This window comes from Streptomyces sp. NRRL B-24572 (assembly GCF_002156145.1).
GTDB lineage: Bacteria > Actinomycetota > Actinomycetes > Streptomycetales > Streptomycetaceae > Streptomyces > Streptomyces vietnamensis.
The window spans coordinates 1-55,060 of record NZ_MWIG01000118.1 but is presented as its reverse complement, the minus strand read 5'-3'; the positions used below and the strand labels follow the sequence as shown (position 1 = coordinate 55,060).

The following is a 55,060-nucleotide window of genomic DNA, read 5'->3' as shown; positions in this document are numbered from 1 at the left end:
CATGGGCCCTCGGCCAGACCGCGACGTAAGAACTTGCCGAACGGCACCTTCCCGATCATGTCCCGCACGCAGCCTGAACAGCCGAGAGCCACCCCCGTGGCCCCTCCGGCGTCCCAGCTGCGGTCCGCCCGCCCCGGGGTCGTCTCCCGTGACGCGGCGAACGTCGCCGACATCCTCCTGCGCCTGCCGCCCACCGAGCGCCGTAACGCGTTCAAGCACCACCTGACGGCCCGTGAGCGGGCGGTGGTGATGACGGAGGTCGAGCGGGCCACCGGTTCGTTGTACGGCCTCTGGCGGGACTCACCATCGGGTTTCGTCGAGGACGTTCTCGGCGAGAGTCTGTGGTCGAAGCAGCGGGCCGTGCTCGACGCGATCGTCGATCACAAGCGGGTCGCGGTACCTGCGGGCTTCGGTGTCGGCAAGACGCACTTGGCCGCCCGCGCGGCCGTCTGGTTCACCAACGTGTACCCGGTCGGGACCGCGCTGTGCATCACGACGGCGACAAGGTTCCGGCAGGTGCAGCGGCAGCTCTGGCCGCACATCCGGAAGGTCGTCCCGCGCGCCGGCCTGCCGGGGTACTGCGACACCGTCCAGTACAAGATGCCCGACCCGTACGGGAACGACGTGGTCGCCGCTTACGGCTTCTCGGCCCCGGCCAACGATGAGGCCGCGATGCAGGGCATCCATATGCCGCACCTGCTGCTCATCGTCGACGAGGCGGGCGGCATAGCCCCGATGATCGGGCACGGCACCAACAACCTGCTCACCGGCGGCCACGCCGCCATGTTGGCCATCGGCAACCCGGCGATGGACGACCCGGCCTCGTGGTTCGAGGAGTTGTGCGTCGAGGGCGACGACCCGGCTGAGCCGACCACCGTTACGATCCCGATCTCCTCCCTCGACTCCCCCGCGATCACCGGGGAGCGCGCCCCGTACTGCACGGACTGTCCGGCCGGAGTGGAGCGGCACTCGCTCGCCGACCACATGCCCGACCAGGACTGGGTCGACCGCACCATCCGCTCGTACGGCGAAGACCACCCCTATGTGATCGCGAAGGTGTTCGCCCGGTTCCCAAAGGGCGGTGGCGGCGTCGTCATCCCGCCGAGCTGGGTCGAGTCCGCCATGGCGTTCGAGGACCCCGTCGGCGACGGCTGGCGACGGATCAGCGACCTCGGCCTGGAGGGCGAGACCGCCACCCACACTGTGCGCGACGGGGCGTGGGTTCGCCTCGGTGTGGACGTGGCCGCCGACGGTGGCGATGAATTCACGGTCTACCGCGCGGTCGGAGACGCGCTCGAATTCCGGCACGCCTCCGCCGGCGCGGCGAACGACAACCAGGTCTCCGTCGCCGAGAAAGTCTTGGAGGAGATACGGGCGGCACAGCGGCTCGCCGACGCTCTCGGTTCACCGCACCCGGTCCGGGTCAAGGTCGACCAGAACGGCATCGGTCACGGTGTCGTCAGCATGCTCGAACGCTGGGCGGAGACCGGGCAGCATACGGCGCAGATCGTCGGCGTCATGGTGTCGGAGTCTCCCAGCCAGGACGACCCCGGAGCGGTCATGCGGCCGTGGCGGAAGCGAGACGAGATGTGGCTGGCCACCAGATCCCTGCTCCAGCCCGATCCGTCCTCGGGCCGGGGCCGGCTGCGGCTCCACGTCGACAAGAAGGCCGCCGCGCAGCTGTCGACGCCGAAGCTGCTGTCGACTACGAGCGGCTACACCCAGATCGAGAGCAAGAAGGCCATGAAGGCGCGCGGCATGAAGTCGCCGGACCGCGCCGAAGCCGTCCTCCTCGCCTTGTACGAGCCCGAGCCCCTGCACAGGCCGCGCCGCCGAGGCCTGCTGAACTAGAGCTGTCGCTCAAGTGATCTGAGGCAGCAGCCCGGCCGGGCACCCGTACGCACCACACACCGTCTCACCCGACTAGGAACTTCACCGAACCGAAGCGGTCGGGGGCCTGCACCCCCGCCGGGAGGAAGGTCACGACCGCGTCGTCGTGGCAGTCCGTACCCCGGTACAGAACGGCAAGGCGGTCGGTGTGGTTGGTCGCGTGGTTTGCTTCGGAGATGGGGTTGTAGCAACGGCCGTCCTCGGGATCGACGAACTCGAATCCGCCGAACCACCCGTCCACGTAGAAGGCGAAAGTTCCTCGCCCTGCCTGAGCGGGCGACGCGAACGCGGTAGACAGGGCTGCTGCGGCGACGACGACAGTCAGCGCCTTTCGAAGGTTCTTCATGCGATTGCTCCCTCAGGGGACGTCCTTACAGGCGGCCACTATGTCCGCCCCGGATACGCCTGCAGGACGACCACCACCCGAACGGCCCCAGAGGAAACGATCCCGCCTCACCCTCCGGAGCGATCCCTCGCCCCCGTAAACCCCGCCTCTGTCCTCCTTGGGAGTCGTTACGCTACTCGCCATGGATCCGTTCCTCGCAGCCCTCGACCATGCGACCCGCACTGTCATCTCGCGGGTCCGCGGAGAACTCCCTGCTGCGACGGCCCCCTCGATCGTCCACACCTACTGCTGCGCCCCGGACTGGTCGTTGTGCGGGCTCGACCTCGCCGACGCGCCGGCCGCGTGCGACGGTGGGGGCGGGGAGCAGGACTGTGTGGTCTGCGCCGACCTCGAAGCCGTTGCGTGCCCGGACTGCGCGGACGACCGTCGACTGGGTTGACGCCCCGGCGCGGGGCCCGCGTTCAGCTTCCCGTGGAGGCTGGGTCTTTGGGCTCCGGGAGTCGTAGGGCGATGTCGGACGCGAGCTGAACTGCACGGCGGCCCTCGTCGGTGCTCTCGTCGCCGAGGTGCAGGAGCAGGGCGACCGTCTCGTGCGCCTCGCTCAGGGTGATCAGCGGCAGGCGCGGTTCATCGCTGTAGGGGTAGTCATCGTCCACGCCGTGAGAACCGGACTCGCGCTCTGGAGGTCACGCTCGGGCAGCGGCAGGTCGGCGGGGAATCCCGGTGGTTCCGGCCGCAAGGAGGCGCAAGAAATCGGAGTCCTCGTACGAGATGGCCGCAACCTTCTGCAACCTGCTGGCGCCAGCGCTTCCTGACCGAACAGGCTGTCTCCGTTGAGGCCGCCGCAGGGAATGGGAGCGGATATGGAGACCGGGCGCGTCCAGGTTCAGGTGACTCCGGGAGAAGTGAGCGCCATACGCGACTGGGTACGCCTGTCGTGTCCCGAGCCCGGCAAACACCTTCCGGCCGTAGGGAAGATCGCGGAGGAGCTGTCGACGTCGTCGGGCGTCGTCCGCTCCGCCTTGGAGCAGCTCGCAGAGGAGGGCGTGGTGACCCTTCACGAGGGCTACCGCCTGTACTCCGTGGGGACGATGACTCCGACGGAAGCGGCCTACCGTGCGCTGCGGACGTGGCTCGTCAGGATGTTCCGTCCCGGTGAGAGATTCTTGAGCCAGCACGACATGGGACGCCTGTTCAAGTACGGCGTGAAGGAGGTGACCGGGGCGTGCGGTCGGCTCGTCGAGGAGGGCTACCTGAAGGGTGGACGGAGCGGGTACTTCGTCGCTCACTACCACCCCTCGGTCCAGCTGGCTCGGGCACAGATCTTGCGGGAGCGAGCGGAGGAGCTGCGAAGTGAAGCAGATGTCCTGGTGGCTCTCGCCGAGGAGGCCGAGCAGCGTCTGCCCGCTGATACGCCGATGCCGGACTGGGGCGTCGGCGCCTCCTGAGCACGGCGTCTCGGGCGGCGTGTATGCGGAAGGGCCGCCGGACGGGAGTCCGGCGGCCCTCCGGGGCGTTCAGCTCAGGCGACGACGTACGAGCCGGAGACGGTGACGATCTCCGCCTCGGTCGCGCCCTCGGCATCGCCGTAGAAGTGGTTGATGTTCTGGAGCGCGGCGCCGTTGGTGGTGCCGGTGACGCGCAGGCGGTCGATCTGCTTGCCGGTCGAGCCGGAGTAGATCAGGGCCTCGCCGGTCCAGGTGCCGTGGTCGGCGTTGCGGCCGTCGAGGCTGAGCTGGAAGATGACGCGGGAGCCGGTGGCGGCCGGGACCGGCAGGGTCATGCCGAAGCCGGCGTCGCTAGCGGAGTTGGTCTCCTTGTAGGCGACGATCATGGCGGTGAAGGTGCAGATGCCGTTCGAGACGGCGTAGTGGCCGGAGCCGCGGGTGCCGTCGGTGCCGGTCACATTGGTGAGCTTCGGGGTCCATGCGGTCATGGGTGCTTCCTCCTGGGTGCTTGAGAAACTGCCTGGTCAGGCAGGTCCGCGCACTGTGGAGGTCGAGCGGGGTTAGCGTCGCGCGTTCCGGTGGGGCGCACGGTGGTGTTGGGCACGGCAGAGTGCTCGGAAAGGCCACCCCGGCACTCGGGGCGCCTAGGGTACGGGCATGATTCCTGATTTTGTGTCAGATCTTCGGCGGGTGGTCGGCCCTGATTGTCTGCTGTGGCTTCCCGGGGTGGTCGCTGTCGTCCGCGACGAATGCGGGCAGGTGCTGCTGCAACGCAGGTCTGCTGCCGGCCTGTGGACGCCGCTGAGCGGGATCGTGGAGCCGGGCGAGGCCCCGGCTGTCGCGGTGGCGCGGGAGGTGGAAGAGGAGACCGGAGTGCGGGTGGTGGTCGAGCGTCTGGCAGCGGTGACAAACTCCCCGCCGGTACAGCACCCCAACGGGGACCGGGCTCAATACTTGGAGATCGTTTTCGCGTGCCGCCCGGCAGACCCGGGTCAGGCGGCCCGGGTCTGCGATGACGAGTCGGTCGAAGTCAGTTGGTTCGCGCTGGATGCGCTGCCGCCGATGAGCGAGCGGATGCGGGAGATCATCGCGGTGGTCGAGAAGGACGAGCCTGCGGCTTGGTTCGTCCCGGTGCCGTGACCGCGCCGCACCCGCTTGTAGGTGCTGACTCTCGCTTTGCTGCGCTGGGCATTCACAAGAGGCGTCCGGTGCCGTCTCACCCGCATACCGAGGAACGACCAATCAAGCTCCGCTTTCATCGACACCACGATAAGAAGCCGATCAGGCACCAAAGCGAGAGTCAGCATCACAGGCTGAACGCCCCGGTTGCCGGGGACCCTGCTGACGAGGCGCGCCCGACGTCCTCATCGGACCGTCACGGCAGTGGCCGTCAGCCTCGGCTCCGAATCGCCGCTGTAGGAGATCGGCTGAAAACTGCTGATCCCAACCTGGCCTGCGGGGACAGTTATTCGGAAGTGGTACGTGCCGCAATCAGCTCCGGTGGCGTCCTGGCACCTCGCGGTGACGAGGTAGAGGTGTGCTGCGGTTGTCGTGTTGCTGACGTCCACCAGACATCCCCAGGGATCAGGCAGATCCTTGACCGGTTCGCAGTCGAATGACGCCTCGTCGCTCACGGTGGGGCCGGCGTTGGGAGAACTGTCGGCCAGGGCCGGATCCGAAACGGTGGCAGCGACCGAAGAGGTGTCGGAGGGCATCGGCGTCGAGGCAGGTGAGGTGGACGGCGCCGCGACCGATTCAGCGCCTGGTGTGTCAGTGAGGTCGGCTGGGCTCGCAGGGTCGGCGGAATCGGCTGGGGCGGCAGCGTGACTGCCGGCCGAATCGATGGAGCTGAGCGATACGGTCAATACGGCCGAGCCGAGGACCGCCGCCACGCCGAACAGGACGGGGTGCCGACGCATACCGTGGGGCGACCGTACGACCGACCCGGCCCCCGACTTGGCTTCAATGCCTTGCTGGAGGGCTTCGAGCATCGACGTGAGTTCCGTCACCAAAGCCGCGATGGACGCGGAGTCGTTGCCTCCGGCGAGAACCGATGCGGCGTTCCACGCCTCGACCGCGTGCCGATTCGCCTCACTCAGGGCGAGAACGATGGCATGGCTGTCCTCCTCAGCGACAGCACCCAACCTGAGGTTGGCATGGAATCCTTCGATCGCGTCGCACAGCCGCTCGACCTGTCCCAGCACGGCGAAGCTTTCCGGGTCGGGATGTGCCGCAGCTGCCTCCCTCGCGGAACGCCGCACTGAGGTCGAGCGCGCGATCAGACCGGGCCCGGCTGCGAGGGCCGCGAGGAACAGGCTGCGAGAGACACGGGGCTCCTGCAACTCCGCCCGCGGCTGCTGGGCGGCGGCGCTCCCAGGCGTGTGTTGCGCGGCCACGAACCACTCCACGGCCGCCCACACGGCGGTAACGAGCAGCGCGGTCAGGAAGAAAATCCACCAGGCCCGGTCGTGATCGACTGCGGCGGCAGCGCTGCTCGTCTCGTACTGGCCGAAGGTACTGGTGGGATCATCCGCGTAGAGCATCTGGTCGAAAGCCAGATCCGAGACGGCCGAGCCATAGATGTTGTGAGCGATGAACGTCCCAATACCCAGGAATCCCGTGACGCACGTGACGACCGCCGCACGTACAGCATGGTTCCAGCGAGGTGATCGATGGACGGCGCGTATGAAGAAGTAACTGAGCAGGAAAGGCAGAGCGACGAGCAAGAGTAGCAAGACCAGCCCGATGCCGTCATCCCCGTCATTGGCCCCACGGCGCTGATGACCTCGTACATATGTACCGTCACGACGTTGGTACCCGCTCACATAACCCACCCGCGTGATCCTCCCAGACGCCTGCATGAGGAACAATCAGTCTGCGGTATCGAGGGGGGGTCCTTGAGGCCAGGGTCTTTGCGCGTAGTGATCCTGTCTGGGTTCAGCGGGTGAAGCCGAGGGCGGTCAGCGGGCGGTGTGGCGGAGGGCGGCGGCGATGTCGTGCACGGTCCGTCCCGCCTCACCGCGACCCGCGTGGCCGGCCAGGACATCCGGGCCGTCGCAGCCCTGGTGATCGCGGCCCTCGCGGCGGAGGGCGTCTCGACCATCGAGGGCGTCTACCACCTGCAACGCGGCTACGGCACGCTGCTGCCCACGCTCTCGGCGCTGGGCGCTGGGCGCTGAGCTGGAAGTCGCTCGGGAGTAGGGAGCCCGGGAACGCCGAAGCGCGACCGCGGTGTGCGGTCGCGTTGTCGGTGATCGCCCTCAAGGAGCGCCTTGTGTTGGGACGGTGTCCAACGGGCTGGTGGGGGTCAGCAGGTGGGCCAGAGTCCGCGTCCGGTGGCCGGTGCCGGGCGGCTTCTCGGTTCAGGCGCACCGACAGGAGGCGCGGTGGGTTCCGCGCGAAGGGAGCTCTGGCAGTCCGGGCACAGCCGGTTCTCGTCGAGAGGGCCGTGCCATGGTCGGACGCCGGGCGCGGTCTCGGGGTCGGGTCGGCACTCCAGCGGCACGGTGAACATCGCGGCGGTCGGGAGCTTCACGGTCGACGCAGCGATGTGGAGTTCCAGGCGTCCTGCGGTCCGGACGATGAACCGGCCCCGTCCGGGCGGCGCCGGGGTCTCGACGGCGAGCGCGCTCACGCTTCGGTCCGGACAACGGGCAGGGGGAGCCTCATGATGAACACGTGCTGGCGCTGGCAGGCTGATCCGGCGACGAGAGTCCGGGTTCCCATCCACCAGGACCGTGAGAGGCGGCCAAGGCCGCAGGCGGGGCAGGGCACTGCGTCGCGGACCTTCACGGCCGTGTTCGGCAGCGGTGGCGGGAAGACCGGAAAGCCGGCGGCCAGGGCCAGGTTCTCGGCGGCCGGGGCCTGGAGCCGGATGTAGACGTGTTCATCTTCGACGGGGGCGGCGACGGTGGTCGTCATCGGTCCCCCTTCGCCGAGGGCACGGTGATGTGCGGGCGGGCACCCTCCGGCGGCGCGGGGTCCTCCGTGCGGAGCCGGAAGAGCCACATGCCGTCGCGGTCGGGGCGGTCTTCGCGCCGGTAGCGGACGGTGCCGTGCCCCGGGTACGCGGTGTCGCCCCACACGATCGGGAACACGACGTAGGCGGGCGGCCCGGCGATCCACCGGCTGGTGGCCAGGTGCCCGAGCGGGTCGGCAGGGTCCGGGTAGGCAACGGTCGGGCCGTCGAGGGCCATCTCGACGCCACGGTACGGGCCGTTGACGAACCGGACGGCGTATGACGTCTTCGGGGCCCGGAAGGCGGCGGCGTGCACGATGCGCTGCTGGTCCTGCCACTCCATGACCTCTCGGGCCGTCGGGGACGGGGAGAAGCCGAGGATGCTACGCAGGGCCGCCACCGCGGACAGGAGTTCGTGGTAGGCGACGTGCGGGAAGCCGACACGGAAGCGGTGCCGGATGAGGGAGCAGGCGGCGTTCTCGGCGACGTCGGCCAGGTGCAGGTCGAAGACTTCGGGGGCGACCTGCTCGCCGCCGCGCGCGTACACGGAAGCGGCGGCGAGGATCGCGGGCGGGGTGCTCGCGAGGGTGGTGTTCATGGGAGGGGCATCTCCTGTGCGGTTCGGGACTACTTCGGGGTGGGGACCGGGGTGCCAGGGCGCAGAATCAGGCGGGAGAGGTTCCGATTGCCGCGGTGGGCGTTCCATGTGGTCACGAGGTAGGCCAGGTGCCGGGCCCAGACGATCTGCCCCTCCTTAGCGCGCTCGGAGGTGACGCGGGCGCGGAGAGCGAGTATGGGGTGACCGCTGCGGAGCTCGGCGCCGTCGCCGAGGCGCTGGAAGAACCAGGTGGCGGCGGCCGGGTCGATCGCGTTGAACAGGTGGTGCGCGGTGCCGAGCGCCGACGGCGGAATGTGCGGGAAGGCGGTGTAGGTCCGCAGCGCGATCTCGGCGGAGCGCCGGATCTCGGGGTGCTCGGCGAGGAGCGCCGTGGACTCAGCGGTGGTGGGGCGGCTGCGGCGGGTGAACTTGCGGTCACCCTGCTTCCAGCCCCAGACGCGACCGAGGATGGCGGCGACGGTGGTGGAGTTGTCCTCGTCGACCAGGGACAGGGCGTCGGCCACGGTGCGGCGCCGGCCGGAGTCCATCGTGGACTGGGTCTCCGTGGGCAGGCCGCAGGTCATGAAGGTGGTAACCGGCCGCTGGGCCTTCACGATCGCGTGGAGGCGGTGCTGGCCATCGAGGACGTTGCCGCGCACGTCGAGCTTGATCGCCTCGCCGTTGAGCAGCCAGGTTCCGGACTCGATATCGCGGGCGTAGTCCTCGACAGCGGTCTGGCGCAGGGGCCGGTTGTGCTTGTTGCGGCGCAGGAGCCGGGCGGCAAGCTGGGGGTGGAGTTCGATCACGTGGGCGCTGGGGCCGGTGGTGCTCACCATCAGGGCGTCCAGCTCCGAGAGCGTCATCGGGGCGAGGTACGCGGGCATGGCGACAGCAAGAGCCGACATAAGAGGGGCATCTCCTTGTGCGGGGTACAGGGTGGGCTCCGAGGTGGAGTCCCGCCGTCTAGTACGCCGCCCGCCGAAATCTGTTACACCCCCTTGGAAAGGCCCAGGTCAGAGGATCTTAGGAGCGAATTCGACGATGACCAGCGACATGCGGGCGCCGCCGCTCTGGACCGGCGGCCCGATCGAGGGGACGTAACGTCGCGACCTTCAACCGCGGGCGGTCAGGCCCTGCCGTTCCCGGGGTCGGCCGGGGGCTTCCCCTGACACCCGGTGATCTAAGTCCGTAGGATCGCCGCATGATTCGTGCAGTGGTGTTCGACGTCGGTGAGTGCCTGGTGGACGAGACCAGGGAGTACGGCACGTGGGCCGACTGGCTCAAGGTGCCGCGCCACACCTTCGCGGCCATGTTCGGCGCCGTGATCGCCCAGGGGCGTGACTACCGCGACGTCTTCCAAGAGTTTGAGCCTGGCTTCGACCTCTACGAACAGCGCGAGGCTCGCGCCAACGCCGGCCAGCCCGAGCACTTCGATGAGAAGGACCTGTACCCGGACGTACGTCCCGCGCTCGCGCAGCTCCGCGCTGACGGGTTGTGGCTCGGCATCGCCGGAAACCAGACCGTACGGGCGGGACGCATCCTGCGCGAGCTGTTCACCGAGGACGTCGACTTCATCGGCACCTCCGACGACTGGGGCGCGTCCAAGCCGGACGTCGAGTTCTTCCGACGGCTCGCCGAGGTCGTGCCCTTCGAGAACAGCGAGATCCTTTACGTCGGCGACCGCGTGGACAACGACTTGCGCCCAGCCGTGCAGGCCGGGATGGAGTCGGCCCTCGTCCACCGTGGCCCATGGGCGACGATCCAGTGGAACACGGAGGAAGCCGAGAAGCTCCCGACCTTCCGAGTCGAGAGCCTCGCGGAGCTGTCCGGCAACATCATCCAGTTCAACGACCGAGGGCGCTGACGGTCGTCTCCCAGCCGTAGAGCCGATCGTCCAGGTCACGGACACAGTTCTCGTGCTGCCACGGTGCGAGCGCGCGCCGTACTTCACGGACCCGGTCCATACCCGTGCTGTACCAGGTCTTGCGAAGCTGGTCGAGGGCGGTGACGGCGTACTCGCACGCCTTCTCCGGGTTGCGGTCGGCGGCCTCCACGGCGGCCAGATCGCCGAGGACCACCGTGCGCTGCTTGTCCTCGCTCGGCTCCAGGCCCTCAAGGACCTGGAGCAGTGTCGCGCGCGCCTGCGGCAGATGCCCGGCAGTGAGCTGGGTGTGCCCCTTGAAGGCGGCGAGCCGGATCGGGCTGAACCAGTCCAGCCACTCCGGTGAGTCGTGCTCGGTGCCGGCAGCGAGCACGTCCTCGGCGTGCCCGAGGAGGGTGAGCGCAGTCTGGGTGTGGCCGCATCGGGTCTCGCACTCGGCCTCGACGGCGTCGAGCCAGGCGAGGAGCGCGGCAGATGCAGACCCGCGCCGGGCGTACGTCCGCGCGGCCGTCATCCTCTCCACTGCGGCCTGCCGGTCGCCGGCCCATCCCGGGACGAAGGCGGTGTGCGCGAGGATCGCGGCGCCGAGGAGCTGGTCATCTGCCTGGCCGGCTGCCTGGAGCGCGCGGGTCCACGTCTCCTTGGCCGCTGCCGGTTTCTGGCTGTCGAAAAACTCGATCCTCCCCGCAAGGAGGAAGGACTCCGCGAGCGCGGCCGCGACCGTCCGCCGGGTGACCCCGGCCGTCTCGGGGAGCAGTGCGCAGCCGAGGGTGGCGTGGGCGACGACCGCCGGGTGGAGGGTCGCCGGAGCCACGGTCCAGTAGAGGCGGCGATGTCTGCGGGTGACGTCGGCGAAGTCCTCGCCTGCCGTGGCTGGCTGGAGCGTGGTGCCGGGCACGGGCACGGTGACCATGCCTTGGGTCCTCGGCAGTTCCCGGGCCTGGCCGTCCCGCTGGCCGGGGACGCCGGCCGGTGGGGTGAAGCCGAGGGATTCCATGTCCTGGCCGAGGAGGCTCGTCAGCGCGCGCTGGACCGCGTCCCTCGGCCATGGCGGGTTGGCCGACTCCCAGCGCCGTACCTGTCGGACGGCCACTCCGACGGCGTCGGCGAAGGCTTCCTGGGTGCCGTAGCCTGCCGCGATCCGGGCCGCGCGAAGCTTCACGTTGCCTTCGCTCTCCACGTCTCTCACCTCCGTATGCGATGTGCAGCACCAGTGTGCGGAAGAGTCCTGCCGAATGCCAGGAATCCCCCCAACGAGTGAGGGAAAGTCCGGTAATTGGCTTCGAGAGACCTCTGAAAGTCCTCGTAGGTCTGGCAGTTGAGGACCAAGGTATTGCCATCGACCTACTGGAGAGGGGACGTAGATGGCTGACCCGGACCTGCCGACCGCGTGTGAGCCGAGGATCGTCGGCGCGGAGTGGGACGCCGTCGGGATCCCGCGCAGCGTCGGCCTCCTCGCCTTGGACATCCTCGGCGCGCGCAGCGGCGCCGTGATCGAGGACGGGACGGCCCTCTACTGGCTGCTTCCCGCTGGCTCGGCGGAGGGCTGGGGCACCGCCAACACTCGGGCGCTTTCGGCCGGGGCGACGTTGGCCGTGCCGCCCGCCCGCCGTACCGTCGGCCCCGGGCCGCATTGGCGGATCTGCCCCGGCGACGACCGGCTCCTCACCCCTGCGGCTGCGCTTCGGGCGGCGGTGGAAGACGCCTCCGGACAGACCGGAGGGCAGCCGGCCCCCAACTTCTCCGGCGGGAGAGCCGTACTGTGACGGCCTTGATCCATGGACCGATGGAGACGGAGCCCGGTGTGCTCGTCCACTCGCGTCGCAGCCGCGACGTCGGCGCCGAGACGTGGCTGATGCTCGCCGCGCGCGACGCCAGCGTGGCCCGGCAGGAATGGGACGAGTACGGCGTGGCCCTGCTGCGCTGCGGCACCATCTTCTCTGCCGTGCGCATCCCGGCGGACATCGTCCACGCCGCCGCTGGAACCGCCGGCCGTGGCGCAGTAGCGGACTACCTGCGGACTGCCCTGGAAGGCCCGTGCTTCTTCGATGGCAACAGCCAGGCGTACTACGCACTCACGCCGCACAGCACCGCGCGCCGATGGAACGTCCCCGACACGGAATGCCTGGGCGCTGACTTCTTCCTGGGCGTCCCCGCTACCACCATCTCCGAGCCTGACCCGAGGTGCGCGGCCTGGTGGGTCGCGCCCATGGAGGGTCCGGCCGCTCTCTGCGACCCGGGTATCGTCCGATGGCTCGTGCAACGGGGCCGGATCCGGCGCTCGGAGGCCGCGGCAGAGGAGGCGGGCAAGGATGCTTGAGACCCCCGTCCGCCGGCGGCCGGAGTTCTACCTCTCCGCTGACGACCCGTCCCAGTCCCGTGTGCTGCCGTGCGACCTGGAGTCGGCCGCCGTCGCGCGGCGCTTGGTCGCCGCTGTCCTCGCCTGCTGGGGGCTGCCGGAGCTGACTACCAGCGCCGAGCTGATCGTCTCCGAGTTGGTCACCAACGCCGTGCTGCACGCCCGTACGTGCGGCTCCTCGGTCCGTGCCGTCGTCACCCGCGTCCAGGACGACCGCGTCCAGGTCGCCGTGACCGACCTCGACCAGCGTCCGCCGGTCCTGGTGCAGGCCGGGCCGGACGAGGAGGGCGGCCGCGGCCTGGCCCTCGTCGCCGCGCTCTCCGAGTGCTGGGGCTGCGAGCACCGGCACTGGGGGAAGCGGGTGTGGGCGGAGCTGGCCCTCTCGTAGGTGTCCTGGCCGCGTCTCGACGGCGGAGCCGGCCAGGAAAGGGACCCTCTCCAAGCGAGCCCGGAGGGGGCGGTGCGTGACCGTCGCCGATCGGCACGCACCCGGCCACCGGACACGTCCCGTCCACGACAGGCCGGTGGTCGGCCCGCCCCACCAACTGCCCTCCGCCAGGACGTTCCTGGCGCAGGTCCCCCGTGCCACGCTGTGGCCCTGGCGGAGGGCTCCCTACTCCTCTATTGGGAAACGCCTTGAGCCTTCACACCCTGCCCGTCCATCGCGGCTTACGTGTCCCGTACGTCGCCCGCTGGACCGGCGAGGAGGACATCAGCCCCGCCGTCGTCGGCGCGGGCGGCGTCCTGCGTTACGCGGAGCCGGTCGCCGATGCCGCCTGCCGGTGGCAGGGCGCTCTGTGGCGCCGCCTTGCCCGCGCGCAGGGCAGGGGGGAGCCCGTCTTCGAGGCGCTGCACCCCGTCCGGCAGCGGACGGCAATGTGGAATCAGTGGTGTCAGGTGTGCGGAACGTCGGTCGCCGAGGAGGCCGCGGCCCGGGGCGGTGCGCTGTACCTCGGCGGCACGGATGCCGAGTCCGGCACGCAGGACCCCATGACGGAGGGAGAGCGCACCGAGAATCCCCCGCTCCACATCGCGTGCGCCTGGGAGTCCGTGAGCCACTGCCGCCACCTCCTGGAGGGCTACACCGCCGCCCGGGTCGCCCGGCCCCGTCAGTGGGGCGTCGCCGGCATCCTGCACGCCCCCGCGCGCGGCACGGTCGTCCCGGTGCAGCGCACGGAGACGTCGTACGGCTCCGAGCGACTGGGGTGGATGCTCGCCGAGCGTGCGATCGTCCAGCTCACCAGGGTCCGCGTTGTCGACTTGGTCAGCGAGGCCGAGCGTGCCGGTCTCCTCGGAGCAGGGAGCCGACGATGACCGCCCCCGTCCGGCCGTACCTGCCGGAGAAGCCGTTCGCGATGCTGACCGTGGACGAGACGTGGAGCGCGCTGACGGTGCCGCTGGACTGGGCCGGACTCTTGGTCGCCGCCCTCGGCGACCAAGCTGGCCCCGCCTTCGGCGACGCGGGCCTGAACCGCGCGACCTTCTTCCTACCGCCCGGCGCGGGCGAGGACTGGCCGGACCTGAGCGGCGCCGCCGTCGAGTGGCACCGGACCGGGGCGGACGTCCTCGTCCCGGGCCCGGACGGCTGCGCCTCGCTGAGCTGGATGCGCTTCCCCCTGGACGACGCCCCGCTCTTCACCGCCCCGGGCGACCTCCGGCCGGTCCTGGAGGCGGTCCTCGGCCCGCTGGAGACGGCCAGCGCCCTCGGGCCCGTCGCCGTCTGCTCGTTCTGCAGCACGCCGTCGCGCGACGTGAAGGTGGTGGCCTGGGGCGAGCAGATGAGCGGGGCCGGGTGGGTCCGGTACGCCTGCCGACCCTGCCGCGACGTCGCCGACCTCCGGAACGCCCTGGAGGACCTGTGAGCGACAGCGCGCGGCGAGCGGTCTACCTGGCGTGGCTGGTCGGCCTCGCGGCGGCCATCGTCTGGGGGGTGGCCCGGTGACCGCCGGCCTCACGTGGACGACCGGCCGGTGCTGGAAGTGCGAGGAGGAAGACCTCCCCGTCCTCTGGCTCGGGCCGGCACACAGCGCCGACCACGGCCACGCCCCCCTCTACACCTGCGAGCCCTGCATCCAGCGGATCGAGGCGCTGATCGCGGACCACGTCGCCAAGCGCTACGCCGCCACCTGACCCCACGAACACGAAGGAGAGCACCTAGTGGACATCTTCGAGGCGAAGCAGCCGGAGACCGCGACGGGGAGGGAGACGGGCCGACCCGCACAGATGGTGTCCATGAGCATCAGCGTCTTCGGGTTCCGCGCCTGGGCGGACGGCGAGACGGGGCGGAAGGCCCTGCGGCGGATCCGGCTCACGGCTCCCTGGCTCGCCTGGGGAGCCGCGGCCTACGCCGCCGTCCTCGCCGTCGCGGTGGTCGCGTTCGCCGCGATCGTCTGGCCCCCGTAGGCCCCGGTGGAAGAAACGGACCTGGTCCACCGGCAGTGGGGCAACGTCAGCGTGCTCCGGCAGTGGCTGGACCAGGAGCAGCCGGAGCCCGTGCGCGAGGTGCGGATGGCGCGAGTCCTCGCGGTCGGCACGTCGTACGGAGTGGCGGCCCAAGCGCTGAACGGCGCGCTCGGACTGAACCCCGGACCGATCCCTACGCACTCGTGGGACGACGTGCGGGAGGCACTGGCGGACGTCGCAGCGGCCGCGCTCGTCGCCCTGGACACGATCGCCGGCGAGCCGGAGCACATCCTCGCCGCACGCCTGGACGAGCTCGCCGCCCGCGTTCCCAGGGACGAGCGTCCGTGAGCGTGGCGTACGAGGAGTGAGGCGACGAGGTGAACGAATGAGTCCGCGCCCGGACCAGCCCTCCGGCTTCGTCCAACTCACCCGTCTCCGAACGGGACCGGGAAGCACCGGTGAAGGAGGCTTCCCATCCCAGGCTTCCGGTGATCACCAGCGTGGTGATCACCGGGATGGCCGGAAAGAACCAAGCCCTGCGCGCACGGCACAACTAGGCTCGCGCGGCACCCGGCCGATCTTCGCAAATCGCTTACAGAGAGGAGTAGTTACGTGACCAGTCTCCCCACGGCCACGGTGTCCGACCCGTTCGACTTGGACGTCCGGGTCGTCGACCAGACGCCGGCGGCCGACATCGACGGCAGCTCCGACGGTGGCTGCATGGCGACGTGCGGCAACTCGTGCGTCTCCGCCGCCTAGAAGCAGGCACCACCACACCCATCACCAGCCCTCGGGCTGATCAAGCAGCGACCTGGAGGTCCTGATGAACAACCTCGACGAGTTCGACCTGGACGTGACGGTTCTCGACGCGGCCGACGGTGACGCCAGCGCGGTCATCCTCACGGACGACGGCTGCGGCAGCACCTGCTCCAGCCCGTGCGCGACCGCCGTGGCCTGACCGGTCATCGGCACCCGCTAGAAGGTGCCCGGCCCACCACCGTCCCTGGTGAGCCGGGCACCGCCCCACCCCATCCGCTGGAACGGGAGAACTCGATGGCTCGAAAGCCGAACAGGCTCTACCGCAGCTCCGCCTCGGCCCTGGCCCGTCTGGCTCACACCCCGTCGACACCGCTGCCACCGTGGCCCGCTTCCTCTTCTGCCTCCAGCGTGACGTCCTGGCGCACGTGGGCCGAGCAGGTCTGGGCGCAGGAGCCGTTGGCCGCAGCCATCGAGCACGCCAGTCCGGTTCTGGCCGAACAGGTCCGAGAGCTGCTGACCGGGACGGTCACGGAGGTGCAGCAGGCCCGCCGCTTGTGCCGTTCGCTGGCCCGGTACGTCCTGCGCGCGCAGGGGCGCGCCACACCGTTCGGCCTGTTCTCGGGCGTAGCTCCCGCCTCCTTCACGTCCGTGCCTGCCGTGTCCTGGGGCAAGCAGCACCACCATGTGGCACGGGCGTCCTCGGCCTGGCTCGACGAGGTGATCCGGCGACTCGAAGCCGTACCGGATCTGCTGCTCGCGCTGCCGCTGATGGTGAACAACACGGCCTTCGTGCGAGGAAGCCGACTGGTTCTTCCGCACCCGCCTCACCTGGCCTCCGGGAAAGCGGCCACCGAACTGTCCTTGCGATACACCACCCCCGTCCGCATCGCGGTCGAGAGCGCCCGCGCACCGATTCGTGGTGAGGACCTGGTCCAGAAGATCGCGGCCGAGCTGCCGGGCGCACCCTTGGCGAAGGTGACGGGGCTCCTCAGCGATCTTGTGCGCCGAGGCGTCCTACTCACCTGCCTGCACGCGCCCCTGGGAGTCTTCGACGCATTGGGCCACCTCGTCGACGAGCTCGTGGCCGTAGGAGCCGATCAACTGGAGGGGGCTTCCGAGGCAACGGCCCGCCTCCGAACGATCCGAGCCCTGTTCGCGGAATACGACCGCTCTCCAGCAGCGGCCCAGCACAGCATCCGTGCCCGTTTGCGGAGCGAGATGTCCACGCTGAGCAAGGTGGTGCAGCCGGTGGCTGTGGACTCCCGTACCGACTGTGCAATCACGCTGCCGGATCGGGTCGCCCGGGAAGCGGAGACGGCGGCGACCTTGCTGGCCCGTCTGTCGCCGTACCCGGCAGGAGCACCGGCCTGGAACGCGTACCACAACCGCTTCTTCGAGCGGTACGGCATCGGTGCGCTGGTGCCGGTGCTCGATCTCGTTGACCCCGACGTGGGCCTCGGCTTCCCTGCGGGGTTCCTCTCCTCCGAGCCGGAGTCGCCGGAGGGCCTGAGCGCACGGGACCGGAGACTGCTGACTCTGGCCCAGACGGCTGCGCTGGAGGGACGCAACGAGATCGTCCTCACCGAGGAGCGGGTCGCGGCGCTGGAGGCCGACGCCCCCGAGCTGCGTCGCATCCCCCTCCACCTAGAGCTGAAGTTCCGCGTGGAGTCCTCGTCCATGTCCGCGCTCGCCCGGGGCGACTTCCATCTGCGTGACGTGTCCGCCTCCCGGGGCGCCGGAACCTTGACGGGCCGGTTCCTCGACCTGCTGGACACCTCGGCCCGCGCCCGTGCGCACGACGTCCTCGCCGGCCTCCCGGTCAGCGACGCCGGTACCCAGCCGGCGCAGGTCTCGTTCGCCTCCGTCGACCGTGCCCATGCCCATGTGATGCGTGCCCCCGAGATCCTGCCGGACGTCATCAGCGTGGGCGAACACCGCCAGCCCAACAACGGGGTGCTGCCGCTGGAGGACCTGGCCGTCGGCTGCGACCCCCACCGCCTGTATCTGGTGTCGCTGTCGCGGGGCTGCCGCCTGAACCCGCTGACGTTCAACGCCCTGGAGCTGCGCGTCCACACACCGCCGCTGGTCCGCTTCCTGGTGGAGATCACGCGAGCGTCCACCTGCGCCGTGGTGGGATTTTCCTGGGGAGCTGCCGAACACCTGCCGTACCTGCCGCGGGTTCGCGCGGGGCGCATCGTGCTGGCTTCGGCCAGATGGCGGCTGGCCCCTTCGGACCTCCCCCGCGAGGCGGCGTCGGATGCCGAGTGGGTGCAAGCGTTCAGCGAGTGGCGGGCTCGGCGTCGTGTGCCGGCCACGGTCGCCCTCGTCGAGCAGGACCGTCACCTGCCCCTCGACCTCACTCGTGCCGCCGACCTGGAGCTGGTCCGAGCCCACCTGCGGGACGCGGCTGTCGCGGTGCTCGTCGAAAGATCACCGGACCCTGACGGCTGGCTGAACCAGCACGCCCACGAGGTCGTCGTCCCCCTGACCGCAGCGGACGCCCCGCAGTGGCCGTCCCTGCCGCCCGTATCGCGGGAACGGCTGCTGACCCGAGCCCACGGGCACATCCCGGGCGCCTCCCGCTGGCTGCTGGCCAAGATCTACGGGCACGCCGAGCGGCAGCCCGAACTCCTCGCCCACCACGTGCCTGAGCTGCTGGCTCGCTGGGACAGCCCACCGGCGTGGTGGTACATGCGCTACCGGGATCCCGCACCTCACCTGCGGCTCCGTATCGAGCTCTCCGAGGACAGCGAGTTCGGACAAGCCGCAGCCCGGATCGGAGCGTGGGCTGCACGCCTGCGCGAGCTGGGCCTGCTGCGAGAGATCCAGTTCGCCACCTCCTACCCCGAACCCGGACGCTGGGGCCAAGGCCCCGCGCTGGCGGCGGCAGAGGCGGTGTTCTGCGCGGACTCCCGCTCGCTCGCCACCACCTTCGCCCTGCCGTCCCGCCCGCACCCGCAGGCCCTGGCCGCGGCCAACTTCCTGTCGATCGCCTCCGCGTTCACCGGCAGCGTCACTGCCGGCATGGACTGGATCATCAAGCACACCCGCCTCGCTGACCCTCGGCCCCTCGACCGAGCCGTACGGTCCCAGGCGATCAGCCTCGCCGACCCCACCCTCGACTGGGCCGGGCTACGCGCTGTAGAGGGCGGCGAGACGATCCACGGCTCGTGGACGGATCGGGACTCGGCAATCAGGGCCTACCGCGCCGAACTGAAGCAGACATCCGGCTACGACGAGGACCGGATTCTCGACTCCCTCCTCCACGTGCACCACATCCGCGCCGCCGGCATCGACAAGGACGACGAACGCGTCTGCCTGCGGCTGACCCGTGCTGCCGCGCTCGCCTGGAAGGCCACAAGGACATGATCACGGACGAGGCCGTCGAGGTCGCCCGCCGGACGGTCGACACCATCGCGGAACGCCTCGCCTCCCCCGACCGCGCTCAGGACCTGCATCTCGTCCAGGGATGGATGCCCCAGTCTTTGGCCTACGGCGCCGTCGGAGTCGCACTGCTCCACATCGAACGGGCCCGCACCGGCCAGGCGTCATGGGAGCAGGCGCACGCCTGGCTGGCGTGCGCCGCTGCCAGCCCCGCCGCCGGAGGCCCCGACAGCCACTTGTTCCACGGGGCCCCGGCCCTCGCCTTCGCTCTCCGCCTCGCCGCCGAGCGCACAGGCCGCTACAGCCGGGCCTTGAGCGTCCTCGACCAGCACATCACCGGCTCCGTCCGACTGCGGCTCGATGCTGCCCACGACCGGATCGACCGCGGCCGGCTCCCCGCGCTCGCAGAGTTCGACGGCATCCGTGGCCTGTCCGGCATGGCGACCCTGCTCATGACCCGCGACGGTGAACAGCACCCCCTCATCCACCAGGTCCTGACCTACCTCGTCCGGCTGACCGAGCCCGTGAAGGACGGCGACGACGTGCTGCCGGGCTGGTGGACCGACCGCGCGCCGTCCGGCAAGCTCGACCCGGACTGGCCCGGTGGGCACGCCAACTTCGGCATGGCCCACGGCGTCGCCGGGCCACTCGCCGCCCTGTCCCGCGCCGCGCTGCACGGCCTCCTCGTCGACGGCCAGCTGGAGGCGATCCGACGGATCTGCGACTGGCTCGATCGGTGGCGCCAGGACGAACCCACCGGCCCCAGGTGGCCGTACTACGTCCGGCGGTCCGAGCTGCGCACCGGCGTCTGTACCCTCCCGGGCCCGCTGCGGCCGTCATGGTGCTACGGAACCGCCGGGCTCGCGCGAGCACAGCAGCTCGCCGGCCTGGCCCTGGAGGACATCGGCCGCCAGCGCGTGGCCGAGGACGCCCTCCTTCGGGCGCTGAGCGATCCCGCCCAGCTCGACCGCACGGTCGACGCCTCGCTCTGCCACGGCTTCGCTGGGCTCGCGCTCACCGCCCAGGCTGCCGCTTCCGATGCCCTCACCCCCCAGGCACTGACTGCGGCCGTTCCCGCCCTCGTCGGCCGCGTCCTCGACAGCGACCCCGTGCACTCGATGCTGCCCGCGACCAGCGAGAGCGATATCGGGTTCCTGGAGGGCGCCGCCGGCGTTGCTCTCGCCCTGCACGGCGTCCTGGCCGGGCCGTCGGGGGCTCCGGGCTGGGCCTCCAGTCTGCTGATCAATTAATTGAGGAGACCGACTCATGCCCTGCCCCGAGTGGCCGCAACGCCTGATCGAGTTCACCGACCGCTCCGCCGCCGACGGCATCGCCGCCGAACGGCTCCTCCCGGTCCTGACGGACGGCGGCGTCTTCGGCCGCTGGGCGTTCATCCGGAAGGCACCTGCCTGGCGCCTGCGGTTCGAACCGACCAGCCAGGCCGACCGGTTGGACGCGGTCCTGGTCGCGCTGCTCGACGAAGGTCTCGTGCGTGCCTGGTACTCCGGCCTGTACGAGCCGGAGACCAACGCCTTCGGCGGTCCCGCCGCCATGGACGTCGCGCACACCCTGTTCCACCAGGACAGCCTTCACGTCCTCGGCCCGGGTACCGGCCGCGCCCTCGGCTGGCGTGAACTCGGTGTCCTGCTTCCCAGCGTCGCCATGCGCGCAGCCGGACTCGACATGTTCGAGCAGGGCGACGTCTGGGCGAAGGTCGCCGAACAGCGGCCCGCCGCCGAGCAGACGCCTGCCCGGCGGCACGAGGCCGTGCGCCGCCTGATGACCGTCGACGTCTCGCCGAGCAGCACGCCGATGCGCGACGGACGGCTGACCTACCTCACCGGCTGGATCACCGCCTTCGAGAACGCGGGCCGCGCCCTCGCGGACCTCAACAGCCACGGGCTGCTGGGCAGGGGCCTGCGGGCCGTCCTCGCCCATCACGTGATCTTCCACTGGAACCGTCTGGGCCTCAACTCCGAGGACCAGAGCGCCTTGTCAACCCTCGCACGAGAGGCCGTCATGCCGACGAACGACACTTCCCCGTACACACCCCCCAGCGGGGAGACGCCCGGTACGGTCCCCGAGGTGAACAGCACCACGGACACCAGCTCCGACATCCTGCGCTCCCAGTACGCCGACGGCCTGATCGAGCGCGGCAAGATCCGCTCCAGGGCCGTCGAGGACGCCATGCGTACCATCCCCCGGCACCTGTTCGTCCCCCACGTCCCGGTAGAGAAGGCGTACGCGAACACCACCGTCAACACCAAGCTCGACCCCGCCGGCCGCTCGATCAGCTGCGCCTCACAGCCGGACATCATCGCCATGATGCTCGAACAGGCCCAGGTCGAGCCCGGCATGAACGTCCTGGAACTCGGAGCCGGCACCGGGTACAACGCTGCCCTCCTCGCCCACCTCGTCGGCGACAACGGCCACGTGACCACCATCGACGTCGACGCCGACATCGTCGACGGAGCACGCGCGGGACTCGCTGCCGCCGGCGCCGAGAACGTCACGGTCATCCTCGGCGACGGCGCCAAGGGCTACCCCGACAACGCCCCGTACGACCTGATCGAACTCACCGTCGGAGCACACGGCCTGCCCCAGGACCTGCTCGACCAGCTCTCCCCCACCGGCCGTCTCCTCACCCCCATCAGGGTGCGCGGCAGCGTCTCGCGCTCGATCACCTTCGAGCACAGCGACGGTGCCTGGCGCAGCGTGAACAGCGAGATGAACACCTTCATGCCGCTGCGCAGCGGCATGGCCGACGACCCGCGGCTGTTCGTCCCGCTCACGGAAGACGACAGCGTGACCCTGGTCGTCAACAGCGACCAGAACACGGACCCCGACGCCCTGGCCGGAGTGCTCGCCCGTCCCCGCGTGGAAGCCTGGACGGGGGTCACCCTCCGCGGGCCCGAGTCCCCCGAATGGCTGGAGCTGTGGCTGGCCTGCGCCCTGCCGAACAGCATCAGCCACATGCCCGCGAAGCCCACCGCCATCGAGAGCGGGCTCCTCACCAACCCATACAGGAGCGCGACCGCCACCTTCGAGGGCGGCACCCTGACCTACCTCACCCGCCGCAAGGCCGACCGCACGGCGCCAGACGGAAGCACGCTGTACGAGTTCGGCGTCATCGGGCACGGCCCGGACGCTCAAGCCCTCGCTGGCAAGGTCGCAACGGAGATCCGTACGTGGGACGAGGAGCGCCGTGACCGGTCTGTCGACTTCACCCTGCTGCCGGTGAACGGAGAGCCGGTCAAACCGCGCTCCGGGCAGTTCGTCATCGACACCGGCTTCAACCGACTCGTCATCGAGTGGCAGTGACGTGGACGCCAGCAAGATAGCCCGACGGTTCCCGCTGGTCGCCCGCCCGCGACCAGCGTGCCCGCCGATCGCCGAACGGCTGAGGGAGATCACCAAGCTGGCGGACACGGCCGAGCGTGACGGCGACCTTGTCCAGGCCGCCGTCACGCAGAACAAGGCCGCACTCATCGCCAGCGACTGTGGCCTACCGGCCCTGGCCCGTACCCTGTGCTGGGCCCATGCCGAGGTGTACCTTCAAGGCCCCCGGCCGCTCTCTGCACACGCTGCCCGGCTCGCGCTGGAACCCCTCGTCAACCTTGCTCGCCTCCGCATCCGCGCCAGTGACGGCGAAGCCGCGTACGAGCTGCTGTCAGACCTGTTCCAGGCAGTGAGCAGCCGCGCCCCGGAAGCCACGATCGATGGTCGAAATCTCTCGCTGGTCGACCTGACCTCATCAAAGGACGACCTGAAAAAGGTCGTCCAGTGGCTCTGGACAGTCCTTCTCGCCGACGGCACCCGGGCGCTCATCAGTGCCGGCCGGTGGAAGGAAGCCCTTCGCCAGGTGGAAAAGCACAACGGCATCGGAGGCCGCCTGCTCGACGGACGGCAGGTCGCGGTCCTCTCTCGTCTCGTCGATGGAGAGCCGGAAGCAGCCCTCGCCCTACTCAACACCTCCCGCTTCACCGACTCGTGGGAGGAAGATGTGGCCTCCTGTCTCACCGTCGCGTGCCTCATGGCCGTCGGCTCCGGCACCGTGGACTCGGCCGTCTCGCACATGATCCGTCGCTACCTCGACGGACGCATCGAGCCTGGCCTCGCTGTCTTCCGTACACGCTGGGGTCTTACCGTCCTCGACCTCTCCGCTAACGCCGAAACCGTCTCGCAGCGTCTCGTCAATGAGACCCTGGTGGCTGGCGACGGCTACGCGGCCCGAGACCTCGTTGAGCACTCCTCAGAGCACCAGATCCTCACCCCGCAGACCCGGCGTGCTCTCCAGGCCACCGCCCAGGCGGCCGGGCTTCTCGGGGCGCCGTCCTCTCATACAGCGGCGTCACTTCGTGCCGATACCACCCGCGCCCGCGCTGTCACTGAGCAATCGCACACCTCACCCGGAGCGAGATGATGGTCCCTCACAGCCGTCACAACGACGACGCCCACGCCATCCACACGGGCCAGGACCTCCTCGACCCTCTCCAGCACTGGGCCACAGCCACCCCTTCGGACCTCATCGTGCGGGTCGGCAGCCGTATCGGGTCGAGCGACATCAAGAGCATCCACGCCATCACTGACATGTTCCGCGATGCCGACAACCGCCACGGCGGGATCCTCTCGCGCAAGGCTGTCATTGCACAGATGGCCGACGCCAACGCCCTCCTGAGTAGCGCCGCGTACGACGAGACCACCGGGCGAGCTCTGTTCTCCGCCGTCGCCGACCTCGGCTCCGTCGCCGGATGGATGACCTTCGACGCCGGCATGCACAAGCAGGCCCAGCGCATCTTCATCACCGCCCTGCATGCTGCCAGCGAAGCCGGAGACAAGGCCCTCGGCGCGCACATCCTCCAGTGCATGGCCCGACAAATGTCCCACCTGGGACACTACGACGAAGCCCTCGACCTCGTCTCCCTCGCGCAGTACGGAGCCCGCCGCCACGCCACCCCCGCCACACGATCGATGCTGTCCGCCCTCGAATCCCGTTTCCACGCCATCCTCGGCCAGGTCAACGAGAGTGAACGCGCGGCCGGGGCTGCTGAAGAACTCTTCGCCGCGGTCGACCCGCGCCAAGAGCCTGCCCACATGGCCTTCTTCGACGAGGCGGAGCTCTCCGCCACCATCGGCATCGCCCACCAGATCTCGGCGAAGAACGACTACAGCCCCGGACGCGCCCGCCGCGCGGAGCGCTCCTTGCAGCTCCTCGGCCGCGCACTCGAACTACGCCCCGAGCACCGGGTCCGCAGCAAGGCGTTCGACCACCTTGGCCTGGCTCGAACCCATCTCACCGTCGGGGAAGTGACGGGGGCCCGCGAGGAGACGCAGACCGCGCTCGCGCTGTTCGAGGTCGTCGGCAGCGCGCGGGTCGGCGACCGCCTGGCTGAGCTACACGACGAAGCGGAGCCGTACGCCAGCGCCCCGGAGGCAGCCGAACTCCGCGAACAGATCATGACCGTGGTGGCCGGCTAGTCGACAACATGGGGGCTTCGAGCATCCGTCTCGCCCAGCCGTGATCACTCCCATGCTCGACCCGCCAGGCTGGCCGTGGCATGCCCTCGGGCGCGCCACGGCCAGCTCAGAGCGGTGGCCGGGTCAGTCCGCCAGCATCTTGTCGCGGACGGGGATCCAGTCCAGGGCGCTGCGGATGCCCTCTTCCAACGTGAGGCGCGGCTTCCACCCAAGGAGCTTTTCGGCACGGTCGCTCTTGGTGTAGCCACCAGCCACGTCGCCGGGACGCGCCTCTGCGTCGACGGTAGCCAGAGGCGTGTCGACGACCTTGTTGAAGGCATCCACGAGTTCGCGCACGGTGGTACCGGAGCCGGTGCCCAGGTTGATCGCGAGCGACGGCTTCTCCCTCGTGACGAGGGTGTCGTACCTCTTGATCACTTCCACGTGGGCCTTGGCAAGATCCCAGACAGGGACATAGTCACGGATGCCGGATCCATCCCGCGTGGGGTAGTCCGTTCCAGTGATGGCGAAGGGACGCCCCTCCTGGTGGGCCAGGATCATCATGCCCAGGGCGTGGGTGGGCCGCCTGAGCTGGAGACCCGTCCTCAGCTCAGGGTCAGACCCGACAGGGTTGAAGTACCGCAGCGACACAGTGCGCGGGCCGCCACCGGCGGCGATGTCCGCGAACATCTCCTCGCAGTGAGCCTTGGTCCGCGCATACGGGCTCTGCGGAGCCAGCGGCGAGTTCTCATCGACCGGCGAGCCGTCCTCTGCCTGGTAGATCGAGGCAGACGAGCTGAAGATCAGGCGATCGCAACCATTCCGGTGCAGATGGCTGACGAAGTCCAGCGACTTCGCCACGTTCGCCTCGTAGTAGCCGATCGGGTCAGCGACGGACTCAGGGACGACGATGAGCGCGGCGCAGTGCACCACCGTCGTGATGTCCGGGTGCTCCGCGAAGATGCGGTCGATCAGGGCCCCGTCGGAGATGTCGCCCTCGTAGAAGACCCGGCCGTCAGTGAACTCGCGGCGGCCTCGGACCAAGCTGTCGAGGATGACGGGCTCGATCCCCTCATCCAGGCAGGCCGACGCCACCGTGCTGCCGATGTAACCGGCTCCCCCGGCGATAAGAACGGACATGAATCTCTCCGGAGCTTCCTAGAGCGACGAGCATGCGACCGACAGCAAGGCTAGCCGAGCCCTCGTACGCCGTTGACCCGATCCAACCGATCGCGACAATCCGCTCACCGGCTGTGCCGAGCATGATCGGACGCGAGGACACCGAGCCTGCTGTAACAGATCCGACACCATCGGCGTACTCAGAGGGGAATGGTTGACGGTTGTGTCAACCTCGCGCGACACGGTTCGGAGGACTGGGTGACAACCGCCACTGCTCCCCTATCGCCGGCCACTGGCCGGTCCTTCTGGCAAGAATCCCTCTTCTCGACCGGCCCAGCCTCCCTGCCTGCTGGGCAGGCAGACCGGCCGGGCCAGCCTCCTATATCCGCCCCGCCGCTCCCTGAACCTCAAGACCTCACGCATACGTGGGTCGTCGCGGCCGAGATCCAGGTCGAGCCGCGCATCGCGAGCATCGCCGACTTCCGGGGCTCCTTCAAGGCCGCCGCCGGTCAGCGGGTCGACGCTCTGGAGGTCTATTGCAAGGCATGCCGCCGCCCGTACGAGACGGTCAAGGGCAGGCCGTGCGAGGAGAAGGTGGACAATCGCCACCTGATCGGCGGGGACCAGTCCATCCGGAAGAAGCGGAAGCTGCCCCCGCCGCCGAAGGGCGTCCGGATCATTCCCGGCGAGCGAATCCAGCGCCGAGGCATCGGCGCGTACATGGCGGGCGTCACCCGTCCCCGGTGACCCGCTCGTCGAGCACGCGACAGTAGCCACACCCTCCGCTCAGGGTGCGCGCCGTGAGCACACCACCTGAGTCCCCCTCGACAGATCGCCTCGTACGAGAGGCCGTCGGCCTGCTCCTCGCCGCGATCGGCGCGCTGGTCGTCCTCTTCTCGCTCGGGCGCATCCACCCGGTCCTGGGTAGCACCGTCACGACGGCGGCAGCCCTGAGCCTCAGCTACTTCATCCTGCGAAACCGTGGACGGCGCGGGCGGATCGCGGCGTGGGTGCTGACCGGGGTGACGTCGACGGCCAGCGTCGTGACGGCCTTCCTGTACGCGTCCCCGCTCGCGTGGGTGGAGATCGGTGCGGCGGCCGTGGCTGTGGGGGCGTGGCTGGCCAGTGAGGGGGCCTGATGCCGCGCGAGTTCCTTCCCGGTCTCCGCCGCCTTCTCACCCCTCGTCCGGTGCAGGTGGAGGAGAAGTCCGCGGCGGTCGGTTCGGCGTACGTGTCGATGACGTACGCCGGCACGACGACCGTGTGGGGTGCCGAGAACCGTGGGGCCGGGTGGGACCTGGACCGGGTCGTTCAGGAGGGGTACGAGCGGTCCGTCTGGACCTTCAAGGCGGTCGAGGCGATCTCCAAGCACCCTGGGGCGCTCAGCATCGAGATCGGGCGAGGCGGTGACGACCGCCAGTTCGCCGAAACCCTCACGGACCATCCCCTGCTGCGCGTGCTGAACGTCCGAGCGAATCCCCTGGAGACCGCGGCGGTCTTCAAGAAAAGGCTGTCGGCTCAGTTCCTGCTCTCGAAAAGGGGGGCGTTCGTCGAGGTCACCCGTTCGCGCGCGGGCACGATCACCCGGCTCGATCTGCTGCCGCCCAACCGAGTCGAACCGATACCCGACCCGCACGGCGACTACCTCAGCCACTACCAGTTCACGACGTACGACGGCAGAATCCGCGAGCTCGACCCCAGTCGCGTGGTCTGGCTGAGGGACCCTCACCCCACCGACCCCTTCTGCGGCGTCACCCCGCTCGAAGCTGCCGGTCTGTCCGTCGACCTCGACGTCAAGGCCCGCCTGTACAACATCGCCTTCATCGACAACGACGCAAGGCCGAGCGGAATCGTGGCCATCGACGTCGACGGACTGGACCAGCGGGAGATCGACCGGATTCAGCAGCGCCTCGCACCAGGGGCGCAGCAGGCTGGCGAGACCGTGGTCGTCGGCAGCGGGCCCGGGGGCCTCAACTACGTGGACACCAGCACCCGGCCCCGGGACATGAACTACGAGTCCTTGGCGAAGGCGGCGAAGGACGAGATCTTGAGCGCGTTCGGCGTGCCGGAAAGCATCGTCGGCAACGCGTCCGAGCGGACCTATGCGAACGCGGATCGCGAGGAGTGGAATTACTGGCAGCACACGGAGCTGCCGCACCTGGGGTTGATCGCGTCCGCTTTCGACTTCGATCTCGACGACGGCTGGTCGATCCGATTCGACACGAGCGGCGTCGAGGCGTTGGAGTTCCCCCGGCGGCAGCGCCGGGCAGAGGCCCGGGAGGAGTGGAACGCGGGACTCATCACGGCCGACGAGTATCGAGAGGTCGCTGGGCGCCGGCCGTTCAACGTGCCCCACAGCCGGGCCCTGTGGATCAGCCCCCAGAAGGCGCCCGTGCCCGCGAACGAGGCGGACGCCGCCGCGCTCGGTGTCGCGCAGGACCCCGCAGCCGGTGGAACGCCGGGACTGCCTGGGGCTGGAGGCCCGCCTGCCCTGCCACCGTCTTCCGGGGCCGACTCGGCAGCTGCCGCCGTCGCTGAGGCCGAGTCCACCGGCGCGACCGGGCCGTCAGCTGCGGACGACGTGGCGGCAGCAAGGAGCATGCTGGACGTGCCCTCCCTCGGCTCAGCCGCTGCCGACGTCATCGCGGCACGAGAGCAGCGCCCTCATCCGGTCGACGGTGAAGCGGCAGCCGACGTGGAGGCGGCCCGTTCCACCGCCACCGCAGCGGGCTCGGGGGACGCGGCGGCGGATGCCGAGGCCGCGCGTGCTCCGCTGGAAGGCAAGTCCGCCTCCGACAACGGCTTCGAGGTCGCCGACTCCGACTTCGACACGGCGGCCTCAGCGGTCACGGCCGTGCTCACCGCGCTCCTGGCCCGCCAGGAGGGCGTGATCCGAGCCCGGCTGCGCTCGCCGAAGCTGCGGAAGCACACCAGGTACTGGACACCGGACGGAGACACCGACCTGCGCGGAGGGACGGCGGCGATCGACGGGCAGCGCGTCGTCGGCGCTGCCCGCTGGGAGGAGGAGGTGGTCGCGACCCTCGTTCCGGTCCTTCAGCAGACCGCGTCGTCCACCGCTCAGAGGGTGACCACCCGCCTGACGGGCACGGGCAGCGTGCCAGCCGGCGCCGTTGCCGCCGCTCTCACCGCTGCCGCCCTATCCGGACGCGCCGTCCTCGCCCTTCTCGCGGACCTTGCTGACGTCCTGGACGCCGCCCAGGACGAGACGACCACCCTCGCTGATCTCGACGAGGTGAGCACCCGCTTCTTCGCGGAACGTGCCGCGCCGCTCATCAGCCACATCGCCGAGTCCTGTGCGGTGACCACCGTGAACGGGGGCGCTGACGCTGCTGCCGAGAGCGTCGGGCCGTCGGTCCTGCGTACCTGGGTGACGAGGCGCGACGCCCGCGTACGGCCGCAGCACCAGCAGCTCGACGGCGTCACGCTGCCCGTCGGCACCGCGTTCGAGGTGGAGCATGTCCGCCTGCGCTACCCCGGCGACCCCTTCGCCCCCGCGGACCTCACCACGAACTGCCGCTGCCGGCTGCGGTACCGCACCGGCCCTGCCCCGAAGGAGACCCTGTGATCTGGCCCGCCGTCTGGTTCATCTGGACGTGCATGTTCGCCGTCGCCGAGACCATCGCCCTGGTCAACCGGCGCGAAGGCGACACCCTGAGCGAAACCGTCCGGGCTCTGTTCCACACCCGCACCTCCAAGGCCGGCCGCGCGGCGTTCGCCGTCGGGTGGGCCGGATTCTCCGTCTGGTTCGCGGTACACATCCTGGCCGAGACGATGTGAGCCCGTCTCCGTAGAGGGCCGCCCCGCCGGAGAGGCAGGCCGCGACGTTAGGCCGTCGCGCTCTGCATCGTCCGCGCATGCTGATGCGCACCGCCCCGACCGACCTGAGTCGCACCCTTGAGGCCAAGTCCGTACGACGGCCGTGGAACCCTGCCCTCCACCCTCGGGACTCGAAGGGCAGGTTCATCGAGACTGGCGGCGTCGCGAGGTTGTGGTCGGGCAACCTCGCCCGCGTCGTACGCGCCCTGCCCCGCGACCGCGTCCTCGTCCAGGACCGCGCAGCCGACGGCACGTACACGGGACGGCGGCACAGCACCAGCGCCAAGTGGATCACCATGGTGGCGCGCCCCGACGGCTCCGCGCCGACCGCGAACCAGAAGAAGGTCGAGGAGGAGGACGCTCGCCGGGACACCGACGAGCGCCGCGGCCTCGGGCTGTCCCGCGACGACCACGGTGACCCGGACACGCCCGACGCCCCGCACGACGTCGACGACGAAGGCAACGCGATCGGCGATGACGAGGGCGACGCTCCCGAGGACGACGACCAGGATGAGCCGGAAGACGGCTCGCACGACGTCGACACGGACGCCCTGCCGAACCGGCAGGCCCTGCCCGGTAGCCGCTTCAAAGACACGGCCGCGGTGCGCCGGCACTTCCTCGACCTGGCCGAGCAGCCCGGCACCAACTCGGCGGCCCTGCGGCGCCTCGCCGGTGACGAGGACTTGCAGGTCACGCCGACCGGCGGCCTGGTCACCACCCGCGACGACGCCAACGGCCGCTGGTACCTGACAGCCACCGGCACTGGCGGCTACCTCGACGTCGGCGACTTCGCCAGCCGGAACGAGGCGGAGGCCGCAGCCGACTCCATCCACGAGAACGTACGCAACGGCCACGTCATGCCGGGCGAGTTCAACCAGCCCATCGACTTCTCCGACCCGAAGATCGGGAACTGGCTCCAGGGGTGGCGCTCCACCAAGGGCGAGAGCGCCGAGCAGGCCATCCGCCGCGCGTTCCGCGACTTCCATGCCTCCCGCGACAAGGAGGGCCGTACCGAGCCTCCGAAGCCGGTACGGCAGGCCGCTCAGCCCCGAGGCCGCTTCACCACTCTCCAGCAGGCTCGGGACAACTGGGCCCGGCGCGCCGCAGATCTGCGGGCCTCGGGAAGCGAGCAGGACCGCGTCGCCGCCCGTGCTCTCGACGAGCTGGTCAAGGAGCAGCGCCTCAAGCTCGTCGGAGACGGCCAGTTCATCACCCGCCGCGTTGATGGCGACTGGTACCTGCACGCGACCGGCACCGGCCAGCAGATGGGCTGGTGGTTCGACAAGCAGGCGGACGCGAAGGGCTTCGCCGACCACATCGTCGGCATGCTGAAGGGCAAGGACGGCACGCCGCTCGATTTCTCCGATCCCGCCTTCGCCGACTACCGGGGCACGTGGCGGTCGGACAAGGGCCGCGACTACCACCAGGAGTGGACGGCCGCACGTGCCCTGTGGGACCAGGAGCACCCGCCCAAGCACAGCATCGCCACCGACCGGCTCGCCGAGACGCTGCGGCGCCCTCCGTTCGGCGACGAGTCGAACCCGGACGCCAAGGTCGAGCAGCCCGCTGAGCCGACCCCGGCACCGGACAACGGCGCCGAGAACCACGTCTCCGACTCCGGATCCACCGAGTCCGGGCCGCGTCAGGACGACGAGCAGCCGGAGCAGGAACAGGCCCCCGAGCCCGAGGAGGCACCGGAGGAGAGCGGCGACCGGCCCGCCGGCGTGCCCGCGGAGGCCGAACCCGTCGACGGCGTGCCCGGCTACTGGGCAACGCCCTGGAACCCCGGTCCGCTCACCGTGTACGGCCCCGACGGCAGCCGGATCGCGTCCGTCGAGGGCGGTTACAGCGACCGGCACGCGACCGTCGACGGCGTACGGCTCCCCATCGGCGGCCACCTCAACATCGCCGACCAGATCATCGCCCGCCACCACCTGGCCACCACCGACCCGTCCCAGGCCGACCGCGTCCACCTCGCATGGACCATCCACAAGACCAAGCGCATCGTCGCCGTGCGCGGCACCGTCAAGGACGATCCCACCGATGACCGGGCCGTCAACGCGGCTGGCAAGCTCGCCTGGTCCCCGGTACAGAGCGCGCGGATCACCGGCACCCAGTGGAAGCCGGAGACCCGCGACCGCAAGGCAGCCGACATCCTCGCCGCCTTCGTCCGCCAGGGCCGCAACGTCCGCTTCACGGACGAGACCACCCACACGTCCGGCGCTCCAGAGTCGTCGCAGCCGCTCGACGAGGAAGCCAAGAAGCTCCGCGTCATGTCCGAGACGGACCTGCGCGAGCACCGCACCAACCTCCAGTTGCACGCCCAGACGGCAAGGTCCCCGCGCAGCAAGCAGCAGGCCCTCAACTCCGTGCGCAAGGTGGACGCGGAGCTGGAGCGCCGCCGCGCCATCGCCGAGGACGGCGAGCAGAAGGGCCCGCAGGAGCGGGCTACGGCCCTCAGCGACGTCGACCTCGCCCAGGCCATCAGCAACTCCGAGCGCGAGCGCGGCACCTACGGCTCCCGTCGCGGCGACAGGCTCAATGACGACGAGCGGGCGTTGTACGCGGACCGCCGCCGCCGCTCCACCGAACGAATCTCGCACGTCGCGGCCCCGCAGGACCTCGACGACGACGCCCTCACCTCGTACATCCAGGACCTGGACCGACTGAAGCGCGCCCACAAGCCCAGCGAGTCGATTCACCAGGAGGATGACCTCGCCCCCGAGCGCGACCTGTGGAACGAGGTCTCGTCCCGGCTCGGCAACGCCCAGGCCGAACAGGAGAGCCGGCAGCTGCGCCGGATCGAGCAGCGCCCGCCGGTACAGGACCTCGACGACGAGGAACTGGAGCGGGAGTTCGTCAAGCTGCCGGTGCGGCTGCGGCACCTGGGCGATGAGCAGAACAAGATCCTCGCCGCCCGCCGAAACGCGGTGTACGAGGAGCGCCAGAACAGGAAGGCGCAGATCTACCGGGGCCGGCCCGATCCCTCCGGCCTCGAAGACGGCGATCTCGTCAAGGAGTTCCGCGAGCTCCAGAAGGCCCGCAACCTGACGTCCGGCACCGAGCGTGAGGCTCTGGAGGAGCGCCGGCGGGCCGTCTTCGACGAGCAGAACCGTCGCGGTGCGAAGGGCCGCGAGGAGACCGTGCGGCGCGCCGAGACCCGCGAAGACCCGCTGAAGGCGCACTACAGGGTCTCGGTCCGGGTCGACGGCAACTCGTACGGCGAGGTCTCGTACCACGAGACGGGCTCCACCTGGGCGGGCGGCCCGAAGGCCGGGTGGAACGCGAAGACCGACCAGTACGGGGGCGGCCTGGGCTCCTTCCCGAGCATGTCCGAGGCCCTGGCCGCGCTCGTCGAGAACTACGACACCGACCCCAACACCGAGCCGGTCCGCCTGTATGGGCGGAACCACCAGGTGTGGGTGCCGAAGATGTTCTTCGAGCTGTACCAGTCCTCCCGGCGCGCGGACTCCTTCCCGTCGGCGACCAAGGAGCGCCAGACCCTCTACGGCCGGTTTCAGGGGCGTGGCTACGGCTGGTCGGACCGGACGAACCCGATCACCGGGAAGATCGGCAAGGGCGCCGTCCTGGAGATCCCCGAGGGTCTGCTCGCGGAGTTCCAGCGGGTCACCGAGGAACTGTCCCGGGAGATGATGCTGCGGTCCACCGACCGCGAGCTGGACTCGTCGGACCGGTCCAAGGCCCGTACGCGACTGGCTGCGATCAACGCGGCGATGCACGGCATCGACGCCGCGCGCACGGATGTACGAAAGGATGGCGGGGACGACGACCGCAAGGTCATCTCCCGCGAGGAGATCGAGGCGCAGCAGGCAGCCCTGCGCGCCGCGCTGAGCACGGATGAGGGGGCTGAGGATGAGCATCTACAGCCAGGTGGCCAGGGATCACTGGACGAAGTACCTGCCCAGGGAGCTGGCGCAGATGGCCGACCCGGAGAAGTTCTTCCTGAGCAAGGGCAGGGAGATCGAGACGGCGATCCTGGTGGCCGAGGAGGCGCTGGAGCAGACCGTGCCGGCGGCGACGGAGTACGAGCGGAGGGCGGGTCAGCTCAGGCAGATCCGGGCGACCGCGACCGAGATGGTGCTGCGGGATCTGCTGCCGGAGCCCGAGCCGGAGACCGAGGAGCTGCCGACGCTCACGCCGGAGATGCGGGATCTGATGGCGATGAAGGACGAGGTGTACGACATGTAGGCCGGTTCCGGCCGGACCCGGCCGACGCCGCGCCCCGCGGGCCTCTTCAGCGTGCCGCCGCGAACGTCGAGGCCATCCGGGTCCTGAAGCGGCTGGAGCGGGAGAAGCGTCCGGCCACCGAGAAGGAGAAGCGCACCCTCGCCCGCTGGAGCGGCTGGGGCTCGGTCCCCATTCTGTTCGCCTCCGAGCCGAACGAGAAGGAACCGCGCTACCAGCAGGGCGGCGCCCGGTACGGGAAGTTCACGCAGGACCACGCCCGTTGGGCCGAGTACGCCGACCTGCGGGCCATGCTCTCGAACGAGCTGACGCCGCTGGAGTGGCAGCAGGCCCGACGCGGCACGCTGTCCATGCACTACACGCCGCAGGCCGTAGCCGAGGCCATGTGGGACGGCCTCAAGGCCCTCGGGTTCGAGCGCGGCGACGTCTTGGAGGCCGGGTCCGGTAGCGGCACGTTCTTCGGGGTCTCCCCCAAGGACGCCCGCCTCACGGGTGTCGAGCTCGACCCGACCACGGCACGGATCGCGAAGGCGATCTACCCGGACGTCAACGTCCTGAACGAGAACTTCGCCGAGACGGACGCCCCAGTCGGCCTGTTCGATGCGTCCATCGGCAACGTGCCCTTCGCCGCTGTCCCCTTCGGCGACAAGCGGTACCCGTCCGAGTCCCTGCACAACGGGTTCATCACCAAGGAACTCGCGCTGACCCGCCCCGGCGGCATCACGCTCCTGATCACCTCCCGGCACACCCTGGACTCCAAGGGCGACAAGGCCCGTAAGCAGATCGCGAAGTACGGCGACCTCATTGGTGCCGTCCGTCTGCCGTCCGGAGTGTTCACCGACGCGGGCACCGGCGTGGTCGCCGACGTCCTCGTGCTGCGTCGCCGTGCCGACGGCCAGGAACCGGGAGACACCTCCTGGCTGAACGCACCCGAGCGAAAGGTCGGGAACACCCGCGAGCACGTCAACGACTACTTCACCCAGCACCCTGAGCACGTCCTGGGCGACCTCACCACCGAGTCGTCACCGTACGGCCCGCGCCTGACCGTCAAGGGTGACCCGGGCAAGGCGGCCGACCAGCTGCGCGACGCCCTTTGCGACATTGCCGAGAAGGCCAAGTCCGACGGCCTCGGCTACGAGCCGCACCCCGACGGCGACGACCGCCTTCCCGTCTACCTCCAGACCGCCCGCGAGAAGCACGCCAACGACTGGACCGGCCGCCTCTACGAAGGCGACGACGGCCAGCTCTACCAGCACGTCAACGGCGGCAACCCCGTCGTCGTCGAACCGTCCGACGGCCGGGCCAACCAGCTCCGGGCCCTGATGCAGCTCCGCGACGCCGCTGCCGAGCTGCGCGTCCTGGATCGCAAGCACGAGGAGGACGAGCGAGCCGAGAAGCTGCGTGCGCAGCTTCGTGACCTGCACACCTCGTACGTCCAGCAGTACGGGCCGCTGTCCAAGCCGGGCCAGTTCCGCACCATGAAGACCGGCGTCCGAGAGGACGGCACGGAGGAGCGCACCCCGACCGCCTGGGGCTACTTCCGCTCCGACCCCGACGCCGGGTCGGTCCTCGCGCTGGAGCGCTGGGACGCGGACAAGCAGGAACCGGTCCTCTCCCGCATCTTCACCGAACGGGCCGCCGCCCGCCGGCAGCCGCTCGACCAGACCGATGACCCGAAAACCGCCCTGTCCGCGGTCGTCGCCGCCACCGGCGAGGTCGACCTCGCCGAGATCGCCCGCCTGCTGAACACCACCCCGCAGGACGCTCTGCGGGCCCTGGGCACCGAGGTGTTCACCGCCCCCACCACCGGACGCCTGGAGCTGGCCGGCGCCTACCTGTCCGGCCCGGTCCGCGACAAGCTCGCCGACGCCCGCCGCGCCGCCGAACGCGATCCGGCGTTCCAGGTCAACGTCGCCGCGCTCGAAGCCGTCCAACCCACCGACCGCACGATCGGCGAGTTCACGCCCGAAATGGGCGCGCACTGGACGCCGCCCGAGCTGCTTCAGGGGTTCCTGCGCGAGTACCTGGGCGACAAGACGCTCCGCGTCGCCCACGACGACCGCTACGGCTGGATGCTCTACACGGGCAAGGTCCCCAAGGCCCAAAACGTCCTGCACGGCGTCCCGGCCAACGAGGAGAAGGGGACCAAGGGCAAGGGCGCCGTCGACATCGCCCGCGCGATCCTCGGCCACGGATCGCTGACGATCTACCGCGACGACAAGCGGCGTGACGTCGACGAAGAAACGTCACGCCTGGTGCGGCAGAAGGCCGACCAGATGCGGTCGGAGTTCGCGAAGTACGCCACCGCCAACGCCGACCGCCTCACCCGCCTGACCAACTCCTACAACACGATCATGAACGGGCACGTCGTCCGTTCGTACGACGGCATGAGCCCGTCCCTGGACGGCTTCACCCCAGACCGCGACCCGCACGCCTGGCAGTTGAGCGGTGCCGCCCGCATGCAGTTCGAGCGGTCGGTGATCCTCGCCCACGAAGTCGGGCTCGGCAAGACGTCCACCCTCGTCATGGGCACCCAGGCCCTCAAGGGCTCCGGGCAGATCGAGAAGCCTTTCGCCGTCGTCCCCGACCACCTCGCCCAGCAGTGGTACGACGAGGCTCGCTACCTCTACCCCAACGCCGAGATCCACCTGATCACGAGCGGGGACCTGGCCGACGGCCGCCGCGACAGCACCCTGGAGTGGCTCCGCGCCAACAAGCCGGACCTGGTCATCTTCACCGAGCCCGCTTTCGGGTCGATCAAGATGAGCCCGGAGGCGCAGGAGGAGTACGAGTTCCGCGAGCTGGAGGCTCTGCGAGAACAGCTCGACCGGCAGTACGAGGACGCCACCAACCCTGATCACCCGTTCATCGTCGCCAAGATCGAGCAGCGCATCGCGACGGTCCAGAACAAGATCAGCAAGAACGCCGCGCCCATGCGCACCCCCGGCGCCACGTACTGGGACGACCTCGGGTTCGACTACGCCGTCGTCGACGAGGCCCACCGGTACAAGGGCGTCGGATTCCGCTCCCGTGAGGGCGGCGGCGACCCCGCGTCCATCCGTGGCGTCGACCTGCACCAGAAGCTGACCGATCTGCACCGGCGCCGTGCCGGCCGCGCGACCGTCACCCTGGCCACCGGCACGCCGCTGTCGAACTCGATCACCGAGCAGTACACGATGCTCGCCCTGGCCGCCCCCTGGGTCCTCGACTCCTACAAGGCCGGTGCCCCTGACCTGTGGGCCGCCACCTTCGGCCGCAAGACCCTCCGCGTCGAAAACGCGCCCGACGGCTCGGGCCTGCGCGTCGTCGAGCGGTTCTCCGAGTTCCACAACCGGCGCGCCATGAAGACCATGTGGGGCCTGGTCGCGGACACCAAGCGCGCCGACGACGTCGGCATCCCCCGGCCCAAGATCAAGGGCGGGCAGCCGAATCTGGTCATGGTCGACCCGACCAAGGACCAGACCGCCCGGCTGAAGAAGCTCGTCGCCCGTGGCCGCGCGATCCACAACGGGGATGTCGACCGTTCCCAGGACAACATGCTCGCGGTGTCCAACGAGGGCACCAGCGTGGCCTTGGACCCGCGACTCGTCGACCGCAAGGCCCCGGCCGGCAAGAAGCTCGCCGCCGTCGCCGCCCGCCACATCGAGCGCTACCACCAGCACAAGGACCGGGTCTACAAGACCCACTACGGCAGCACGGAGGACCACCCGGTCCCCGGCGCCCTCCAGATGATCTTCCTCAACGAGGGCGTCCCGGGCGGCAACAACCGAGGCGACTTCGACGCGTACGCCGAGCTGAAGCGACTCATGGTCCAGGGCGGCATACCCGCCGACAAGATCGCCTTCGTCCAGGACGCCAAGAAGTCCGGCAAGCCCGAGCACCTGGCCGAGCTCTTCCGCTGCGCCCGGGACGGCGAGGTCTCCGTCCTCATAGGCTCCAGCAGCGTCGCCGGCACCGGCATGAACGCGCAGAACCGCATGGTCTCCCTCACACACGTGGACCTGGACTGGGGCGCCGCGCAGATGGAGCAGCGCAACGGCCGCATCCTGCGCTACGGCAACCAGAACGACGAGGTCGAGGTCGACATCTTCGCGACCAAGGGCAGCCTCGACGGCTGGAAGGCCGGATTCGTCGCCTCCAAGGCGGAGGGCCTGGTCGACATCCAGCGTCCCGAGATGGCCGACAGCGACACCCGCGACACCGTCACCGAACTCGACGTCGACTACCCCGACTACGAGACGATGGAAGCGGAGATCGGCGGCAACCCCTACATGAGCCAGCTCATGAAGGCCCGCCGTCAGCTGCGTGACCTGGAGATCGACCAGCACAACGAGGCCGCCGAGCGCGTTCGGCGTGCCGAGGCACTGGCGGAGCTGGAGCAGGAGACCGCCGACACCCGGGCCGGTATCGCCCGCCGCGAGGCGGCGCTGCCCCGCATCCGCGACGTACGCGGCACCTTCGGCATGGCCATCGGCGGCATGCCCTACACGGAGCGCGCCGACGCGGCGGCGGCCCTGCACCGGCAGGTGGCCACCCAGCTCCTGGACCACGCCCACGACGGCGTGAGCCCGTGGAAGACCGTCGGCCAGCTCGGCGGCCTGGACGTCGCCGTGCGCACGGAACGGCGCGCGGACGGGAAGCTCGTCGCCCATGTCGGCTTCCCCGACCTCGCCCGTTCCAGCTTCGAGCGCACCCCGGACGACCTGAAGAAGCGCGGCGCCGGGTCGGGCATGATCACCCGGCTCACCAACGCCTTGGAGAAGGCCCCCGCACTCCAGGAGGCCGACCGGCGGCGTCTGCCGGAACTCGACGAGCAGATGGCCCTGCTCCAGTCCGCGCAGAGCGCTGCCGACCTCACCCCGCAGATTGAGCACGCCCGTGCCCGCGCCAACCTGCTCGACGACATCGTGGGACGGATCGCGGACCTCGACAAGCTGCCGGAGATCGACGAGGACGACCTCGACAAGAAGCTCACCAAGACCCAGCGGCGCAAGATCGTCGAGGAGCGTCGCACGGCCCGTGTACCCCTCCAGGGTGCCGTCGGCGCTGCCGTCCTGACCCTGGAAGAGTTCGACAAGAAGTTCCCCGAGCCCGAGCGCCCGGAGCGCCCCCGCGACCGGGAGCGGGAGCAGGAGCAGGTACGGCTTCCGGCCGACGAGGTCGCTCAGGTCCTCGACGCGATCCGCGCCGAGGAGGGTGGTGCCGGCGAACAGCCGACCGGCCCCGAGGACTCGGACGAGGAATCCCCGCAGCCCCTCTCGGAAGATCCCCCGGAGGAGCCCCCGACGGCAGCGGGCAGCGGTCTCATCGCGGGCCGCTTCCAGTTCGACGAGCCCGTCACCGACCCCGACGGCCAAGGGTGGTACGTCGGCAGCGAGAACGCCGACGGCACCGTGAACGTCTCCAACGGCCCGAGCAGCGAGACGTTCCGGCCGGAGGAACTGACCAGCGCCCGTCAGGACGCCCCGTCTGCCCCGAACGTGCCGGAGACGGGAGCCGAGGGCTCCGACGACACGGTCACGCTCGACCGCGACGATGTCGAGCAACAGCTCGAAGCCATCCGCCCCGCAGGCGACCGCGCGCCGTCCTCGATGAGCGAGCAGGAGATCGCCGACGAGATCGTCTCCCTGATGGAGCGGGAGATGCTGGAAGGTGAGCTGACCGGCGCCGACCGCACGCGAATGGCCGTCCTGGAGGCGGAGAACGACCGCAGAGCCGGGCGCGCCCCGAAGGCGGAGCCCAAGAAGCCCACCCCCGACCCCGTCGATGACGGGGGCCTCTTCGACGTCGCCGCACCCGCCCCGCAGGAGCCGGCCGCCGCCGACCCGGACAACCCCCTCGACCAGCCCGACGATCTGTACGGCACGCCGGACATGTTCGCCGCCCACGAGGGCCGTGACACGAGCCGCCTGCGCCCCGTGCAGATGCGCAGCCCGGAGAACCTGGCCGAGGGCGACCGGTACACGGACGCCGACGGCCGTACGCGCACGGTGGCCGAACCGCCCAAGCGCACCGGCCGAGGCCGGGTTCGGATCGTGACGGAGGACGGCGAGGAGCACTTCTACAGCAGGGATGCCGAGCTCCGGCTCCGCTACCCCGACGAGGAGATCGACGACGAGGACACCCGGGACTCGAATAGTCGAGACGCGTCCGAAGAACCCGCCGCCGACGGCGCCCAGGGCGGCGCCCCGAACAGCGACGAGAGCGACGAGAGCGACGAGAGCGACGAGAGCGACGAGAGCGACGAGAGCGACGAGAGCGACGAGAGCGACGAGAGCGACGAGAGCGAACGACAGGGCCACCGCCGCCGTGACGGCGACCCCGACGGTGCCGCACCGGACGATGCCCCGGCCGGTGGGTCCGGCGGGCCTTCACAGCCGGACGTCGACCAGGACGAGGAAGACGACAGCGAGAACGAGGAGGACGGCACCGACTCCGCCGAGGAGAACAACGAGGAGGACGACGAGCGGCGTCGCCGACGACGTCGAAGTAACCGTAGGTCCGATGGCCGGGGTCCCAACGGGCTGGGCCTGCCGGGGCTACCGGGCATCCCGCATCTGCCCGATGCCGACTCGCGTGCCTCCGAGGACGGTGGCACGGCTTCGGAGGGGCCGGCCCCCCGCAGGTCGCCTCGCGACGTGCATGGCCTGCGCGCAGCGTGGAGGCGCGGCGAGGGCCTGACCGCCGAGGAGAACACCCCGGAGCGCCGCGCATTCCTTGCCCAGCTCGCCGACAACCCCACCCTGTCGCTCTCCTCGGGAGGGGGGATCGCCACCTGGACCGATGACACCGCTCCCGATGGGATGCGACGCTGGCACTTCGCCCAGGCGCGCAACGGCGGCCGGTTCGGGGGGATCACCCTCACCGCTCGTACCGTTGACGAGGCTCGGGATCTCGCGGACCTCTTCGAGATCATCACCGGTGCCGGCGGACAGCAGATCGACTGGCACCAGCCGCTCACGGCGAGTGCCGTCGCCTCGTGGAGCGACCGCGACGGGCGGACGCTGCCGGAGGCCCTGCGGCATCTGCGCGACCTGTACCAGGACGGCGACGAGCAGGAAGCGGGACTGGTCAAGCCTCTGATCACGCTGCCGGAGGACTTGAACGACTGGACCGACGAAGACCTCGCCGATGCGTGGGGAGCGGGCCTTTCCCCGGCAGACCAGCAGCGCGTCACCGCGGAGATGGACCGCCGAGACGACGTCGACCAGCGTGTCCGTGACGCCTTCCCGGAGACTCCGGCCGCCGACGCTGACGAAGTGCGTCGCCGCGGTGAGGCGATGGACGCGGCGCTCGGGTTCTCGGGCGCCGACGCCACCCGCCGTCCGCTGACGCGCGAGGAGCGGATGCAGCAGGAGTTCGCGGACTGGGACGAGGCGCGCTACCAGGCCGCGATCGAGGCCACCAACGGCTACTTCTACAGCAAGAACAGCCGTCGTCTGCCGCGCGTGAACGAGCGCGATCTGTTCTCCGGGGGCTCGCTCTCCCGGTTCGGTCGCTGGCGTGAGTACGCGAGCGAGGAGCTGATCGACTGGTACGACGCCAACGGAGGCCGGGTCACGTACAACGCCTTCAAGGCCCAGCGGCGCGCCCACGAGAAGATCGAGCGGGAGCAGTACGAGGAGGAGCAGCGCAACGCGGGCCTCGTCCCCGGACCCTCGTCAGCTCCGTCCAGCCCTTCTCCGGCCGAGGAGCCGCGCACGTCCGACGCTGACGCCGGCACCCAGATCGATGTCGACGACATCAGCTTGGCGTCGGCTGCTCCGGGCCGGGAGAGCGAGGAGGAAGGTGCCGCGCGCTTCGGCGGCCCCGAGCAGGTCCGGGCCTTCCTTGAGCGCGCCCAGCTACGTGAGGGCGGCGGCGATGGCGTGTTCCAGGTGTGGATGGATGGCCGCAAGATCGGCCACGTCCGCCTCGTCGGCGGGAGCGCGGCCAAGGATTCCACCTGGGACAGCAGCCCCTCTCTCGTCCTTGGTGACGGTGGCATCACCCGTACCGCGTCGAGGGACTTGGCCGTCGCTGCGCTCGTCGTGCGGGCTCTGCGTACTCCGGTCAGCGCCACCGACCCGGACGGGGACACCTGGGCGACCGTCAGGATGGATCTCGCCGGGCACTATCCGGAGCTTCCGGAGCTGCCCGCGCGGCTGACCAAGGACCCGGCAGTGCGGGAGCGTTACGAGGGGATCGTCCAGCTCGTCGCGAACTTCCGCAACAGCGAGCTGATCAGCGGCGACCTGCGCCAGGACATCGACCACGCCAAGGGCGAGTTCGAATGGCTGAGGGACGTCTTGTCCACGCTTCCGGCCAAGCAGCAGAACCGTGACGTGCTCAGGGATCTGGACCGGCGCGCTCTCCTGGCTTCATGGCTCCGTGAGAGTCTGCCCCCCGAGGACCGCGATGAGGCGGGCCGTGCGCCCGACGGCCCCGGGGAGCCGGGCACCTCCCCGAGCAGCACGGACCTCCCCGACGAGACGACGGGCACTTCGCCGACGGACTCTGACGCCCCTGCCGGCAACATCGGCGAGCAGCGCCACCCGTCCACTGGCAGGACAGGTCGCAGCCGCCCCGAGGCGGAGCGGGGAACCACGCCCGAAGCGGCGCGCGAGGAGAGCGGTCAGGACGCGCGTGCCCGCCAGGACGACGAGGCCGAGGACAGGGCGGGGGCCTCGGAAGCGAAGCCCGCCGCCGATCCCGTGTCGAAGCCTGAAGAGACCGAGGACCCGGGGGCCCGGCCCAAGCCGAGCGCCGAGCCGGAGCCGGTCGGTGGCCAGCCCGCTCATTGGGCCAGCATCGACCACCTGGCCCCGGGCGACATGGCTCGTGTCGACGGCACCACCCGGCGCGGTCGTGCCACCACGCTCGCCGGATACGTGCTCGACTATCCGGAGCAGGTCGCCGTGACCCGCCAGGGCCGCACCGAGAAGATGTGGCGCATCCGGATCGGCGAGTCCCCGGACGGCCTTTCCGGCGCCCGTAGCACCGTCTACACGCCGCTCACTGCCACGGCCGCCCGCGCCGAGGCGCCCGAGTCGTCCGCGCCGGGCACCCCCGTGAGCGGCGCCCAGGGCGAGGTCGCCAGCGGCGATCTGCCGGACCGTATCGCCACCGACTCCACCGGGACGGGTCTCTTCCCCGGCAGCCACGTCACCGGCGCCGACGGACGCGACGGCACGGTCACGGGCGTCACCGATACCACCGCCAATGTCCGGTGGTCTGACGGCGACACCGACACGGGCGTCGCACCGGCGTCCCTGACCGCTGACGACACGGACGACCACCGCCCCGCCGGCTGGACCTCCACCGGCCAGCGGATTCGTCCGGGCCACCTCGTCGCTGACGACGGCGCGCTCCTCGGCCCCGTCGACGAGGCCGACGGAGACCGCATCACGGTCACCACCGCTGACGGCACGGTCACCCGCGACGCCTCCCACCTGAGCGTGGTCGGCGAAGTCCGTGACGAGACCCCGCAAGAGGCGCCGGTCACCAGCGTCACCGCGCACACGGCTGGGGACACCTCCAAGGGCGACGTCATCGTCCTCGACCTCGACGGCGCCCTGATCACGGTGGAAGTCCGGGACGCGGACCGGGACGGCGACCGGGTCACCCTCGACTACGTCGACATCGCGACGGGCGAGCTCGGCGGTATCGAGATGGACGCCGCCACCGTCATCTCGAAGGCCGAAGGCCCCGACGGCAGCACCCCGGTGCTCAGCAACACCGTGCCGGAGACCGAGGGTGACTTCACAGTGCACGAGCCGCCCGCCGTCCTCGACCCCGTCGCCGGTCCGACCGTCGATCCGGACCTCACGCCGGCAGACCGAGCCGTGATCGCCGACCACGGCTCCGCGCCGGAGGACGACCCCGACGCGCAGCAGGCCGTTGCCCGTATCGGGGCCGATCTGCCTGTGACGGACACCCAGGCCAGTGCGCTTGCCGCCCAGCTCCGTGCCAACGGCGACCCCGCCACCCGAGACGGACGGGCGGCGCTGCGCGCCGCTGACCACCTGGACCCGGACGACGCTCCGGAAGGACTCGACCGTCCCCGGCCGTCCACCGCCGCCCAGGTCGGCGAAGGCGATGTCATCGCAATACCCGACGAGCGTCGCGACAACGAGGTCCGCACCTACCGCGTCCTCGACGTCGAGGAGGCCCCGGGCGGAATGCGCAGTCTCCTGCTGGAGGACGAGAACCGGCAGTGGAAGCGTCGCATGGTCCCCGCCAGCATGCCCGTGTGGCAGTTGCCGGAGCCCACCCGCGACGAGGACAACACCGCCCCGGCCGCTACAGCACCGGAGACCCCCACTCCGCGCGAGCCGAACCCCCCGCTGGCGTCCGTACGCCGCCAGATCATCGCCGAGCACGGCCGCATGGTGGCCCTCCGCATCCTCGACGAGGCAGTGGCCGGCACGGAGCAGCCCGGGAGCATCCACGCACTGCGCGAGCAGATCGCGCTTCGGCTCACGCCGGACGCCCTTCGCGATGCCCGCGAGCAGGCCCGCCGAGAAGCCAGCGCCGCGCTGGACGCCGCCGGGATCACGGGCCGGGACCGTGCGTCAGCTCAGCAGGCCCTTCGCCGTGCGCGGGACAAGGCCCACGACCGGACCGTCCGCGCCGCGCTCCGCACCATCAACGACCTCGAACCCCTCCCCGGTGAGCCTGACGAGGACCTGGCGCAGCGGGCCGCCGGTCTCCTTCGCCTCATCCCCGTCCCCGACGAGCCCGCGCCCGTCCGGCGCCGCAGCGCCCCGTCCGCGCCCGGCGCCGGCGCCCAGGGCGTCGGGTCTTCGGAGGCGACGGGGCACGCCGATGACGCCGTGGCGTCGCTGCTCCAGCACCTTCAGGACGGCGGCGTTGATCCGGCAGACCTCGATGCGCTGGCCGCGTACCTGACGCGTCAGCTCGACAACGGCAGGCAGGCGACGGCAGAGCGGATCGTCCGCCGCGCCGCCCCGGATACCGCGAAGCAGCCGGGACTCGCCGCCCAGGTCATGGGACTGCTCTGGCGCCTGGGCCGTCGGCTCGTCGAGCTGGTGAAGGCCGCAGTCCGGAAGATCGCCGAGCTGTGGCGCAGCAGCCGTGACCGCTTGTCCCGTCTTCGGGCCTTCCTGAACCGCATGGTGACCCGTGTACGGGACTGGCCCGAGTCCCGGCGTCTGGCCCGCCTCCATGCCGCGCTGGATCTGCCGGACGTCGAGGGTGACTCGCTGGCCTCCCGCGTGTTCCAGTGGGCCAACCTGCTGCCGGAACCGGGTCAGTTCGGCCACAGGGAGCGCAGTACGTCGTGGTGGAAGCCGACGACGTGGGCGCAGCTTGCCGCCGGTCGGCTGCCCGGCCGCGCCACCGGCCGCCGCTCCGAGCCCGACCGGGCTTCCGACAACGGGCCGGGACTCGCCGCCCTGCGGCACCTCGCCGCCGTACGTGCTGCTGGCGCGGACGTCGACCAGGACGTGACCCGCCGCCTGTCCACACTGCTGGGCGACGACTTCGGCGACGACCCCCACAGCACGCTCCAGCACGCGGACGACTACCTGACGGCCGCGGAGCACCGTCTGCTCAACCTTCAGGCTGCCCGGACCACGGCGCTCGACCCCGACGTCGAGGTCGAGATCGCCGCCGCGCGTATGGAGGCCGCCACCGCACGGCGCGAGTGGGAGGACCTGCGGCGCCAATACGCCGCAGCGGTCCCCGAGGCGGTCGCCGGGGCGCTGGCCGGCATCCGGGATCTCGGCCCTGAGGGCACGGCGGGGTTCGTATTCGGTCCCGACACCGTTCCTGATGCCGAGCGCGCCGTCCGCAGGGTGCAGCGGCTCCTTCCTCGGGACTGGCTGAGCACTCCGGGTGTGCGCCGTCTGACCGCGACCAGCGGAGACGCCGGCCGGTACGAGCCGGGCGTCGGCCGTGCCACGGTCGCTGACCTCGGCGACGAGGGCAACGGCACGGCCGCTCACGCTCTGGGGCAGCACCTGGTCACGCACATTCCGGACCTGGAAATGGCGGCGCAGATGTACTGGTTCACGCGGACGCACTCGGGCCGCCCCGGCGCCCGCGTCCACGATTCCTCGGGGCTCAGTCGTCTCCTGGCCGAGCAGCAGACGCAGAGGACCGCGGGTGACACCATCGCTCGCTCGATGCAGGCCATGTTCACCGGGGACTGGTACCAGGACGACGACTTGAGGGCGTTCCTCCTTGGTCTGCTGGCCACCCGATAGAAGGGGTAACGATGTTGGTCACCGGTCGCTTTGATGATGGTTCCGCCTACCAGGTGCGGGTCACCGGAGACGCGGAGCGGCCGGTGATCGGCTCCGTACGCGCGGCTGCTCTCGTCGAACTGCACGCGGGCAAGCCGATCCTTCTCACCCCCACCGGGCCCCAGCGCACCGTCGCCGGTAACGACGTCCAGTCGGTGCGCGCCGTGCTCGGGCGGCACACCACCGTGCTCGACTCCACGCCGTAAGGAGGTCCCCGGTGAGCGCAGGACACTAGGGGTCTGCCGTCCTCACCCTGCCCGGCGTGATCAGATACGGATTCGCGATCAAGGCGCTCCCCAAGAGCGGCAAGCCGTTCGGCGACGAGGAGGACCAGGACGACACCCCTGAGCTGGAAAACGGCCCGCCGTCCGAGGACGGCGCGCCAGCGTCAGCCGATCCCGCCATGTCCGAGCAGAATGCTTCGTCATCGGGCGTGGAGGGCGGCACGGAGGCAGCCGACGAGCCGCCGCTCGACGAGACCGAACCTGAGCCGGACGATCGCGGCTCCTCGTCGAGTGACGGTAATGCCGCCGCAGGTCCCGAGAGCGACGCGCGCCCCTGGTCGGGCGATCCGTACGATGAGGGAGACGAGACGGACTCCGCCGATGCCTTCGCCGCGTACAAGGGCCCCGGCGGCGAGGAGGCATGGCTCGATCAGGCTCCGGACGGCACACTGACGGGTTGGGTCAGGGATGAGACCGGCCAGGTGTGGCGCTATACAGATCCGAACGTGTGGGCCATCGATGTCGACGACGCTCCGATGACCCGCACTCACAGTCAGGCCGCCTCCGGGCCGCCTCCGGACGAGCACGGCGGCCAGGACCCCCTGTTCCCGCCGACAAGATAGGAGCCTTCAGCAGTGCAGCTCAACCGCCAGACCGCCTGGAAGCTGATGCAGGAGGGGAAGGATGCGTTCGCGCAGGGGGACCCGGGCGACGCCTGCCCCTACGACGCCCGCAGCGGCGACGCCGAGCAGCAATTCGGCGCCTGGTACTGGGGCCGGGGATGGTCCACCGCACGCACTGCCGCCGAAGCCCTAATCCAGGAGGCCCCTGCCGCCTTAGAAGAGCCCCAGTAGGACATCGCGCGCTGGGCTTAGCACGCCCCGCATGGGGTTCCCTCCTACCGGCGTGCGTCCCGCAGCAGGGGAATGATGTCCCATGGCCGCTCCAGAACAGCGCTGTGTTCAGTGAACTGGTGCCCTTTGAACAGCTCGGCTGCCGCCCCGGTATAACCCCATCTCGCCACGACAACCGGATCACCCTCCAGTGCAGAAGACAAGCCAACGAGACGACCTCCTATCCTGTGGGTCGTTGATGCGCCGTCCCCAGGGCGGCAACAGGGGTGAGGGGCGGGACACGTGGACGGTGAACTGATCACGGCGATCGCGGCGACAGGGGTGAGCCTCGGCGCGGCTGGCGTCGCGGTATGGCAGGCGCGCACCGCCGCGGCGTCCGCGGGCGCCGCGAAAGAACAGGCGAAGGCCGCGAAGGAACAAGTCGCGCTGATGCGCCGCCAGCTCGATGCGGAGGACGTTGACCGGCATCAGGCCGCCGGCCCGCAGTTCGTGGTCGACAGGGCGCACACCGACACCAACGACAGCACCCCCTACGGCGCGCTCGTACTCAGGCAAGAGTCCGGCCCCGCTCTCGCCTCCGTACTCGTCACCGTGGAGGGCGACGGAGTCGAGGGCCTGAAGGGTGAGTACCGCAGTGACAGCTCCTCCTACAGCCGTGTGGACGAGACCGACATCGGCCCCATGGCCGCCGGGAACGGCACGCAGATGGTTCACGTGGCACTCGACTACCACCACACCACGACCACGATCCTCCTCCACCTCGAATGTCGTGCCCATGACGGCAGGGCCTGGCAGCGATCAATCTCCAGCGACGTCGCCCCCACCCCGGAACAACCCGGTCGCCGCGTGTCTCGTTCGCCGTGGATTCAGTAACCGAGATTGAGGAACATCGAGTGTCCGCGAAGAGGGTGCGCCGCTCACTACCCGAGTGCATCCGCCTCGGGGATCACCACGATCCCCCCGAGCCTGCCGGTCACCCATGCCGGAGGGGGCCGTCCCTCCATGACGTCGCGCACGTAATCGGGAACCCCTGTGCGCAGGCCGCGCAGCACGTGGTCGAGGTACGGCACCGAGAAGTGACCACGGTCGGCGGGGACGTCTCGGAAGACGGCATCGGCTACCGGCGCCTTGCGTTCCAGGGTGCCCGCGTCGGCGAACTGGCCGAGCCTGATCCGCCCTAGCGGGCGGAGTAGCTCCTTCGCCACACGCCGGGCCCCCCTCTGCGGCTGCCGGAGGAACCGTGCAAGCTCGTCGTCCAACTCTCTCACCAAGGAGTGGACCGGCTCGTCCAGCCCGGCAGGGCTCGCGATGTCCTCCACCGGTATCGCGTCATGGAAGACCTCCACACCCGCGGCGTGCTGGTGGAGCCTCGCAGCCTCCTGCGCCACCAAGGCACACACCACCGACACACCCACCCGCTCACGATCTCGGCACAGGACACCGCCGTGGGTACGACTGCACTCCAGGGTAGCCCGGTACTTCCGATCGCCGCAGTACAGGACGTAGGCCGCGGGCACGCGGTAAGGCTCGGCCGCCTCAATGAGCTTGGTCATCTGGGATCGGGAGTGCCCGGCGGTCGTGTACCCGAAGTCGACGGTCCATCGGCGACTACTACTCACCTTGAGGATCTTCGCCTGGGTAAGGAGGCCGAAGCAGGTACCGTCTCTGTTCACCCACCACCACATCCAGTCTGCCCCGGCCTCCACCTCCTCGGCTGCCGTGAACTCCTGGAAGAGGACACGCGGGCTGGCCTCAGCCAGCAGGACCTGAGTCGCAGTTACCTCGCGCAAGGTCCCGCCGTTGGCAGCCAAGCTCGCAGCCAAGCGGTCCACCGCCGTCCGGCCCCTCCGTAGAGCCTCGTAGGGGCCACGGCCGGAGAATCCAGTCATGATCACCTTTCGTGTATCGCGGGCAGAGAGGCCACATCTTCTCCTGGCGCGCTGACAAAGGGCCGACAGGCGTTCAGTCCACGTAACGGGCCTGTAGCCCGGGGCCTGTAGCAGGCGCTCAACTTGTACCGTCGTCGGCCTTTCGGTCCTGTGACCCACTGCCCCAGGCGGGCCTTCGATCTGACACGTGGCTGCCGTCCCCTGTGGCGTCGCGGCCGCTGGCTGGGCCATAGGAAGCCGGGGAGATCCAACAGGCAGCTCTGAGTCTCAAGCAGGGGTGGCCACTTGAGCAATTCCCGTCAGCGGCGGCGCACCCAGGGACAGTAGCCAGGCCGGCACTGCACAGTCCGCTGCGGTCATCTGTCCAACCGCCGGAGGAACATCACTGTGCCGACCGTGCCCGCGCCTCGCGCGCCTGCGTCACGTAAGGGCATCTGCCGCGCCATCTTCGCCGTGACTGGAGTCGTCGACGAGGTCAGCGACTTGATCACGCCGGGCGCGTTCGCCCACACCCTGGCGACCAGGCCTGTGAAAACGGTCTGGCACCACGAGTGGAAGGACCCCATCGGTGTGGTCCTGGAGATCGCCGAATGGCGGCCAGGGGACGCCCGGTTCGCCACCATCCCGAACTGGCCGGCGGAGGCCGGGGCGCTGGTCGCGACCATCCAGTTCAACCTGAGGACCCAGCGGGGCCGCGACGTCTACGAGCAGGTCCGCCAGTGGCACGAGCACGGTGAGGCCCAGTTCAGCATCGGCTACCGCGTACCCCCGAGCGGAGCCACGAAGCGATCGGACGGGGTTCGGGTGATCCGCAAGCTCGACCTCTACGAGGTCTCCCCTGTCCTTCATGGTGCACACCCGATGACTCGGTCCTTGGAGGTCAAGGCCGATGGTGGCGCCTCGGAGTTGGAGCACAAGACGACAGTGGGCGGGCACCTCGACTTCAAGGCCGCCGAGCGGCAGGTTGGTCGCGGGGCGATGGTCGCGCTGTACGTGCCTGGCGAGATCGCGGGCAGGATTGCCCACCCGGACGGCACCTTTGCACGGGATCTGCACATCACGCTGGCTTACCTCGGCGACGCCGAGCGGCTTCCCGGCCACCCTGACGACCTCGCCGACCTCGTGGCCGCAGCCCTTCAGGGCGCGAGCCCCGTGGAAGGGAAGATCGGGGGGATTGGCCGATTCCCGGACACGGGCGACGGCGAGCCGGTCTTCGTGCCGGTCGACGTGCCGGGGTTGGCGTCGCTGCGGCAGCGGATCGTGGACGCGATCGAGTCGTCCCCGCTCGCTTCCTCGCTGAACGTCGACCACGGCTTCACGCCGCACATCACGCTCGGGTACGGCCTGCCGCTGGACACCGTGCCCACGCCGTCCATCGCGGTCGCCTTCGACACCGTCCACGTCGTTCGAGGACCGGACTCGACTCCCATCCGCTTGCTCGGCCCTCTCGCGACCGATGCTCACACCGGGCCGACCGTGGCAGAGCCACGCCTCCCCTCGCTGGCCTCAGCGGAGGAGAAGTCCGCGCACCAGGCCGTCCGCCAGGCTCTGGCTGCGCCTCGCTGGGCCCGCGCGAGCGCCCGTGCCGCCGTCCTCGAAGCCAAGTCCCGTATCCCCACAGGAGTTCCCGTGTCGCCTCTCCAGCCTCTTCCCGCCTCCTACGAGGACATCCGCGAGCGGGTCAGCTCTGCCGTCCACGGCTTGCTCGCCTCCGAGGACGGCACCTGGTGCTGCATCGAGGCGACCTACCCGGACCGGGTCATCGTCTCCGTCCACCAGGGTGACTCGGGCGCTCGAACCTACGCCGTCCCGTACAGCATGTCCGGCACGGAGATAGCCCTCGAAACGCCCCAGCCCGTCGAGCTGGCCACCGTGGTGATCCCCGACGAGGGATCGGCACGCCCTGCCGACAGCGCCGAGACGGCCGACAACCTCCTCGTCCGCCCCACCCTTCGCGCGCTCGCGGAGGCGACCTCCCGCGTCCAGGCCGCGGACGCCAATGAGCAACTGGAGCCCGTACGGGCCTCGGTGAGCAACCTCCTCAGCGCCCTGTCCGCCAAGGGACTCGACCTCACCACCGAGGACGACGAGGACGGCACTGCCGAGGAACCGCTCCCCGCCAGCGGCCCGGCAGCGGTGGCCGGCAACGGCATCGACCTGTGGGACGACCCGTACGACGAACCTCACGATGTCGACGAGGCCGACGAGGCCGACGAGGCCGACGAGGCCGACGAGGCCGACGAGAGCGGCGCGACCGTTCATCTCGACGCGACAGAGGTGAAGGCGCGCCTCGCCGCGATCCAGCTCTAGCGCGACCCAGCTCCACGACTTCCCTCGAAGCCTCCACTGAAAGGAGTTTCCACAGGTCAGACCCGTTCGACGCGACGTTAGGGGCCTCCTCTCTCTCCAATGCCCGGCGTTGTCGGGTCGTCCCGGTGCTGGCCGGGCGAGCGACGCACGTCAACCGCCCCCCAGCACGTGGAGAGAGCAGCCGAGATGGCTGAAAGCAAGTCCCTCATCAACAACCTCCGCCAGCAGCTCGCCGAGAAGTCGGCGGAGGCCGAACGAATCAGCCACACCTTCAAGGTCGAGGACAACGGCGGCTTCGTCGTCTCGACCGAGCAGGCCGCGGCCTTCAAGAAGATCTCCAACGAGGCAATGGAGCTCAAGCAGCTCCTCGCCGACGCGGAGGGCATGAGCGAGGTGAAGCAGTACCTCGCCGAGCCCGACGGCCCCTCCTCCGCCGGGCAGTTCTACGGCCAGCAGCCCGCGCACGGTGGCATGGAGGGCAAGAGCCTCGGTGACCTGTTCGTCGAGAGCGACGCGTACAAGAACGCGGCCCAGGCCGGCTTCCGTGACCGCCCGTACGTGCGGGCGGAGATGGAGGGTAAGAGCATCTTCAGTCTGTCGGGCGGCACCGTCACTCACCAGACGCTCGGCTCCGCGCAGAACCTGGGTATCGCCGAGCGCGAGTACCGCAAGATGCACATTCGGGATCTCTTCCCGAAGTCCTCCACCAAGCAGTCCGTCCTCTACGGCGCCCGCGAGACCGGGTGGACGAACAACGCCAAGCAGGTGAAGGAACGTTACGGCGCCGACGGCGCCAGCCCGGCGACCGGAGCGGACACCGACACCTGGGGCCGCGCGCCGCGATCGAAGCTGGCCCTAGTGCCTGTCATGTACCCGATCAGCGAAATAGCCCATTTGCTCGATGCGCATAAGAATATTCTTTCGGACGAGCCGCGACTGAAGACATTCATTAACTCTCGAATGGTTGAGGGTGTGAAGTATCAGGAGGACTGGGACCTCCTGCACTCGGTCGGCGACGGCCAGTCCCTGACCGGAATCTTCAACACGCCCGGAGTCCAGCAATACCGAGGGCTCGCGACCGACAAGTACAGCGTCCAGATCCGTCGCAGCATCACCAAGGCGCTCCTGGCCGAGTACGACCCGACGGGCATCGTCCTGTCTCCGACGATGTGGGAGCACGTCGAGGTCGAGGAGGACGACAACGGAGCGTTCCGCGTCGCCCTCCAAATCGCTGTCGGCGCGACCAAGCGCGTCTGGAGGCTGGACGTCGTCGAGACGACCGCGATGGCCGACGAGCAGTTCCTCGTGGGCGCCTTCGGCCTCGGCGCCCAGCTCCACGACCGGGAGTCCGTCTCCGTCACGGTCAGCACCGAGAACGGCGAAAACGTGGAGAAGGGCTTGGTGACGTTCCGAGCGGACGAACGGGTCGCGCTCGAAATCCCCCGCCCGGAGAGCTTCGTGATCGGCACCTGGACCGCTCCCGCCGGCTGATCCAGCCCAACAGGGGGGGCGCCGCACGAACTTCGTCGGCGCCCCCTCCTCGAACTCGTCCACATCAGCAACTCACAGGGGAACGCGCGTGCCGACCACCGCCCTTGATGGCCTCGAAGCCGAACTCGCCGCTCTTCCGCAGGCATCGATGACTCGGAAGGGCCCGCCGTGCACCGTAGGGGCGGCCCTGTCCAGCATCGCCCCGGAGACCGCAGAGACGCTGCGCCGAATACTCGACACCGCCACCGTGACCTCGACCGCCATCGCGGCCGTCCTGAGCCAGCACGGCCCCGCCGTCGCCTCGAACACCGTGGCGCGGCATCGGCGCCGGGGCCAGCCGAACGGGTGCAGGTGCCCCCGATGACCCTCTCGCAGGACCTCACCGCACTGCTCCAGCCGGTCCCGTCCGCCCAAGTCCGGCCGAGCGAGGTGCTGCACCCTGCCGCGCCCGCTCCCCGCGGGTGGGAGGCGGGTGTGCGCTACGAGCCGGGCGGCACGATGGTCGTCACCGCCCCGCCGGCCGAACACCCTCCCAGCAGCGCGGATGACTGGCAGTCCCGAGTCGAAAACCTCGGGCTCGCCATCCCGGAAGGCTGGCGTGTGCGTCTCGTCGAAGCACGTCACGACCCGGCAGCCTGGCACCGCGACCGGCAGGGAGACGACGCTGTCACCCGGCCTGTCTGGAGATGCCGGTACGTAGTCGAGCCCGCATCGCCATCGTGGATGTCCGCAGACGACGTCGATGCTCTCGTACGCGATGCGCTTCGCCGCCGCCGGAAGTCCCGTCCGAACGCCGATGCCGGCGAGCGCGCCCTCGTCGTGGTCTACGCCGACGCCCAGGCTGGCAAGGTCGGCAGGGACGGTGGAACGCCCGAGCTGGTCAGACGGGTTGCCGACCGTCTCGACCGACTCGACGACCACGTCCGTGACTTGAAGGCCATCGGTCAGGGGCCGACGGCCGCCTACTGGATGGACGCCGGAGACTGCGTCGAGAACTACGAGAACACCGGCCAGCAGGCGTACACCAACGACTTGGCCATGACGGAGATGATCCGCGTGCACAGGCGGATCACCTTCGAGGGCCTAGACCGGCTGGCCGGGCGGTTCGACCGGGTGGTGGCCGCTACCTGTGGCTCCAACCACGGCCGGGTGCGCCGCGGCCGGGAAGCCGTCGGCCCGCCGAGCGACGACTGGGGCATCGAGGTGATGTCGCAGGTCGCCGACGCCTACGCCCGCAACGTCGACGCCTTCGGGCATGTCTCCTTCGTACTGCCGGAGAAGTGGCGCGAGACCGTGAGCCTGGACGTCGCCGGAACCACGGTCGGGCTCGCCCACGGGCACCAGTATCCCCGCCCCGACAAGGCCGCCGACTGGTGGCGCTCTCAGTCCTTCGGACGGCAGGCCGTCGCCGACGCCGCCATCCTCGTCACGGGCCACTTTCACCACTTCCGGGCTCAGCAACTCGGGTCCGGCCGCCTGTGGATTCAGGCCCCGACGCTCGATAACGGGTCCGACTGGTACACGGCCCGCTCGGGCGAAGTATCGACCTCCGGGCTCTTGGTGTTCAGTGTCGGCCCCACCGGCTGGGACCACCTCCGCCTCCTTTGAGCGCGAGGAGGGACGCGACTCAAGGCGCCCTCCCCGCGCACCCTTCCACTCCCGACCACCTGAAGGAAGGACAGCATGGGTCTGTATCGCAAGGACGGCAGCCGCATCATCAAGGCGGCTCTCCCCGTCGCACTCCTCGACGACCCTCTCGTCACCGTCACCGCGGACATCTACCAGTCGGAGCCGTACGGGCGAGGAGACATGCAGCCGGAGGGCTCGAAGCGCTTCCTGCTCTACCCCGCAGGATGCGTCGTACGGCGTTCCGTACTCGACCGGCTGTTCACCCCCGCCGCGATCTCCACCATCAGCCCGGCCAAGGGACCGGCCGCCGGCGGGACCGTCATCACGATCAAGGGCGAGGCCCTGGACGGCGTCACCGCCGTCTCCTTCGCAGGGAAGCCCGGTACCGAACTTCGAGTTCGTTCGGCCACGGAACTCTCGGTGAAGACGCCGAGCAGCACTTCCGGAGCCGTCACCGTCGACCTCACGGACGACTCGGGCGCCGTATCCAAGGCCAACGCCTACACCTACGAGGCGTAACCGCCGGGGGCCCCGATCGGGCCCCCGGTTCCACGCGACACAAGCCGGACGGAAGAGGCAGGGTGCGCGCGATCGGATCGACCGCTTGAGGAGCCTCATGGCCACCACCCGCACTCGCAAGACCGCGTCCAAGACGGCTGACGCCAGCCCGACCGGCGACGCGACCACCAAGCCCGCCTCCGCGCCGGAACCGGCTGCCATCCCGGAAGCCGCCCCCCTGGAGCCGCCGCTCGTCGAGGAGGCACCGGAG

44 protein-coding genes are annotated in these 55,060 nt (G+C 70.0%); 34 read left to right on the top strand and 10 right to left on the bottom strand.

Going from position 1 to position 55,060, the window contains the following annotated elements; translation table 11 throughout:
- The first annotated feature begins 57 nt into the window (after positions 1–57).
- Entirely contained in the window at positions 58–1,851 is a 1,794-nt protein-coding gene (locus CCN56_RS07720; protein WP_086824879.1) for a hypothetical protein, read from the top strand.
- 64 nt (positions 1,852–1,915) lie between these two features.
- On the opposite strand, the gene CCN56_RS07715 is transcribed toward CCN56_RS07720, so the two are convergent.
- Positions 1,916–2,236, bottom strand: a complete 321-nt coding sequence (locus tag CCN56_RS07715; protein ID WP_086824872.1) for a hypothetical protein — start codon at positions 2,234–2,236, stop codon at positions 1,916–1,918.
- Positions 2,237–2,417: 181 nt separating this feature from the next.
- Between CCN56_RS07715 and CCN56_RS07710 the strand changes: the two genes are divergently transcribed.
- Positions 2,418–2,675 (top strand): hypothetical protein, encoded by a 258-nt coding sequence (locus CCN56_RS07710; RefSeq protein WP_086824870.1) that lies wholly within the window; start codon positions 2,418–2,420, stop codon positions 2,673–2,675.
- A 22-nt stretch (positions 2,676–2,697) separates the two neighbouring features.
- Here the strand turns inward: CCN56_RS07710 and CCN56_RS07705 are convergent, their stop codons facing one another.
- Positions 2,698–2,892, bottom strand: a complete 195-nt coding sequence (locus tag CCN56_RS07705) for a hypothetical protein (protein ID WP_086824869.1) — start codon at positions 2,890–2,892, stop codon at positions 2,698–2,700.
- A gap of 207 nt (positions 2,893–3,099) precedes the next feature.
- Here CCN56_RS07705 and CCN56_RS07700 point away from each other — a divergent pair, with 207 nt between their 5' ends.
- Entirely contained in the window at positions 3,100–3,684 is a 585-nt protein-coding gene (locus CCN56_RS07700; protein WP_179199733.1) for a GntR family transcriptional regulator, read from the top strand.
- A 74-nt stretch (positions 3,685–3,758) separates the two neighbouring features.
- On the opposite strand, the gene CCN56_RS07695 is transcribed toward CCN56_RS07700, so the two are convergent.
- Positions 3,759–4,172, bottom strand: a complete 414-nt coding sequence (locus CCN56_RS07695) for a hypothetical protein (RefSeq protein WP_086824865.1) — start codon at positions 4,170–4,172, stop codon at positions 3,759–3,761.
- A gap of 169 nt (positions 4,173–4,341) precedes the next feature.
- Here CCN56_RS07695 and CCN56_RS07690 point away from each other — a divergent pair, with 169 nt between their 5' ends.
- Positions 4,342–4,824: an NUDIX domain-containing protein gene (locus tag CCN56_RS07690; protein ID WP_086824863.1), complete on the top strand. Its 483-nt coding sequence runs from the start codon at positions 4,342–4,344 to the stop codon at positions 4,822–4,824.
- 224 nt (positions 4,825–5,048) lie between these two features.
- Here CCN56_RS07690 and CCN56_RS07685 read toward each other — a convergent pair whose 3' ends face one another.
- Positions 5,049–6,518 (bottom strand): hypothetical protein, encoded by a 1,470-nt coding sequence (locus tag CCN56_RS07685; RefSeq protein WP_143664458.1) that lies wholly within the window; start codon positions 6,516–6,518, stop codon positions 5,049–5,051.
- Positions 6,519–6,656: 138 nt separating this feature from the next.
- Between CCN56_RS07685 and CCN56_RS07680 the strand changes: the two genes are divergently transcribed.
- On the top strand, positions 6,657–6,863 hold the full coding sequence (locus CCN56_RS07680) for a hypothetical protein (protein ID WP_086824858.1): 207 nt from the start codon (positions 6,657–6,659) through the stop codon (positions 6,861–6,863).
- Positions 6,864–7,314: 451 nt separating this feature from the next.
- Here CCN56_RS07680 and CCN56_RS07670 read toward each other — a convergent pair whose 3' ends face one another.
- From CCN56_RS07670 to CCN56_RS07660, 3 genes are read right to left on the bottom strand one after another with little or no spacing between them, the layout of a single operon-like run.
- Entirely contained in the window at positions 7,315–7,605 is a 291-nt protein-coding gene (locus CCN56_RS07670) for a hypothetical protein (protein ID WP_086824854.1), read from the bottom strand.
- Positions 7,602–8,240 carry a hypothetical protein gene (locus tag CCN56_RS07665; protein ID WP_086824852.1) on the bottom strand — a complete coding sequence of 213 codons (639 nt, stop codon included), beginning with the start codon at positions 8,238–8,240 and terminating at the stop codon, positions 7,602–7,604. Before CCN56_RS07665 ends, CCN56_RS07670 begins: the two co-directional genes overlap by 4 nt.
- A 29-nt stretch (positions 8,241–8,269) precedes the next feature.
- Entirely contained in the window at positions 8,270–9,145 is an 876-nt protein-coding gene (locus CCN56_RS07660; protein ID WP_143664457.1) for a hypothetical protein, read from the bottom strand.
- A gap of 296 nt (positions 9,146–9,441) precedes the next feature.
- On the opposite strand from CCN56_RS07660, the gene CCN56_RS07655 reads away from it, so the two are divergent.
- Positions 9,442–10,104 carry an HAD family hydrolase gene (locus CCN56_RS07655; protein ID WP_086824847.1) on the top strand — a complete coding sequence of 221 codons (663 nt, stop codon included), beginning with the start codon at positions 9,442–9,444 and terminating at the stop codon, positions 10,102–10,104.
- On the opposite strand, the gene CCN56_RS07650 is transcribed toward CCN56_RS07655, so the two are convergent.
- On the bottom strand, positions 10,085–11,302 hold the full coding sequence (locus CCN56_RS07650) for a helix-turn-helix transcriptional regulator (protein ID WP_086824845.1): 1,218 nt from the start codon (positions 11,300–11,302) through the stop codon (positions 10,085–10,087). The two genes, CCN56_RS07655 and CCN56_RS07650, sit on opposite strands and share 20 nt — an antisense overlap.
- A gap of 184 nt (positions 11,303–11,486) precedes the next feature.
- Here CCN56_RS07650 and CCN56_RS07645 point away from each other — a divergent pair, with 184 nt between their 5' ends.
- The 15 genes from CCN56_RS07645 (at position 11,487) to CCN56_RS07575 (ending at position 24,505) form a co-directional block, all read left to right on the top strand.
- A complete protein-coding gene (locus CCN56_RS07645; protein ID WP_086824843.1) occupies positions 11,487–11,888 on the top strand; it encodes a hypothetical protein in 402 nt (133 codons plus the stop codon).
- Positions 11,889–11,908: 20 nt separating this feature from the next.
- Positions 11,909–12,442: a hypothetical protein gene (locus tag CCN56_RS07640; RefSeq protein WP_143664456.1), complete on the top strand. Its 534-nt coding sequence runs from the start codon at positions 11,909–11,911 to the stop codon at positions 12,440–12,442.
- Complete coding sequence (locus CCN56_RS07635; RefSeq protein ID WP_086824839.1) at positions 12,435–12,869, top strand: ATP-binding protein; 435 nt, start codon at positions 12,435–12,437, stop codon at positions 12,867–12,869. The genes CCN56_RS07640 and CCN56_RS07635 overlap by 8 nt, the downstream gene beginning before the upstream one ends.
- A gap of 248 nt (positions 12,870–13,117) precedes the next feature.
- Entirely contained in the window at positions 13,118–13,795 is a 678-nt protein-coding gene (locus tag CCN56_RS07630) for a hypothetical protein (protein WP_086824837.1), read from the top strand.
- The gene (locus tag CCN56_RS07625) at positions 13,792–14,343 is read left to right on the top strand and encodes a hypothetical protein (protein WP_086824835.1); all 552 of its coding nucleotides are present in this window, start codon (positions 13,792–13,794) and stop codon (positions 14,341–14,343) included. The genes CCN56_RS07630 and CCN56_RS07625 overlap by 4 nt, the downstream gene beginning before the upstream one ends.
- Positions 14,344–14,419: 76 nt before the next feature.
- A complete protein-coding gene (locus CCN56_RS07620) occupies positions 14,420–14,611 on the top strand; it encodes a hypothetical protein (protein WP_086824833.1) in 192 nt (63 codons plus the stop codon).
- A 27-nt stretch (positions 14,612–14,638) separates the two neighbouring features.
- Entirely contained in the window at positions 14,639–14,884 is a 246-nt protein-coding gene (locus tag CCN56_RS07615; RefSeq protein WP_086824831.1) for a hypothetical protein, read from the top strand.
- A 6-nt stretch (positions 14,885–14,890) separates the two neighbouring features.
- Complete coding sequence (locus tag CCN56_RS07610) at positions 14,891–15,232, top strand: hypothetical protein (RefSeq protein WP_086824829.1); 342 nt, start codon at positions 14,891–14,893, stop codon at positions 15,230–15,232.
- Between the two features lie 264 nt (positions 15,233–15,496).
- Entirely contained in the window at positions 15,497–15,643 is a 147-nt protein-coding gene (gene fxlA / locus CCN56_RS07605; RefSeq protein WP_086824827.1) for an FxLD family lanthipeptide, read from the top strand.
- 64 nt (positions 15,644–15,707) lie between these two features.
- Positions 15,708–15,842 carry an FxLD family lanthipeptide gene (locus tag CCN56_RS07600; RefSeq protein WP_086824825.1) on the top strand — a complete coding sequence of 45 codons (135 nt, stop codon included), beginning with the start codon at positions 15,708–15,710 and terminating at the stop codon, positions 15,840–15,842.
- Between the two features lie 209 nt (positions 15,843–16,051).
- Positions 16,052–19,012: a lantibiotic dehydratase gene (locus CCN56_RS07595; RefSeq protein ID WP_256961845.1), complete on the top strand. Its 2,961-nt coding sequence runs from the start codon at positions 16,052–16,054 to the stop codon at positions 19,010–19,012.
- A complete protein-coding gene (locus CCN56_RS07590; RefSeq protein ID WP_086824820.1) occupies positions 19,009–20,277 on the top strand; it encodes a lanthionine synthetase C family protein in 1,269 nt (422 codons plus the stop codon). Before CCN56_RS07595 ends, CCN56_RS07590 begins: the two co-directional genes overlap by 4 nt.
- A 16-nt stretch (positions 20,278–20,293) precedes the next feature.
- Complete coding sequence (gene fxlM, locus CCN56_RS07585) at positions 20,294–22,348, top strand: methyltransferase, FxLD system (RefSeq protein WP_086824818.1); 2,055 nt, start codon at positions 20,294–20,296, stop codon at positions 22,346–22,348.
- Between the two features lies 1 nt (position 22,349).
- The gene (locus tag CCN56_RS07580; RefSeq protein WP_086824816.1) at positions 22,350–23,450 is read left to right on the top strand and encodes a hypothetical protein; all 1,101 of its coding nucleotides are present in this window, start codon (positions 22,350–22,352) and stop codon (positions 23,448–23,450) included.
- A 107-nt stretch (positions 23,451–23,557) separates the two neighbouring features.
- A complete protein-coding gene (locus CCN56_RS07575; RefSeq protein WP_256961844.1) occupies positions 23,558–24,505 on the top strand; it encodes a transcriptional regulator in 948 nt (315 codons plus the stop codon).
- A gap of 123 nt (positions 24,506–24,628) precedes the next feature.
- Here CCN56_RS07575 and galE read toward each other — a convergent pair whose 3' ends face one another.
- Complete coding sequence (galE, locus tag CCN56_RS07570) at positions 24,629–25,624, bottom strand: UDP-glucose 4-epimerase GalE (protein ID WP_086824813.1); 996 nt, start codon at positions 25,622–25,624, stop codon at positions 24,629–24,631.
- A 237-nt stretch (positions 25,625–25,861) separates the two neighbouring features.
- On the opposite strand from galE, the gene CCN56_RS07565 reads away from it, so the two are divergent.
- The 9 genes from CCN56_RS07565 (at position 25,862) to CCN56_RS07525 (ending at position 47,845) form a co-directional block, all read left to right on the top strand.
- Positions 25,862–26,350: a hypothetical protein gene (locus tag CCN56_RS07565; protein ID WP_256961843.1), complete on the top strand. Its 489-nt coding sequence runs from the start codon at positions 25,862–25,864 to the stop codon at positions 26,348–26,350.
- A gap of 53 nt (positions 26,351–26,403) precedes the next feature.
- On the top strand, positions 26,404–26,742 hold the full coding sequence (locus CCN56_RS07560; protein ID WP_143664455.1) for a hypothetical protein: 339 nt from the start codon (positions 26,404–26,406) through the stop codon (positions 26,740–26,742).
- Positions 26,742–29,189, top strand: a complete 2,448-nt coding sequence (locus tag CCN56_RS07555) for a phage portal protein (protein WP_086824808.1) — start codon at positions 26,742–26,744, stop codon at positions 29,187–29,189. The genes CCN56_RS07560 and CCN56_RS07555 overlap by 1 nt, the downstream gene beginning before the upstream one ends.
- A complete protein-coding gene (locus CCN56_RS07550) occupies positions 29,186–29,401 on the top strand; it encodes a hypothetical protein (protein ID WP_256961842.1) in 216 nt (71 codons plus the stop codon). Before CCN56_RS07555 ends, CCN56_RS07550 begins: the two co-directional genes overlap by 4 nt.
- A gap of 77 nt (positions 29,402–29,478) precedes the next feature.
- Positions 29,479–45,855, top strand: a complete 16,377-nt coding sequence (locus CCN56_RS07545) for a hypothetical protein (RefSeq protein WP_143664454.1) — start codon at positions 29,479–29,481, stop codon at positions 45,853–45,855.
- Between the two features lie 11 nt (positions 45,856–45,866).
- On the top strand, positions 45,867–46,100 hold the full coding sequence (locus CCN56_RS07540; RefSeq protein ID WP_143664453.1) for a hypothetical protein: 234 nt from the start codon (positions 45,867–45,869) through the stop codon (positions 46,098–46,100).
- A 56-nt stretch (positions 46,101–46,156) separates the two neighbouring features.
- Positions 46,157–46,741, top strand: coding sequence for a hypothetical protein (locus tag CCN56_RS07535; RefSeq protein ID WP_086824802.1), 585 nt, complete (start codon positions 46,157–46,159; stop codon positions 46,739–46,741).
- A 12-nt stretch (positions 46,742–46,753) separates the two neighbouring features.
- Positions 46,754–46,972 carry a hypothetical protein gene (locus CCN56_RS07530; RefSeq protein WP_086824799.1) on the top strand — a complete coding sequence of 73 codons (219 nt, stop codon included), beginning with the start codon at positions 46,754–46,756 and terminating at the stop codon, positions 46,970–46,972.
- A 282-nt stretch (positions 46,973–47,254) separates the two neighbouring features.
- Positions 47,255–47,845 carry a hypothetical protein gene (locus tag CCN56_RS07525; RefSeq protein WP_086824797.1) on the top strand — a complete coding sequence of 197 codons (591 nt, stop codon included), beginning with the start codon at positions 47,255–47,257 and terminating at the stop codon, positions 47,843–47,845.
- 47 nt (positions 47,846–47,892) lie between these two features.
- Here the strand turns inward: CCN56_RS07525 and CCN56_RS07520 are convergent, their stop codons facing one another.
- On the bottom strand, positions 47,893–48,861 hold the full coding sequence (locus CCN56_RS07520; RefSeq protein ID WP_143664452.1) for a hypothetical protein: 969 nt from the start codon (positions 48,859–48,861) through the stop codon (positions 47,893–47,895).
- Positions 48,862–49,314: 453 nt separating this feature from the next.
- On the opposite strand from CCN56_RS07520, the gene CCN56_RS07515 reads away from it, so the two are divergent.
- The 4 genes from CCN56_RS07515 (at position 49,315) to CCN56_RS07495 (ending at position 54,810) form a co-directional block, all read left to right on the top strand.
- Positions 49,315–51,171, top strand: a complete 1,857-nt coding sequence (locus CCN56_RS07515) for a 2'-5' RNA ligase family protein (RefSeq protein ID WP_143664451.1) — start codon at positions 49,315–49,317, stop codon at positions 51,169–51,171.
- A 186-nt stretch (positions 51,172–51,357) separates the two neighbouring features.
- Complete coding sequence (locus CCN56_RS07510) at positions 51,358–52,662, top strand: phage major capsid protein (RefSeq protein ID WP_086824790.1); 1,305 nt, start codon at positions 51,358–51,360, stop codon at positions 52,660–52,662.
- Positions 52,663–53,136: 474 nt separating this feature from the next.
- The gene (locus CCN56_RS07500) at positions 53,137–54,270 is read left to right on the top strand and encodes a hypothetical protein (protein ID WP_256961841.1); all 1,134 of its coding nucleotides are present in this window, start codon (positions 53,137–53,139) and stop codon (positions 54,268–54,270) included.
- A 75-nt stretch (positions 54,271–54,345) separates the two neighbouring features.
- Positions 54,346–54,810, top strand: a complete 465-nt coding sequence (locus CCN56_RS07495; protein ID WP_086824786.1) for an IPT/TIG domain-containing protein — start codon at positions 54,346–54,348, stop codon at positions 54,808–54,810.
- Positions 54,811–55,060: the final 250 nt, after the last annotated feature.

Excerpts from the sequence above, each read along its gene's own strand:
- CCN56_RS07720 (WP_086824879.1), top strand. The coding sequence starts at position 58 with ATGTCCCGCACGCAGCCTGAACAGCCGAGAGCCACCCCCGTGGCCCCT.
- CCN56_RS07715 (WP_086824872.1), bottom strand. The coding sequence starts at position 2,236 with ATGAAGAACCTTCGAAAGGCGCTGACTGTCGTCGTCGCCGCAGCAGCC.
- CCN56_RS07710 (WP_086824870.1), top strand. The coding sequence starts at position 2,418 with ATGGATCCGTTCCTCGCAGCCCTCGACCATGCGACCCGCACTGTCATC.
- CCN56_RS07700 (WP_179199733.1), top strand. The coding sequence starts at position 3,100 with ATGGAGACCGGGCGCGTCCAGGTTCAGGTGACTCCGGGAGAAGTGAGC.
- CCN56_RS07695 (WP_086824865.1), bottom strand. The coding sequence starts at position 4,172 with ATGACCGCATGGACCCCGAAGCTCACCAATGTGACCGGCACCGACGGC.
- CCN56_RS07690 (WP_086824863.1), top strand. The coding sequence starts at position 4,342 with ATGATTCCTGATTTTGTGTCAGATCTTCGGCGGGTGGTCGGCCCTGAT.
- CCN56_RS07670 (WP_086824854.1), bottom strand. The coding sequence starts at position 7,605 with ATGACGACCACCGTCGCCGCCCCCGTCGAAGATGAACACGTCTACATC.
- CCN56_RS07665 (WP_086824852.1), bottom strand. The coding sequence starts at position 8,240 with ATGAACACCACCCTCGCGAGCACCCCGCCCGCGATCCTCGCCGCCGCT.
- CCN56_RS07660 (WP_143664457.1), bottom strand. The coding sequence starts at position 9,145 with ATGTCGGCTCTTGCTGTCGCCATGCCCGCGTACCTCGCCCCGATGACG.
- CCN56_RS07655 (WP_086824847.1), top strand. The coding sequence starts at position 9,442 with ATGATTCGTGCAGTGGTGTTCGACGTCGGTGAGTGCCTGGTGGACGAG.
- CCN56_RS07645 (WP_086824843.1), top strand. The coding sequence starts at position 11,487 with ATGGCTGACCCGGACCTGCCGACCGCGTGTGAGCCGAGGATCGTCGGC.
- CCN56_RS07640 (WP_143664456.1), top strand. The coding sequence starts at position 11,909 with ATGGAGACGGAGCCCGGTGTGCTCGTCCACTCGCGTCGCAGCCGCGAC.
- CCN56_RS07635 (WP_086824839.1), top strand. The coding sequence starts at position 12,435 with ATGCTTGAGACCCCCGTCCGCCGGCGGCCGGAGTTCTACCTCTCCGCT.
- CCN56_RS07625 (WP_086824835.1), top strand. The coding sequence starts at position 13,792 with ATGACCGCCCCCGTCCGGCCGTACCTGCCGGAGAAGCCGTTCGCGATG.
- CCN56_RS07600 (WP_086824825.1), top strand. The coding sequence starts at position 15,708 with ATGAACAACCTCGACGAGTTCGACCTGGACGTGACGGTTCTCGACGCG.
- CCN56_RS07590 (WP_086824820.1), top strand. The coding sequence starts at position 19,009 with ATGATCACGGACGAGGCCGTCGAGGTCGCCCGCCGGACGGTCGACACC.
- fxlM (WP_086824818.1), top strand. The coding sequence starts at position 20,294 with ATGCCCTGCCCCGAGTGGCCGCAACGCCTGATCGAGTTCACCGACCGC.
- galE (WP_086824813.1), bottom strand. The coding sequence starts at position 25,624 with ATGTCCGTTCTTATCGCCGGGGGAGCCGGTTACATCGGCAGCACGGTG.
- CCN56_RS07555 (WP_086824808.1), top strand. The coding sequence starts at position 26,742 with ATGCCGCGCGAGTTCCTTCCCGGTCTCCGCCGCCTTCTCACCCCTCGT.
- CCN56_RS07545 (WP_143664454.1), top strand. The coding sequence starts at position 29,479 with ATGCTGATGCGCACCGCCCCGACCGACCTGAGTCGCACCCTTGAGGCC.
- CCN56_RS07540 (WP_143664453.1), top strand. The coding sequence starts at position 45,867 with ATGTTGGTCACCGGTCGCTTTGATGATGGTTCCGCCTACCAGGTGCGG.
- CCN56_RS07520 (WP_143664452.1), bottom strand. The coding sequence starts at position 48,861 with ATGACTGGATTCTCCGGCCGTGGCCCCTACGAGGCTCTACGGAGGGGC.
- CCN56_RS07510 (WP_086824790.1), top strand. The coding sequence starts at position 51,358 with ATGGCTGAAAGCAAGTCCCTCATCAACAACCTCCGCCAGCAGCTCGCC.
- CCN56_RS07495 (WP_086824786.1), top strand. The coding sequence starts at position 54,346 with ATGGGTCTGTATCGCAAGGACGGCAGCCGCATCATCAAGGCGGCTCTC.